This window comes from Faecalibacterium sp. PGM34 (assembly GCF_054456555.1).
In genome coordinates this window covers 910,927-968,597 of sequence record NZ_CM136898.1, presented here as the reverse complement: position 1 = coordinate 968,597, position 57,671 = coordinate 910,927, and the positions used below count along the sequence as shown (strand labels likewise).

Genomic DNA, 57,671 nt, shown 5'->3' with positions numbered 1-57,671 from the left:
ATGCGGCGCTGGGCTACACCGCCCAGACTCCGGCGCTGCCACCCTACCTGCACCTGCTGGGTGCGCGCAAGGAGGCTCTGCCCCTGCCCGGGGAGACGGCGCTGCCGCTGTCCCACTCGCTGGCGCGGCTGTCGCGGGAAAACGAACTTTGCGCCCAAATGGCTGCTGCCCAGAGCAGAGCCAGTGACCTCGGTGCGCTGTGCCGGGCAAAACCGGAGCCGATGGGCGGGATATATCGTCAAAAAATTATCTTTTTGACGAATTGACAAAAAATAACGTGAAAAATTTTATATTGTGCCCTCTTGTATCCGGCGCAGTTCGGGTGTATGATTAAAGCAATGCAATGTTGGATACAACGAGCCTGTAAAAAACGACTGTCCCCGCAGGGGAAACACAAGGAGGAACCCATGGCACTTCATGTTCTGGACGAAGCCAACCGCTGCCTCGGCTGCAAAAAGCCGATGTGTCAGGAGGGCTGCCCCATCCACACCAATATCCCGGAGGTCATCCGTCTGCTCAAGGCAAACCAGATGGATGATGCAGGCCGGATGCTGTTTGAAAACAACCCTCTGACCACTGTATGCAGTCTGGTGTGCAACCACGAAAAGCAGTGCGAGGGTCACTGCATCCGCAACCGGATGCCCAGCCACGACCCCGTGCACTTTTCCATCATCGAAGACTATATCTCCACCACCTACGCCAACAAGATGACCGCAGGCCCCGCCCCGAAAAACGGCATGAAGGCCGCTGTGGTGGGCTCCGGCCCGGCAGGCCTGACCATCGCGGTGCTGCTGGCACGCTGGGGCTATGATGTGACCATCTTTGACGCCCGGGATAAGATCGGCGGCGTGATGCGCTACGGCATCCCCAACTACCGCCTGCCGGACAGTGTGCTGGACGATTTCCAGTACCGCCATCTGGAGCTGAAGGGCATCAAGGTGCGCCCCAACACCACCATCGGCAAGACCATCACCATCGACGATTTGTTCCGCGACGGCTACAAGAGCGTGTTCATCGGTGCCGGTCTGTGGAAGGCCAACGCCATGCACATCAAGGGCGAGAGCCTTGGCAACGTGGCCTTTGGCATCGACTATCTGGCAAACTCCAAGGCCTTCCGTCTGGGCGATGATGTGGCCGTCATCGGCGTGGGCAACTCTGCCATGGACTGCGCCCGCACCGCCATCCGCAACGGTGCCCGCCACGTTACCTGCTACGCCCGCCGGGACGAAAGCTGCATCAGCGCCTCCGAGTACGAGGTCAGCTATGCCAAGCTGGAGGGCGTGGGCTTCCGCTTCTGCAAGGCACCGGTGGAGATCCGGGAGGATGGTCTGATCTGCCGCGACACCGTCAAGGGCGAGGACGGCAAGTTTACGCAGGTGGAGGGCAGCGAGACTTTGTACCCCCACACCGGCGTCATCGTGTCGGTCAGTCAGGGCTCTGAGAGCAACCTCGTCAAGACCACGACCGGCATCGAGACCAACCAGAAGGGTCTGCTGAGCGTCAGCGAGGATGGCCGCACCACCCGCGAAGGCGTATTTGCCGGCGGCGACGCCGTCATGGGCGCACGCACCGTGGTGGAGGCTGTGGCTGTTGCCAAGAAGGTAGCCGTGGCCATGGACGAATATATGAAGAGCCTGCCCGCCGACACCGCTGCCGACCCCTATGCCGACATCCCGGTGTTCCAGACCCCTACCTCTGACGTGCTGGCAAAGCAGCAATTATAATAAATAGTAAGGCGGGAAGCTTCGCCGACCTTCCCGCCTTACTATTATTTTTATAACTTATAACATTACCCGCAGGGTGAACTGCCCGTCCTTGGCGGCAAAGCTGGTCAGGCCGCCGTACCGCTCCGAGATGGCGCAGATGCTGCGCACTCCAAGCCCATGGCCGGTGCGGTCAGTGACCGGGATGCCCTCCCGGAACTGCACGTCCGGCAGACAGCTGTTGGTGATCTGCAAAAACAGCTTTTTCCCCTTTTCGTGCCCGGTGGTCTCAATAAAAGCCCCCTGCCCTGCTTCGCGGCAGCGCACGGCGGCGTGCAGGGCGTTTTCCAGCGCGTTGGAAAGCAGCACGCACAGGTCGCTCTCCGAGACCGGCAGCGCCTGCGAGATGCCCGCCTGCACGGTGAACTGCACCCCGGCCTTGGCGGCGCGGTCAGCAAAGACAGAAAAGATCAGGTTCGCCGCCTCGTTTTCGCAGTAGGCGGTCACCTTGCCGGCTTCGATCTCGCTGCACACGCTGCGGATGTAGCCCAGCGCCTGTTCGGTGCGGCCGTTCTCGATGCAGCCCGCCAGAAACTGCATATGGTGGCGCAGGTCGTGGCGGTAGGTACTGGCACGCTGCTGGGAAAGGCGCAGCGCCTCGATCTCGCGCATGGCCTGCGTGACCTGCAGATTCAGGCTGGTCTGTAACTGCTCCATCTGGATGCGCTGCCGCTCCACCCGGGAAGCGCGCAAAATGGAGCACAGAAAGGCCGCGCAGCACACAAAGAACATGAATTCCACCGCCGCCGGGTTCGCCTCGGACAAAAGGCTGGTGTAGACATGGGTGATGTAATCAAAAAGATAGCTCACCAGCGGCACAACGCCGAACTGGCACTGCACCGAGGCCGGGTAGTGGGAAAGCCGCCGCATGGAGGGCGCAAGGAACCGGATGAACAACAGCAGCAGCGGCAGGGTGAACAGCAGCTCTGCCACCGGCTGCACCAGCGGATGCTGCGGGAAGAACAGCGCCACCGCCAGCGCCGTCCAGCGCCGCACCTGACAGCACAAATAAGCTGTGAGCACCGCCACCAGCGGCCATACCTTCTGTCCGCTGAGCAGCACCAGCACGACATACAGCGGCAGGTGGGTGATAAGTGGGTAAAGGTACTGGGCAGCCGTGGGACTGGCACCAAAGTAGAAGATGCCCTGCAACGCCAGCAGCCCGGCGGTGCAGCCCGCCAGCGCCCAGCGCTTTTTGTCCGTCCAGCGGATGGGGCAGAACGCCGCACTGAGCAGGATGCCGAAGATGCCCACCGCTGCGCCGTCCAGCAGCTCCAGCAGTGCCCCCGGGGCGGTCACAGGACGACCTTCTTTCCCGCAAAGGAGTACTCCAGATACTGGTCCCGCACGGCGGTAAAGCGCCCGTGGGGCAGCGGCACCTCGGCAAGGCTTTCCATGGTGATGCTTTTGGCGGTGATGTTCTGGATGTATTCCATGTTTACCAGATAGGAGCGGTGCGGGCGCAGAAAGCCCGGGTAATCTGCCAGCTGCCGCGCCAGCTCATCCATGCTGCCGCTGCTCTCGATGACAGTGCCGTCCAGCAGATGGAACACCAGCGTGCGCCCCTGCACCTCGCAGTATTCCAGACTGTCCAGCGTAATGCGGGTCACGCCGCTTTTGCAGCGCAGGATCAGGCTGTGCTGGGTGCGCTTGCGGCACTCGGCCAGCACGGCATCGGTAAGGCGGAAAAAGCTGTCCTTCCAGATGGGCTTGAGCTGGTAGTAGTAGGCGCCTACCACATAGGACTGTACGGCAAATTCCGACGAAGAAGTGACAAAAATGATCTGCACCGCCGTGTCGTACCGGCGGATCTCCCGGGCGGCGTTGATGCCGTTGATGCCGGGCATGAGTACATCTAAAAGCAGCACGTCAAAGCGCACCCCGGCCTCGATATCTGCCAGAAGCTCCGTGGGCTTTGTATAAGGGAACAGTTCCAGCTGCGCCCCCCCGCAGGGTGCGGTACTGCTCCAGAAAATCCTGCATCTGATGCAGCAGCGCGGCATTGTCATCACAGAAAGCGATCCTGGTCATAGCAAAGAAATCCTTTCCGAACAAAAAAGTCTACCCCTTAACGATACCACATCCGCGCCGTTTCGTCACGTCTTTTTCGCAAATTTGCAAGCTTTTTACATCCCCGGCAGCTGCATTGCACCCCTATTCGGCAGAGTGTTCAACGGCAGGGCGGCCCCCTTGTGCAGAACGTCTAAAAATCGCGCTGAAGCTTGTATTTTGCCTGCGGAGCGTGTACAATAAGCACAGAATATGTTTGCGCAGAGCAGGAGAGCGACAGACAGAGCAGATAGCTTTGTTTGTTGCGCTCTTTTTTGTTTTGCGCTTAAGCTTCAGAGCAAGGAGAGAAGATCATGAGCCAGACCAAATACATCCTCTCATTGGATCAGGGCACTACCAGCAGCCGGGCGATCCTGTTTGACAACGAGCAGAACATCGTCTGCGTCCAACAGCGGGAATTTGAGCAGATCTACCCCCATCAGGGCTGGGTAGAGCACAACCCTATGGAGATCTGGTCCAGCCAGTACGGCGTGATGAACGAGGTCATCGCCCAGAGCGGCGTAGACCCCAAGGACATTGCGGGCATCGGCATCACCAACCAGCGCGAGACCACCATCCTGTGGGACAAGAACACTGGACGCCCGGTATATAATGCCATCGTCTGGCAGTGCCGCCGCACCGCGCCCCTTGTGGACGAGCTGCTCAAAACCCCCGGCATGGCAGACTATATCCGGGAAAACACCGGCCTTGTGCCGGACGCCTATTTCTCTGCCACTAAGATCAAGTGGATCCTGGACAACGTCCCCGGTGCGCGGGAAAAGGCCGAGGCCGGGGAGCTTTTGTTCGGCACGGTGGACACCTGGCTGGTTTGGAAGCTGACCGGCGGTAAGGTGCACGTCACCGACCGCACCAACGCCAGCCGCACCATGCTGTACAACATCCGCACACTGGACTGGGACGACACCCTGCTCAAGGCACTGGACATCCCCCGCTGCATCCTGCCCAGCGTGAAGGACTCCAGCGAGGTGTACGGCTATACCAGCATTCAGGGCGTGGATGTGCCGGTGGCCGGTATTGCAGGCGACCAGCAGGCTGCGCTGTTCGGGCAGGGCTGCTTTAAGCCCGGCGATGTAAAAAACACCTACGGCACCGGCTGCTTTTTGTTGATGAACACCGGCAACAAGATCTACCAGAGCAAGAACGGTCTGGTCACCACCATTGCCATCAGCCTTGACGGCGAGGTGGAGTATGCGCTGGAAGGCTCTGTCTTTGTGGGCGGCGCGGTCATCCAGTGGATCCGGGACGGGATGCACCTCATTCAAGACAGCTGCGATTCCGAGTATTACGCCCAGAAGGTGCCGGACAACGGCGGGGTGTACATCGTGCCCGCCTTTACCGGTCTGGGCGCACCTTATTGGGATATGTATGCCCGGGGTGCCATTCTGGGCATTACCCGCGGCACCACCCAGAACCACATCATCCGCGCGGCCGAGGAATCCATCGCCTACCAGAGCGCCGACCTGATGTGGGCCATGGAAAAGGACACCGACATCACCATCAGCACCCTGAAGGTGGACGGCGGTGCCAGCCGCGACCACTTCCTGATGCAGTTCCAGTCCGACATCCTGAACAAGGAGGTGCTGCGCCCCGCCATCCGGGAGACCACCGCCCTTGGCGCGGCGTATCTGGCCGGCCTTGCCACCGGCGTGTGGAAGAGCCGGGAGGAGATCAGCCACCTGTGGAGCTGCAACCAGCTGTTTGAGCCCAAAATGGACGCCGTCCAGCGGGAAAAGCTGGTCAAGGGCTGGCACAAGGCCGTGGGCCGCAGTCAGGACTGGGCCGAGCACGAGGCGTAAGGCAAGAAAGCTTTTGACCGCATAACAGTATAATACCCCCGGCAGGCTGCCACCGTGATGGTGATAGCCTGCCGGGGGTTTGTTATGCCAGTATTTTGTCCAGCTGGAATTGCAGGATGCTGTCCAGCCGCTCCAGCCGTTCCGGGTCGATGGAGAGCACGGGGTGGCCGGTAAAATGGAACGTCCGCAGCTTTTCCAGATCGGCACGGATGCTGTCGGTCAGAAGTCCGCGCGCGGTTGCAATAAAATCAGTGCCAAGCCGCGGAGAACAGTGCCGGATGCACCATTCCGTATTTTTCAGCTGGTCGTTGTCCAAATCAAACAGCAAGCTGCGGTTGTTATCAAAAACGGGTGCCATTTTTTGGACTTGCAGCGTGTCGTTCTCGAACAGGACACCAAAGTTTCCGCTGTGCCGGTCGGTATTCAGGATAAGTGCATCCAGAATGCACATCCGCCGGAAGGCATCGCCGCTTCCAATGCCTTCAAAATAGTGCAGAAATCCGGCGATCGTCCGGTCTTTTGTCAGAACAGCGGCCTTGGCAAGGCCGTAGCGTTCGCTGGTGAAAAGGGCGCACTTGGAGATCAGCTCCCCGTGGTGGAAACCGAGGTCATAGACTGCCGCTCCCGGGCAAAGCGGGACTGCCAGCTGAGAAGCCAGATACTCCGACACCGGTTCCATGCCGAATACGCTGCCGGTCTTATACAGCTGAATGGTGTCCTTCTCCCGCACCCAGCATTTGGCGTACTGCCCGTCTGTACTGAACTCCGGGGAGGTGGACGAGAAGCTCGTGCTGGACACAGAACCGTCAAAAGCAGCCTGCGAGATCATCTCGTTGAAAGGGTTCTGATAAAGAGAAACGTCCCGCCATTGCAGGTCGGCATCTGCTGTCCTGACCCAGAAGGTATCGTTCAGTGACAGCGCATGGGTCACATTCAAATAGCCCTCCAGCGTATCGCAGCCGTATTCCTTCAGCAGCGCTGCAATGTGCGCCCGGTGCTTGGGCGCTTTGCGGCGCTCCAGAAAATCCGTCAGGTTCGTATAGCCGAAAGGCCGCTGCGCGGTGTACCAAAGATCTTCCTGTGCAGCGGTTTCCATGTACTCGTTCTGCTCGCAATGAAATGCAAGCCAGACGGTGTCCTTGTTCAGCAGGAGATAGTGCATCACGAAGCTCCTTTCGGTCAAAAGATGTTGCTGTATCCTTATTATAGCATGGATATCCTTCTTGCCAAGGTGGTTTTTGGCGCGGAAAGCTTTTTGCAGCTGGCGGGTGTACTGCCCTGCTCTGACAGGGCGCAACAAAAAAGCCCCTGACCTAAGTCAGAGGCTCTTGTTTTGGTGGACGGTACAGGACTCGAACCTGTGACCTCCTGCACGTCAAGCAGATGCTCTACCAGCTGAGCTAACCGTCCATGTCATATCGACTTGGATATTTTACCACAGCTTTTTGCAAAAAGCAAGACCTTTTATGCTTTTTATGCGTTCTTTTTTTACTTTTCCGGCGAAAGCGCCCGGCGGATGATATCGTACAGCACCGGCTTCATGGCGTCGATGTTGTCCGGCTTGCCCTCCAGAATGCTGGAATAGCATACCGACATACACATACTGCCAAGGGCGGTGATGCGCTGGTAGACCTCCCGTTCGGTGCGTCCGGCCATCTCCGGGCTGGAAAGCACGATGGCCAGCAGCTTGCGCATCAGGGGCTCGGCTTCCCTGCTGGCTTCGATCTGGTCCAGCCCAGGCCAGACGAAGTTGCGCTCCAAGAACCGCAGCACCAGCACGTCCTGCCGCAAAGCCTCGATGATATGGTCGATGACGAACACCACCTGTGCGGTAAAGTCGGGCAGCTCGGGGTGCTGCTCGACCGCAAGGCAGGCATCGCTCAGCAGCTGGTAGCTCACCCGCCCCAGCAGCGCCTGCATCACCGCGCCCTTATCCTGAAAATACAGATAAAACGTGCCTTTGCCCACCTTTGCCCGGCTGGTGATATCCTCCACGCTGGTCTTGGCGGTGCCCCGCTCCAGAAACAGCTCGTAGGCTGCATCCAGCAGGGCGCGGCGCTTTTCCTGCTTCTTCCCTTCCACGGTGCTCATGCTATGGGTAGATTCCTCTTTTCTCTGAATTTAGACGCAGGTATGTGCTGCGTCCGGTCTGCGTACCTTAGTTTAGCAGTCCTTGGCCGTTTGTGCAAGCCCGGTTTGCTATACAATTTTTTGCCGATGATAAAAAAACTGACTTTCAGTCACTTTTCCTGCTTGACACACTGTCCGGGGTGGATATAATAGTGTTTGCCCGGAAGATGACCGACAGTCAGTTTTGCGGACATTCCCAATCAACTTTCTATTCTGGAGGGTTCTCATGAAAAAGATCGCACAAGGCATCGTGCGTCTGCGCAAGCTGATCTTAACAGTGGCCGTGCTGCTGTTGATCCCTTCCGCGATCGGCGCCATTGCCACCCGCATCAATTATGACATCCTCACCTACCTGCCGCAGGATCTGGACTCCATGATCGGCGAGGTAACCCTTGAGGACGATTTCCATCTGGCCTCCACCGGTATGATCACGGTAGAGGGCCTGCCAACCAATGAACTCATCGCTATGAAAAAGGAGATAGAAGCCGTGCCCGGCGTCACCCAGACCTTCTGGCTCAGCGATGTGATCGACCCCAACATCCCCACCGCCATGCTGCCTGCCGATATGCAGCAGTTCATGTTCGGCAAGAACGATTCCACCATGCTGATCGTCCGCTTCGACGCACCCAGCGCCAGCGACGAGACTATGGATGCGGTCGCGCAGATCGAAAAGCTGCTGCGCAAGGACTGCTTCTTTGGCGGCTTGAGCGTCATTCTGCAGGACACCAAGGCGCTGGTCAATCAGGAAATGCCCATGTACATCCTGATCGCCGTGGGTGCCAGCCTGCTGGTGCTGTTCCTCTCGCTGGAAAGCACCCTCACCCCGCTGCTGTTCATGCTGGGTCTGCTGTTCCCCATCGCGTACAACTTCGGCACCAACATCTTTCTGGGGCAGATCAGCTACATCACCGAGGCTCTGGCCACCGTGCTGCAGCTGGGCGTTACAATGGACTTTTCCATCTTCCTGCTGCACCGCTATGAGGAAGAAAAGGAGCTGCGCTCCTCCAATGAGGAGGCCATGACCAGCGCCATCTGCAAGACTATGACCTCCATCTCCGCTTCCAGCCTGACCACCATTGCAGGCTTCCTTGCTTTGTGCGCCATGCGCCTGACGCTGGGCCGCGATATCGGCCTTGTCATGGCAAAGGGCGTGGCACTGGGCGTCATCTGCACCGTGGTCATCCTGCCTTCCCTGATCCTTACCTTTGATAAGTGGGTGGAAAAATACAAGCACCGCACCGTCATCCCCAAGCTGACCAAGCTGAGCTACTTTGTTTCCAAGCATTCCGTGCCCATCGTGGTCGTGTTTATCCTCATCCTCATCCCCTTTGCCATTGCGCAGAACAAGACCAGCGTGTACTACACCCTGTTCGATTCCCTGCCCCAGGACCTGACCGGCATCGTGGGCACCAACAAGCTGGGCGAGGACTTCGGCATGACCACCAGCCACTTTATTCTGGTGCATGACGATCTGACCGCTACGCAGGTGTCCGACCTGTGCGACGAGCTGAAGGAGGTGGACGGCATCACGCAGGTGATAAGTCTGGACTCCATTACCGGCCCCGGCTTTGACACCGAGCTGCTGCCCGACAGCGTGATGGAGATCCTGCAGTCCGGCGGCTACAAGCTGATTTTGGCCAACAGCTCCTACAAGACCGGCACGGATGCCATCAACAGCCAGCTGGACGAGATGATCGGTCTGGTCAAAAACGTAGATCCCGAGGGCGTCATCACCGGTGAAGGTGCTATGACCAAAGACCTGATCGAGGTTGCAGACGTGGACTTCAAGAACGTCAACGTCTGGTCTATCATGGCAGTTCTGGTCATCATCGCCATCTCCTTCAAGAGCATCTCCATTCCGGTGCTGCTGGTCGCCAGCATCGAAGCCGCTATTGCCATCAATATGGGCATCCCGTACTTTACCGGTACGCAGCTGCCCTTCATCGCCAGCATCGTCATCGGCACCATCCAGCTGGGCGCTACCGTGGACTACTCCATCCTGATGACCACCCGTTATCACGAGGAGCGCGCCTTTGGCCGCACCCCCAAGGAAGCTGCCCAGCAGTCGCTGGAGCATTGCAGCCAGTCCATCCTGACCAGTGGTCTGACCTTCTTCGCCGCGACGGTCGGCGTGGCTGCCATCAGCAAGATGGAGCTGCTGCGGAGCATCTGCCTGCTGATCTCCCGCGGCGCTCTGATCAGTATGCTGGTCATTCTGGTGGTGCTGCCCGCCGCCCTGATGCTGTGTGACTGGATCATCCGCCACACCACCCTGAAATGGATGGTACCTGAATCTGCCAACGCCAAGAAGTCTGAAAAGGAGTAATGCGTTATGAAAAAATCGCTTCGTTTCGCCAGTGCGGCGCTGGCAGTTGCCCTCGCCGCCAGCTGTGCAGCCCCGGCTTTTGCCGCAGGCGGCAGCAGCTTTACCAAGTCTGAGACCGTATACTCTGTGATGAACGCCGATGGCTCCATCCAGAGCACCACCGTCAGCGAGCACGTTTACAGTGCCTCCGGTCTGTCCAAGGTGACCGACCAGAGCACCCTGACCAACATCCAGAACACCGAGAGCAGTGCCGAGTTTACACAGGACGGCGAAAAGCTGGTGTGGAACACCGATGATACCGATGTGTATTATAAGGGTGACACGAACCGCGCCCTGCCCATTCAGGCTACCGTCACCTACGCACTGGACGGTCAGGAAGCCGCACTGGAAGATCTGATCGGCAAGAGCGGCCATCTGACCATGACCATCGCCCTGAAGAACAATGAGACCGGCACCGTGAACGTGAACGGCACCGACCGCACCATCGTCACCCCGCTGGTCACCGCTGTGGGCGTGATCTTCGGGCAGGATGCCACCAACGTGGTGGCTGCCCACGGTCTGGTGGAAAGCGCCGCCAAGAGCAATGTGGCTGCCTTTGTCACCCTGCCGGGCGTGAAGGACTCCCTGTCCGGTCTGCTGCCGGACGAGCTGGATACCATCGAGGACTATCTGCAGGACACCATCACGGTGGAAGCGGATGTCACTGAACTGACCTGCCCGCAGGTGATGATGGCCTGCGCCACCAGCGCTGCGGCTCTGGGCACTGACAATGTGTTTGACCTGAGCAGCCTCAACGACCTGACCGACGGCATCAACCAGCTGAACGACGCCATGAGCCAGCTGCTGGACGGCGCTTCTCAGCTGGAGGACGGTACCAGTCAGCTGGCCAGCGGTGTGCTGGCACTGCTGGACGGCGCTAACACCCTGAACAATGGTGCAGCCGCGCTGGACGAGGGTCTGGGGCAGCTGACCACCGGTCTGGACACCCTGAGCTCCAACAACAGCGCCCTGAACAGCGGTGCACAGCAGGTGGCTGACGGCGTGCTGGCTTCTGCCAACAAGACCCTGAAAGAGGGCGGCCTGATCGACACCGACATGACCTGGGATAACTACGCTGCGGTCATCGACAACATCCTGACCATCAACGACAAGACGCTGGCTGCCGGACGCCGCAAGATGGTGCGCACCATCTGGGAGCAGGCTCCCAGCTTCAAGGACAGCCAGCTGGATCTGGCGCTGTACCTTTCCGCTGCCAAGACGAACCACGATCTGGAGGCCGCTCTGCGCCTGATGCAGAACTACGACCCCTCCATGCTGTGCGGTCTGGTGCAGCTGCTGACCAGTCAGGAAGCCAAGGACACCGCCAAGACAGAGCTGAAGTATCAGGTGGAGAACAGTCAGGATATCGCGGATGTGCGTGCCCTGAAGGACAGCCTTTCCAAGATCCAGCTCTTTGTTTCCAGCGTGGGTCAGTACACCGCCGGTGTGCAGACCGCCGCAGACGGTGCACACTCTGCCAAGGACGGCAGCGCACAGCTTGCCGCCGGTACCAAGACTCTGTACGATGGCGTGAACACCCTGAACGAGGGCGCAAGCCAGCTGAATGACGGCACCCACCAGCTGAACGACGGTTTGAACCAGTTCAACGAGGAGGGCATCTCCAAGCTGACCGGCGCACTGGATCAGGATCAGCTGCACGGTCTCAAGACTGTGCTGGACGAGATGACCGACCGGCTGGAAAACTACACCAGCTTTGCCGGTGCCCCCGAGGACGCCGAGAGCAGTGTGAAGTTCATCTACAAGACCGCCGAGACCGTGGCCTCTGCCGACAACGTTGTGGCCGAGACCGAGACGGTGAAGGAGGGCAACATCTTCACCCGCCTGTGGCAGCGCATCGTGGACCTGTTCAAGTTCTGATAATGCCAACATCCTTCCAGAATCGTAGATAGAAATACAGAAGCGCCCCGCAGCCATTCGGCTGCGGGGCGCTCCCTGTTTTTATAATTATTTAAATCAGTTTACTGCTTACTGATCCTTTTCCACCATCATCTTGCTGGCTTTATAGATATCGCCGCAGCCGAGGGTGATGACCAGATCGCCGGGCTGGGCGTTCTGCTTGACCCAGTCGGCGGCTTCCTGCAGGCTGTTCACCAGCACAGAGCCGGGGATCTGCGCGGCCAGCTTTGCGCTGGTAATGGTGGGGTCATTGGGCTCGCGGCTGCCCATGATGGGGGTCAGCACCGTGATATCCGGGATCTTGAGCACATCCACAAAGTCGTTGAACAGCATCTTGGTGCGGCTGTATGTAAACGGCTGGTGGACGGCGATCAGGCGCTTGTAGCCCATTTCTTTGGCGGTGTTCAGGGTGGCGCGCAGCTCGGTGGGATGGTGGGCGTAGTCGTCGATGACCAGCGCACCGTTGCACTCGCCATACACCTCAAAGCGGCGGCCTGCACCCTTGAAGTTCAGGGCAGCTTCGGCGCACTGCTCTGCGCTCAGGCCCACAAAGCGACACACGGCGCACATGGCCAGTGCATTATAAATATTGTGGCGGCCGGGCACGGACAGGCGGATGCGGGTGGTTTCGGTCGTATTCCACTCTTTCAGGTCGAACTCGAAGAAGCCGGGCTTATACTCGTTGACGTTGACAGCGCGGTAGTCGCCGTGGTTGTCGATGGCAAAGGTGCGCACCCGGCGGTCCAGCGTGTACATCACGTCCATGGTGTTCTTGTCATCGGCGTTGGCAAAGATCATGAACTGGGTCATCAGGGCAAAGCGCTTGAAGGCGAACTTCAGCTCGCCCATGCTGCCGTAGTAGTCCAGATGGTCGTTGTCGATGTTCAGCACCACGGACAGGTAGGGAGTCAGCTTCAGGAAGGTCTCGGCGAACTCGCAGGCCTCGATGACGATATCATCGCCCTTGCCGGCCTTGCCGTAGCCGTTGATGAGGGGCAGCTTGCCGCCGATGACGGCAGAGGGGTCGCGCCCTGCCAGCTCCAGCGCGGTGGTGATCATGGAGGTGGTAGTGGTCTTGCCGTGGGTGCCGGACACGCAGATGCTCTGCTTGTACAGGCGGCTCACATAGCCCAGCAGCACGCTGCGCTCCACGGTGGGGATGCCATAGGAGGCAGCTGCGTTCAGCTCCACGTTGTCCTTGGAGATGGCGGCAGAGTACACCACCATGTCCGCGCCGACAACGTTATCCGCATTGTGGCCAAGGCTGACCTTCACGCCCATCTCCCGCTCGTAGCGGATGATGCTGCCGTCCAGCACATCGCTGCCGGACAGCTCGTAGCCCTTGGCGGCCAAAATCTGGATCAGCGGATACATTCCGCTGCCGCCGCAACCGATAAAGTGGATCTTTTTCACATTGTCCAGCAGATGCTGGCTATAATCCGAGTACATGAACATAGTAAGGCTCTCCTCCAAATATTAACGGCTGCAGCGCAGACCGATTCCTTCCAAACATGGGGACACATTCTTATTATATAATTTTTGCAGCATAAAATAAACAGGTAAGGCCGAATTTTCGGAAAGAACCATAAAGTTTTAGTGAATTTTGTGATATGTGTACAACAAAATCCCGGTAGTATTACTTTTTTGCCCGCCGCCGCAGGATCTCGTCCAGAATGGCATCGGCCACGTCTGCCTTGCTCATCAAAGGCAGCTCCCGTGTGCCGTCCGGGGTGATGAAGGTGACCACGTTGGTGTCCACCCCAAAGCCTGCACCGGCCACCTTGAGGTTGTTTGCCACCACCATGTCCAGATTTTTCTTGGCAAGCTTTGCGGAAGAGTTTTCCACAAGATCCCGAGTCTCCATGGAAAACCCGCACAAAAACTGGTGGGTCTTGCGGGGGCCGACGGTGCCAAGGATATCCTCGGTGCGCTCCACCGGGATGGAAAGGTCGCCTTCCTTCTTTTTGATCTTGTCGTCTGCCACAGTGGCGGGGCGGTAGTCCGCCACAGCAGCCGCCATGATGAGCACATCGGTGGTGTCAAAGCGGTCAGTCACCGCCTCGTACATCTGCCGGGCAGTGGTCACCGGTACATCGGTGGTAAACCTAACCGGCGGCAGCGCGGTCTGCCCGTGGATCAGAGTCACTTCGGCGCCCCGCATGGCGGCGGCGCGGGCAAGGGCGTAGCCCATCTTGCCGGTGGAGTGGTTGGTCAGGTAGCGCACCGGGTCCAGCGCCTCCTGCGTGGGGCCGGCGGTCACTGCGATGCGCAGCCCTGCCAGATCCTTCGGGCGGGCAATGGCGTGCAGGATGTGCTCGATCAGCACCTCCTCCTTGGGCAGGCGTCCGCTGCCCACATCCTTGCAGGCCAGCACGCCGCTTTCGGAGGGGATGACGGTAAAGCCGTACCGCTCCAACGTGGCAAGGTTATCCTGCGTGATGGGGTTTTCCAGCATGCCGGTGTTCATGGCGGGAGACACAAGCTTTGGACACTTTGCAGCCAGCACTACGGTGGTAAGCATATCGTCCGCAATGCCGTGCGCCATTTTGGCGATGACGTTGGCGGTGGCAGGGGCTACAAGGATCACATCTGCCTTTTTTGCCAGCGAGATGTGGGTGACCTCAAACTTGAAATCCCGGTCAAAGGTGTCCACCATGCACTTGTGGCCGGTCAGGGTCTCAAAGGTGAGAGGGGTGATGAACTGGGTGGCGTTTTTGGTCATGATGACCTCCACATCCGCCCCCAGCTTGCGCAGTGCACTGGCCACGTTGGCCATCTTATAGGCGGCAATGCCGCCGCTCACGCCCAGCAGGACGCACTTGCCGTTCAGATCCATGGTTCGTTTACCTCCCGGAAAAACAGTTCTTTTCCACATATCTTACCTTAGTATAATGCAAAACTTCCACCAGCACAACAAAATCTTTGCCGGGAACTTGTATCCGGCGCAAAAATGCGGTAAAATACGCTTGACAAAGAGCAAACCGGTTCTTTTCTTTTACTTTGAAAAGGAAAACAGAATTATGATCTTAGCCATTGATATAGGCAACACCACCGTCGCCCTTGGGGGCATCCGGGACGGACGTGTATGCTTTGTGGCGCGCATGGACACGGTGCGCACCCGCACGGCTGCGGAATATCGTGCCGAGATGGATAAAATTTTTGCGCACCGCCGCCACCCGGAGCGTCCCATGCGCTTTGAAGGGGCGGTGCTTACCAGCGTAGTGCCCCAGATCACCGGGGCACTGGCCGAGTGCGCCCGCCACTACACCGGCAAAAAACCGGTCATCGTTTCGCCGGACATCCGCACCGGGCTGACCATGGGGGTGGACGAGCCCCGCGCCGTGGGCAAGGACAGGCTGGTGGATGCCGCCTACGCGGCGGCAAACTTTCCGCTGCCGGTCGTCACGGTAGACCTTGGCACCGCCACCACCTTTAATGTGGTGGACAAAGACCGGGTATTCCGGGGCGGCGTGATCTGCCCCGGCCTTTCCACCGGGCTGCGCGCACTGGGCGAGCGCTGCGCCCAGCTGCCGCAGGTGCATCTGGGCTCCGCGAAAAAAGCCATCGGCACCAATACCGAAAGCTGTATGCTGTCCGGCTCGGTGCTGGGCACCGCCGTGCTCATTGACGGCATGGTGCAGCGCATTGAGGAAGAGCTGGGCAGCCCGGCTACGCTGGTGGTCACCGGCGGTCTGGCAAAGTACGTCACCCCGCTGTGCCGCCACCCCCTGACCTATGACCCCGAGCTGCTGATGAAGGGGCTGGCACTGCTGTACCAGCTGAACGCCCCGCAGGAGCACGGCCGCAGTCATGGCGGCGGCAGGCACTACGGTCAGCAGGGACGCCCCCGGGCAAAGCACCCGCACCCCAACCGCCGCACCCGCCGCGAGCCGGAGGCGCTGGTAGGCTGAGGGAACAAGAGGATAAGGGAGAGCATTATGAAACTGGGCATTCTTGGCACGGGTAAGATCGTGCAGGAATTTTTGCCATGGCTTGTGGAGCACACGCCGTTTACTGTGCAGGCGGTGTGCAGCACCCCGCGCTCGGCGGCAAAGGCCGCAGAGCTGTGTGCGCAATATCAGATCCCGCAGCACACCACCAATTATTTTGAGCTGCTGCAATGGGTGGACGCGGTCTACATCGCTGTGCCCAACTTGCAGCACGCCCGCTACGCCCGGGTGGCGCTGGAAGCGGGTAAGCACGTCATTGTGGAAAAGCCCATGGCGGTGACCGCCGCCGAGACCGAGGAACTGGCTGCGCTGGCACAGCGCAAGCGGCTGTTCCTCTTTGAGGCGATCACCACCCAGTACCAGCCCAACTACGCCAAACTCCGGGAGCTGCTGCCCCGGGTGGGCACGGTGCGCATGGTACAGTGCAGCTTCAGCCAGTATTCCAGCCGGTACGACGCCTTTTGCGCCGGGCAGACCCCGCCGGTGTTCGACCCGCTGTGTGCGGGCGGTGCACTGATGGACTTGGGCGTGTACAACGTCAGCTACATCGTGGGCCTGTTCGGCGAGCCGAATAAGGCGGTGTATGCCGCCAACATGGAGCGCAACATCGACACCAGCGGTGTGCTGATGATGGATTACAGCGGCTTCAAGGCGGTAAGCCTTGCCGCCAAGGACTGCGCAGCCCCTGCCCGCTGCATCATTCAGGGCACAAAGGGCTACATCCTGCAAAAATCCACCCCGAACTACTGCGGCGGCGTGACCTTCCATCCCAATGAGGGCAAGGAGGAGCACTATAACCTGAACGGGGATCGTCCCCGGCAGGCGGCAGAGTTCGAGGCCTTTTACCGCGCCATGACCACCGGAGATCAGGAACTGTGTGCCCGGATGCTGGATACCAGCATCGCGGTGAGCCGGGTACTCACGGTGGCGCGCCGCAGCGCCGGGGTGCGCTTCCCCGGTGACAGATTCTAACGCATTTTTTTCTGGAACACGCCCTGACAACTACGCGCTTCCAAAGATTTGAATATTCACCTAAAACCCGCACAGAGCGGGCAGGTTTGCGCCGTATCCGACAAAAAGGGCGGAACGGCAGCAGGAGGAAAACTGAATTATGAAGAAAACCAATACCAAGACCTTGACTCGTGTGGCCCTGCTGGTGGCCATTGAACTGGTGATGAAGCTTGTCGGTCTGGGCAGTGTGCCCGTGGGCCCGCTGTACATGAGCTTCCTCACCCTGCCTATCGCCGTGGGCGCCATCACCATGGGCCCCGCCGTGGGTGCCCTGCTGGGCGGCGTGTTCGGCGCTGTGAGCTTCTACGATGCCATCACCGGCGCATCTGCCATGACCGGCGCACTGTTTCAGGTCAGCCCGCTGAACACCTTTATCCTGTGTGTGGGTATGCGTGTGCTCATGGGTCTGTGCTGCGGCCTGATCTTCAAGGTTCTGCAGAAGCTGGACAAGTCCCGCACCTGGAGCTACATCCTCAGCGCCATGACCGCGCCCGCCCTGAACACCCTGTTCTTCATGGGCTACATCGTGCTGGCTTTCTACGGCTGCGACTATGTGCAGAATCTGGTGTCCGTCAAGGGCGCTGCCAACCCCTTCATGTTCGTGGTGCTGCTGGTTGGCGTGCAGGGCGTAGCCGAATTTCTGGTGTCCGGCATTCTGGGCGGCATCGTCGCCCGCGCTGTGGCAAAGTTTCTGAAGTAAGCCCGGCTGCGCACCATGTCAGGGCGGCGCATCCGTGTTTAGAATAGAAAAATGAATGCTCCCCCGGCAGCTGCCGGGGGAGTTTTTTGTTGGGAGACTTAGAAAGAACCCCTTCAGCCGCTGCGCGCCAGCTCCCCCCCAAGGGGGATCCCTGTGAAAATGCAATGCCGGAGCGTCCGCAGACGCTCCGGCATTGTCCTATTTAAAGGCGGCTCTTACTTTTTCTCCCGCAGCTGTTCCAGATAGCCATCGGCCTTGATGGCCTCCGGGGTGAAGGAGTTATTCTTCCACCAGTTCACAAGGGCAGCGGTCACGGTCAGGCCGGTGGTCACCAGCTGTTCCACGGTGGCGCTCTCGATGGGCAGCACAGGCTTGCCGCAGGCGCTCAGCACCTGATTGGTCAGTGCCAGCGCCAGCGCAGCCGTGCGCGCCAGCGTGGCGGCAGAAATTTTGCAATGGGTATCGTTCATAGGTTCAGTTCCTCTCTTTCTCTAAATCTGCGATGCGGTGGTTTGCCACCTTCATCTGTTCTTCTAGAATGGGTACGCGGCGGGCAAAGTTGTTATGCTCCCGCACCTCCCGGGTCAGTTCCTCCAGCTTGGTGTCGGTTACCGCCTGGCTTTTTCCGTTGGCGATCAGCACGCCGATCAGGGTCACCGCGCCTGCGATAATGGCCGAGATGATGCTTGTCATCGCGCTCACCCCCTCCACCGGGCTTTGTCTGCCCGGGTATCCACATGCACCCAGCCGGTGGCTCTGCCCGCCTTGACGGGGTAGCGTCCCACGCCTCCCCAGTCCGGCATCAGGCTTTCGGCGTAGGCGGCCACGTCCTCCACGCTTACGCCCTGCACCCGGATGTCTGCCGCCCGGCCCAGCAGGTGCTGGCTGCTCTTGGCACCGCCCACGGCCGCATTGTGCGCCGCCGTCCGGTACCCGCTGGTAATGGTCACCGGCTTCCCAAAGTGCTCCCGGATGCACTGCAGCACCACGGTCAGCGCCTCGTCCACCATAACGGTGTCGCTGCCATCTTTGCAGCGCAGCTCCCGCACCTTAAAGTCCGGTGCAAGGCGGCGGTTGCCGTCTTTGGTAAGGCTGTATTGTTTGATTGCCATAGTTCACATCCTTTCCTTAACCGTTGTATTCCTTGATATAAGCGCTATGGAAGATCGTGCCTGCGGGGCAGAAATTCAGGGTCGCACGGTTGCCCAGCAGGATCGCGTCACAGGCGCTCTTGAAGGTCTTGAAGCCGGGGTACTTGTTCTCTGCACCGCCATGGGCAGGCAGTGTCCAGGTGCACCAGTTTTCGCCGTTTGTATTTGCCTGCATCGCAAACTCACCGCCGCCGGAGGTGTTCAGCCGCAGCCGCAGATGCTGGTGCAGGGACTGGTCACCCCACCACATATAGGTGTTTCCCAGTGAAGTGCCACCGGCGTCTGTCGCCCAGCGCCATGCGCATTCTGCTTCTGCCGTTTTTCCTTCCGCAATGCCATAGATCGAAGGCCACGCATAGCTGTACTGCTCACTGCCGAAGGCGAGCACATTCGCAGTGCCCTTTGCCAGCGAAATAAAGCCCTTATTGCTCAGGCCATCTCCGTACAGGCTTGCAGGGAGCGTGAAGTCCATGTAGATCTCGATGCCGTCCGGCATCCCGCTTACCACGGGGATCTTCACGGCACTGTTTGCAGCCAGCGTCAGGCCGTCCCCGGTCAGATAGCCGCTTTCGGTGCCATCCCGGTGTCTGCGATACATGGTGGCAAAGTGGTTCACCGCCGCCACGATGGGGGATTCAAAGCCCACGTTCTTGCAGGGGTTCAGGCCGGTGGTGGTGGCAGCCTGATACCAGTGCGCGCTGCTGCCCACCATGTACACACCGTCCAGTGCCGTATCGGTCAGTGCGATCTGGCTCTCGGTGCCGGAGGCAAGGCTCTGGCCGTAGATGATGATCTGCGCATAGTCTCAGCCAGCCACGTCCGCATAGTTCACGCAGCCCCTGCGGCTGGGCGTGTAGACAGGTGCTGCGGTCGCCGTACCCAGAGTGCCGGGGTCGCCCTTGTCGCCTTTCGGGCCAGCCGGGCCTGCCGGTGAGCAGCTTCTTGAAATAGGCCAGCTCCTTGTCGGCCTGCTCCCGATCGACTGCCTTGAAATAGCCATACACGCCGCATGGGATGCCCATCCGCTTGCATTCTGCGTAGTTGCGGGCAAACTGCGGGTCGGTGTAGGGCTTGCTTGGCAGACCCTCGGCGCTGTTGCCCATGGCGCGAATCATCACGCCGTCCACCTTGCCGCTTGCCTTGACCTTCTCCCAGTCAATCGTGCCCTGATACCGGGATACGTCCATGATTTAAGCCATAGCGTCCTCCTTACTGTACGATTTCCTCAAAGCCGCTCTTGATAAGAATTGCCTTGACCTTCTCCTTCAACAGGCGGGGGCAGCGCTCATACAGAGCCTTTGCCTCTTCCATAGTCTCAGCAGACATAATTTCCTGTGCCCACAACATCACCATCATAAATACAGTCCTTTCCAGTTTCTGTTTAACACGCTCAAGCATATACGATCTCGCTCATTTCAAGCAAGCATTGCTTGAGCATCGCATTTTCTTCTTTCAGCGTCTTGTTATCTTCCTGCAGTGCCGCCACTGTCTCCGGCAGCTTGTCCTTTGCTTCCTGCTTTTTGCGTGCTTCTTCCTGCGCGGCCAGCTCTTCGGCGGTGTAGCGGATGTACCTCTGGATAGGCACCTGCTCCACCCATTCCTCCTGCGCGGTCACACCGGGACGGTCAACGATCTTCTGCACGTCCCTGCCACCGTTCGGATACTCGGTCACGGTCTCCCAGTGCCACTGCTCCTCCACGCCTTCCACGGCGGGGTGCTCCACTGGCTCGGTGCCGCCCACCAGATACCCAAGCGTCAGGTCGGGGTTTTCCACGACCGCGCCGTTCTCGTCAATGATTTTCATAAGTCAAAGCCTCCTTTCTCAGGCCACGCGCCGCCAGATGTGCACATAGTAGGCGGCGGGCTGCACGGTGCTGCTTGCGCCGTAGATGGCATTGGAATTGGATGCATCCAGACTGAACTTATACACCTGAGCATCGCTGTTGTCTGCACCCGTCGATGTGCTCAGGTTTTTGGCAGTGAATGCGCCGGATACATTATGAGAACGACTGCGTACATTTGCAACAAAAGAACCTGTGATGTTCGGCAGACCGGCCTCCACGGTAGTGCCCGCTGCGTGGGTTCTGGACGCACCCATCAGCACCCGCTCGGACGCGATCTCCTCCCAGCTGCCGCCGAACAGCGCGGCAGGGCTGGTGGGGTCGGCGCTCTGGTAGATGCTGCCAACGGGGTAGGCCGCCAAAGCACTGTCCGCAGAAAGCCTTCCGTCCGAATCGACCGTCAGACCGCTGCCCACCTTCACGCCGCCCAGCACGTCTGCGGTGGCACACGGCAGGGTGTAGCCTGTGCTGAATTTCCGGTCTACTTCCGCCTTGGAATAAAACCGGTCATCTGCGCCCAGCTGCAGCAGCGCTGCCGTCTTTTCCTGCGCTGACCAGTTTGCTGCCCCGGCGGCGCTGGTCAGCGCCTTTTTGACACCGTAGGGCAACAGCGCCGGGGTCAGGGGTGCGTAGGCCTCGGTCATGCGGTCCAGCTGCGCCGCCGTGGCGGGCACGGTGGTCAGGGTAGCGTCTGCCCGTACCGCAACACCATACTGCCCGTTCGCCCGCACCGCACCGGGCGTTGCCGCCGTGGGCACGGTCTCGCTGCGCACATAGGAGCGCAGGTCCGGCAGCGGGGTGGTATCGGTCTGCACCGCGCCGGTGGCGGTATCCACACTGAGGATGCGCACCACCTCGCCGGGCAAAGACTGCGCCGGAAGCGGCACCGCTGCCACATCCTGTGCATCCAGCTGCACCACGCCGCCTTTGCTGTTCACGCTCAGCACGGCACCGTCCTTGGGCGCGTAGCTCTCTGCACGCAGTGCAGCCGCCTCTGCACGCTTTGCGCAGGCATCGGCATCGGTGCGGTCGGCCAGAATTTTGTCCGCAGCCTTTTGCGCCAGCGCTGCCTGTGCGGCGGTGTCTGCCGCACCGTTCTCGGCGCGGCGGGCGCTCTCCGCTGCGGTGCGGGCGCTTTCCAGCACGCGGGCTACGAACTGCTCGTACACCGAGGGCGGCAGCTCCTCACTGCCGCCATCCGTGGGCAGGGTGGCGTACACATCGTAGCTGCCGGGGCGGGTGTAGGCGGTGTAGCCGCCGCTGCCCATGGCGGCCAGCATCCACTGTCCCCGCACGCTGCCGGTCAGGCGGCGGTCCACCGTCACGCTGCCGTCGGTGTCCAGCGGAATGGCGGCCAGCTGCACCCCGTCGCTGCGGCGCAGATACAGCGCCATGGTGCACCCCGCCCACGCTGCAGGCAGGATGAACTGCAGCCTGTCCACCCCCTCGGCGTTCTGTGCGCCAAGGTGCAGCCGGTGCGGCCGGGGCACAAATTCGGTACCGCCGCACTGCTGCTTTAGGATCTCGATCTCCATGCAAAACCTCCTTTTCTGTTTGCTGTCCCGATTGTACCGCCGGGGGCACAAAACTATCCAGAGTGTACAGAAAATGTGAAATTTTCTGTTCTTCGGCATTTTGCTAAACGGGGTTTTTGCATCGAAAATACAGCCCCTTCCACCCTACTGAAACAGGGTAATTCCCCTGCGGGTTTTCCATGCAAAACCCGCGATGTGGGGCATCTTGTTTTGGGCGCAGCGGCCGTTGCTGCGGCCTTATTTGCAGGGAAAAAAGAGGATACAAATGTTAAAAATTCATGAACGAATTGCCCCCAGAAAAAAGGAAAAAATCAGAAGGAAACTACCTAAAAGCCAAAATATCAAAAGAAACACTGTGAAAATTGCACAAAAAATAATGTTACAAATCTAACAAAGCGCAAGACGCAAATTTGACAGATGCTTTACAGTCTGGTAAAATAACGTTTGCGCAACGAACGTTGCAGCGTTTAAATTCTATCTGGATGAAGTAAAAAGCCGTCCTGCGTACGGCACGGCATGGGCAGATGCGGCCCGTGCCGGGGCAGTTTTGTGGTCTGCCCGAAGCGGATTCCACCCTGTAATACGGTGCTCCGCTTTTTACCCAAAGAGAGCATCGTATTTGACTGTGCGGCGCTTATATCCCCAGCCGCCGCAGTCCGGGCGGCCGGGGTACCGATGCACTACCCGCGGCCGCACCAAATACGACAAAGAGAGGAGTTGTCTCGTATCGCTTCCGTTAAATTGAAGAAAGCAGTTACTGCCGCAAAGCAGGCAGTATCTCCCCGTGTGCTGGCATTTTGTGTCATGGTGGTATGCCTTGTGGCTACCCTTGGCGTCACCGCTGCAAATCTGCGGCTGACCTACGTCACCGACTCCAATGGTGCACGGCAGGTCCTTTTGACCGATGCCGATGCTTCCCCCGCACAGGTCATGCACCTTTCCGGCATCCGCTCTGAAGAGGGCGATGAGGTCTACTACACCGCGTTCAGCGGCAATCTTGCATCCCTGAATATCGAGCGCGCATTCTCCGTCAGCATCACCGCCGACGGGCAGGAGTACCCGGTAAAGCTGGTGTTCGGCACCGTAGCCGATGCACTGGAGCGCGCCGGTATCACCCTTGAAGGGGACGACTACACCGAGCCGGCGCTGGATCATGTTGTGACCGCCGGCAGCAAGATCGTGGTCCACCGCGTGGACTATGAAGAGCGTGTGGAGACCCAGGCCATTCCCTACGACACCCAGTATGTCTACACCAGCCTGTACTTCCGCAACACCGGCCGCACCACCACCCTGCAGCACGGCGCAGCCGGTCAGCAGACCGTGACCACCCGTGACCGCTATGTGGACGGCGAGCTGGAGAACAGCACCGTTGTGGATACCATCACCACGGTGGAGCCCACCGACCACGTCATCAAGACCTACGGCGCAGGTGCGCCGGTGTCCCCCCTGACCGGTGCGGACGGCACCACCAACGCCCCCACCTCTTATAGCAAGGTGCTCACCGGCAAGGCCACCGGCTACTATTCCCGTACCGGCAAGGGTTCTTCCGGTCTGGGTCTGGGCTACGGCACCGTGGCTGTGGACCCGGACGTGATCCCCTACGGCACCAAGCTCTACATCACCTCCACCGACGGCAAGTTCGTCTACGGCTATGCCGTGGCCACCGACACCGGCATCGCCGTCCAGAAGGGGCAGATCCTTGTAGACCTGTTCTACGAGACCTACGCCGAAAGCGTCATCAACGGCGCGATTCAGGTCAACGTCTACGTTGTGGACTGAGCTGTAAACAAAACACAATAACCACGCAAAGAGACCGCTGTACAAACTGTGCAGCGGTCTCTTTTGATGTGAGCGGAAGAACTGTTTTTATTTCGGAGCACCGGAGCGTCTGCGGACGTTCCGGTGCTCCATTTTCACAGGAAGGGACTTTAACCGAAACCCTTCCCTCTTTTTCGCAACGCTTTCGCTAAAACCGTTTGGCAAATGAGCAGTTTACACGATGTCAAGCCGCAAATTTTAGATAGTATGCCTACAACATACAGAGAAAGAAAGAAATTTTGTAGTAATTGTATTTGATTTTTGGACAAAAAGTCTTGCAAAAATGGTAAAAACCTTTTAATATAAAAGAGTACAAAGCTGCGCAAGCCGCTTTCGGCTTCCGCACGGGGAGGAGTAGTCTATGAAACCGACCGAAGAAAAGATTCAGAGCAATACATCGGATCTGCCGGTGTACCTGTTCAAGCAGGGCAATAACTGCGAGGCTTACCGCTACTTCGGCGCACATCTGGAAACGCGGGTCGGGGAGTCCGGCGTCGTGTTCCGTGTATGGGCACCGCACGCCGCAGCCATCAGTGTTGTGGGTGACTTCAACAGCTGGAAGCCCGGCAGCCATCCCATGCGCAAGGTGGATGGCGATTCCGTGTGGGAATTGTTCATTCCCGGCATGAAGGAATACGATGTTTATAAATATTGCGTGACCACCCGCGCAGGCGACCTTGTCTACAAGGCCGATCCTTACGCCTTCCACGCCGAGACCCGGCCGTCCAACGGCAGCAAGGTCTACGATCTGTCCGGCTTTGCATGGCACGACGCCGCATGGCAGGCCGCACAGAAAAAGGCGGACGTGATCAACGGCCCGATGAATATCTACGAGATGCACGCCGGCAGCTGGAAGCTGAAGGAGGGCGGCAAGCCCTACAACTACTCCGAGCTGGCGGACGAGCTGATCCCGTACATCAAGGATATGGGCTATACCCATGTAGAGCTGCTGCCGGTAATGGAACATCCGTTTGACGGCAGCTGGGGCTATCAGGTCACCGGCTATTTTGCACCCACCAGCCGCTACGGCACCCCCAAGGACTTTATGGCCTTTGTGGACAAGATGCACGCCGCAGGCATCGGTGTCATCATGGACTGGGTGCCCGCCCACTTCCCCAAAGACCAGTTCGGCCTGTATAATTTTGACGGCGAGGCCTGCTACGAGGATCCCAACCCCAGGCGCGGCGAGCACAAGGAGTGGGGCACCATGGTGTTCGACTTTGGCCGCAACGAGGTGCAAAGCTTCCTCATTTCCAGCGCACTGTACTGGCTGGAGCAGTACCACATCGATGGTTTGCGGGTGGACGCCGTAGCCTCCATGCTGTATCTGGACTACAACCGCAAGCAGGGCGAATGGGAGCCCAATAAGGACGGCGGCAAGGAGAACCTTGAAGCCATCGCCTTCCTGCGCAAGCTGAACAGCACCGTGCTGGGCCGTCACCCCCACAAGTACATGATCGCTGAGGAGTCCACCGCGTGGCCCATGGTCACAAAGCCCGCTTCGGACGGGGGCTTAGGCTTCAACTTCAAGTGGAACATGGGCTGGATGAACGATATGCTCAGCTACATGAAGACCGACCCGCTGTTCCGCTCCGGCAACCACAACAAGGTGACCTTCAGCTTCTTCTACGCTTTCAGCGAGAACTTTGTGCTGCCCATCAGCCACGATGAGGTCGTGCACGGCAAGGGCAGCCTGCTGAACAAGATGCCCGGCGAGTATGACGACAAGTTTGCCAATCTGCGCACCTTCTTCGGCTATATGATGGCGCACCCGGGCAAGAAGCTGCTGTTCATGGGACAGGAGTTCGGCCAGTTTGCCGAGTGGAACGAGGCAAAGCAGCTGGACTGGATGCTGCTGGACTACGATAAACACGCCGAGCTGCAGAACTACGTCCGCACCCTGAACGCCTTCTATAAAGAGCACCCTGCCCTCTGGCAGATCGATTACAGCTGGGAAGGCTTCCAGTGGATCGTGCCAGATGACTCGCAGCAGAGCGTCATCGCCTTCCTGCGCAAGGACGCCGCCGGTAAGCAGATCCTTGTCATCTGCAACTTCAACCCCGTCCTGCGCGAGGGCTACACCCTCGGCGCACCGGTATCCGGCACCTATAAGGAGATCCTGAACAGCGACGATGCCGCTTTCGGCGGCTCCGGCACCGTGCACAACAAGCCGGTGCGTACCCACAAAAAGCCGCAGCACGGCTTTGAGCAGAGCATCACCGTTACCCTGCCGCCCATGAGCACCCTGTACTTTGAGGTGCCCACAAAGCGCACCCGCAAGGCAGCAGAGGACAGCGTGGACAAACCGGCAAAAAAGACTACCAAAAAAGCCGCCGTCAAGGACGCCGTGGAAAAGGCGGTAAAAAAGACGACCCGCAAGGCCAAGGCCGAGCCGGACGCCGACAAGCCGGTAAAAAAGACCCGCACCACCAAGGCCAAGGCCGCCGAAACGGCGGATGAAAAACCGGATAAAGCAAAAAAGACCGCTGCCAAGCCCAAGGCCGCAGCGGAAAAGCCGGTAAAGAAAACCGCCGCCAAGGCAAAGACCGCGGCAAAAGCAAAGCCTGAGACCGAAGCAGAAACCAAACCCGCAAAGCGCACCCACAAAGCAAAAGCACCCAAGGAATAAGGATGCCCACACGGATGCACGCACGAACATTCTGATCTGTTGACTATCATTTCCAAAAAGGAAATGCTAAAGGGGAGAATAAAGCTATGGCAAAAGAAATCGTGGCAATGATCCTTGCCGGTGGACGTGGCTCGCGCTTATACGCGCTGACACAAAAGACGGCAAAACCTGCGGTGTCCTTCGGCGGCAAGTACCGCATCGTGGACTTCCCGCTGTCCAACTGCGTCAACTCCGATATCGACACGGTCGGTATCGCAACGCAGTACCAGCCCCAGAAGCTGAACGAGTATATCGGTAACGGTCAGCCCTGGGATCTGGACCGTCTGCACGGCGGTGTGCACACCCTGCCCCCTTACGAGCAGGCAAACGGCACCGACTGGTACAAGGGCACCGCAAACGCCATCTATCAGAACATCGGCTTCATCGACAGCTATGATCCCGAGTACGTCATCATCCTGTCCGGCGACCAGATCTGCAAACAGGACTACGCCGACTTCCTGCGCTTCCACAAGGAAAAGGGCGCAGAGTTCTCTGTGGCCGTTATGGAAGTGGACTGGAAGGAAGCTTCCCGCTTCGGCCTGATGGTGGCGGACGAGACCGACCGCATCACCGAGTTCCAGGAGAAGCCCCCGGTGCCCAAGTCCAATCTGGCATCCATGGGCATCTACATCTTCAACTGGGATGTGCTCAAGAAGTATCTGATCGAGGACGAGGCCGACCCCAACTCCAAGAACGATTTCGGCATGAACATCATCCCCGCCCTGCTGCGTGACGGCCGCAAGATGTACGCCTACCGCTTTGCCGGATACTGGCGCGACGTCGGCACCATCGACAGCCTGTGGGAAGCCAACATGGAAGTGCTGGACCCCGAGAACTCCGGCATCGATATCTTTGATAAGACCTGGAAGATTTACAGCCGCAACCCCGTGCTGCCCGCCCAGAAGATCGGCGAGCGCGCCGTTGTGCAGGACTCCCTCGTCACCGAGGGCTGCAAGATCTACGGCAACGTCAAGCACTCTGTGCTGAGTGCAGGCGTCGTTGTGGAAGAGGGCGCTACCGTTGAGGACGCCGTGCTGATGGACGGTGTCGTGGTCAAGGCAGGTGCCGTGGTCAAGCGCTGCATCCTTGCTGAGGACGTTGTTGTGGGCGCAGGTGCAAAGGTCGGCGGCGAGGGCGCAATTGCCCACGTTGGCACCGGTCTGACCATCGGCGCAGGCGCTACCGTCAAGGAGGGCGCAAAAGTGTTTGAATCCGTCAAGGAGGGTGTGGAAGTATGCTGAGACAGAACACCAATGCGTTGGGTATCATTTTCCCCAACAGCTATGACAATACCGTTCCCGAGCTGGTGACCGAGCGCGCTATGGCCTCGATCCCCTTTGCGGGCCGTTACCGCATGGTAGACTTTGTGCTGTCCAGCATGGCCAACTGCGGCATTTCCAACGTTTCCATCGTGGTGCGTAAAAACTACCACTCCCTGATGGATCATCTGGGCACCGGCCGCGAGTGGGATATGGCCCGCCGTCACGGCGGCCTGAACATCGTGCCTCCCTTTGCAGAAAAGGGCGTGCGCATCTACTCCGGCCGTGTGGAGGCTCTGGGCTCCATTCTGGACTTCCTCGAGCACCAGAAGGAGAAGTATGTGGTCATGAGCGATGCCAACATCGCCGTCAACTACGACTTCAACGCCCTGCTGGCTGCCCATCAGGCCAGCGGTGCCGATGTGACCGTGGCCTATCAAAAGACCGAGATCCCCGAGGGCCGCAAGAACGACAACTACACCCTGACCATTGATTCCGATGGCCGCGTGACCGAGCTGCTGTTCAACGACTACCGCTCCGGCGTGCAGAATCTGGATCTGAACATCTATGTGCTGGAGCGCGAGACCCTGATCAAGCTGGTCAAGGACGCTACCGCCCGCGGCCTGATCTACTTCGAGCGCGACATTCTGGCGCACAACGTCAACATTCTGAACATCCATGCGCTGGAGTACACCGGCTATGTGGCTCATATCTGCGACATGAAGAGCTACTTTGACGAGAACCTGAAGCTGATCGATGACCGCAATCTGGAAGCGCTGTTCCCCAAGGGCAGCCCCATCTACACCAAGATCCGTGATGATAACCCCACCCGTTACGTCACCGGCTCCAAGGTTTCGGATTCCATTCTGGCCGACGGCTGCGTCATCGAGGGCACCGTGGAGAACTGCGTGCTCTTCCGCGGCGTCAAGGTCAAGAAGGGTGCTGTGGTCAAGAACTGCGTCCTGATGCAGGATACCGTGGTCGAGCCCAACGTGGAGCTGGACTGCGTTGTCACCGATAAAAACGTGAAGATCACCGCCGGCAAAAAGCTGTCCGGCACCGAGAGCTTCCCGGTCTACGTTCAGAAGAACCATACCGTCTGATCGATGCAATATCCATAGGGGCGGCTTCCTCCCCGGTAGCCCCTTTTGAGAGGGGCGGGGGCACCTGTGTGCTCCCGCCTGCTCTTTTGTATGCAAGGTTCGCGCCGCTTTTCACGGCGGCGGGGAGCGCGAACATCTGCCTGTATCATGGAAGGAGCGAATCCTATGAAGATCCTGTATGCTGCTTCGGAAGCCAATCCCTTTGCCAAGTCCGGCGGTCTGGCCGATGTGGCAGGTGCCCTGCCCAAAGCGCTGGTCAGGGACGGCGTGGACGCCCGCGTCATTATGCCCCTGTACGGCGATTTGAAGTTCCGCGATAAGCTGGAATACGTTACCAACTACTCCGTGCCTGTGGGCTGGCGCAGCCAGTACTGCGGCCTGTTCAAGGCCGATGTGGACGGCGTGACCTACTACTTCCTGGACAACGAGTATTACTTCAAGCGCCGCGGCCTGTACGGCTTCTACGATGACGGCGAGCGCTTCGCCTTCTTCTCCCGCGCCGTGCTGGAGACTTTGTTCTACATCGACTTCACCCCCGATATCATCAACTGCAACGACTGGCAGACCGCTCTGGTGCCGGTGTACCTGAACCTGTACTATCGTCATCTGGACAAGTTCAACCGCATCAAGACCGTGTTCACCATCCACAACATTGCCTATCAGGGCAAGTACGGCATCGATATTCTGGAAGATACCTGCGGCATCGGCCACCGGGACCAGCATATCGTGGAGTACGACGGCTGCGCCAACTTCATGAAGGGTGCCTTCGAGACCGCCGACAAGATCACCACCGTCAGCCCCACCTACGCACAGGAGATTTTGGACCCGTGGTTCAGCTACGGTCTGGACGCCCTGCTGCGTGAGAAGCAGTATAAGCTGTGCGGCATCCTGAACGGCATCGACATGGACGCCAACAACCCCGCCACCGACAAGAATATCCCCTTCAATTACAGCAGCAAGACCTTCGAGACCGGCAAGGCCAAGTGCAAGGAGGCTTTGCAGAACAGGTTCGGTCTGCATAAAGACGGCAGCCCCGTCTTTGGCATGGTCAGCCGCATGGTGGGCATGAAGGGCTTTGATCTGGTGCAGAGCATCGCTGACGGTCTGGTGGACCGCGGCATCCAGCTGGTCATTCTGGGCAGCGGCGAGAGCCAGTACGAGAACTTCTTCTCTGACCTGTGCGGCCGTCACCCGGGCCGCGTAGGCACCTACATCGGCTTTGAGCCCAAGCTCTCGCAGGAGATCTACGCCGGTGCAGACGCCTTCATCATGCCCTCCAAGAGCGAGCCCTGCGGTCTGGCACAGATGGTGGCCTGCCGCTACGGCACACCTCCCATCGTCCGCGAGACTGGCGGCCTGCGCGACTCCATCCACGACAGCACCATGGGTAACGGCAACGGCTTTACTTTTGCCGGTTACAACGCCCACGAGCTGTATGTGGCCTGCTGCAACGCACAGAATGCCTACAACAACAAGGAAAACTGGAAGAACCTCGTGCGTCACTGCATGGAGTGCGATTTCAGCTGGGACGTTTCCGCCAAGAGCTACGAGGGTCTGTACAACGAGACTGCAAACCTCTGGTAAAAGCATTTCCGCCTCGTTTATCCGCCGCCCGGACTGCGAGCCGGGCGGCTTTTTTTTGCACGTTGGCGCGGCAAGCTTTCCCTAAAAAACCGCAATGCGTTAAAAAATTCCTTGCACTTCGGGGACATTCTGTGTTACACTGACATCGTTTTAACACTTTTTTCATAAAAGCACAAAAAGTGCTTTGCCATAAAAAGGAGAATCTTATGAACCGGAAACGTATCGTCAGCGGCGTTCTGGCAGCAGCCATGCTATATGCACTGCCGATGCAGCTTCTGGCCTCGGCTGAAGGTGCAGAGACTGCCACAGCCAACGCATGGGAGGAGCTGTCCATCGCAGCCTCTCCCGATGACTGCAATACCTTTTTTTATAGCAGAAACGACTACACCTTTGAAAAACTCACCCACCCGGAAAAGGACGTCAAAACAGCAGACGGCATCGTGGATTATCTGGGCGGCAGCACCGTTGCCGTGGTGACCGACCCGGAGGACGCCGCCTACAACGCAGGCGACCGGGGCCAGAACTACGCATGGTCTGCTGTGGGCTACGGTGACTGGCTATATGTGGGCACCTGCTACGCCGCCATGGGCAACACCCTCTCCCTGATGAAGAGCAGTCTGGGCGACGAGTATGATGACAAGGTGCTTGCCGCTACCTTTGACGCCCTTTACAACGGCTCCTTCTTCCTGACAGAGGCAGACGGCGGCAAGCCCAAGGGCGTTCTGGCAAAGATCAACACCAAGACCGGCGAGACCAAGCTGCTGATGTCCGGCTCCTCCAACGGTTACACACCCCTGTTCCGCAACGCATTGGAGTATCACGGCAAGTTGTACTTCTGCGGCAGCGTGGGCGGCGGCGGCATCGGCTTTTTGCCCAGTATCTGGCAGGTAGACCCCGATACCGATGCGTGCAAGCCGGTGTATATCGGCCTGAACAACGTGCAGGACTATGCCGTAGCCTACCAGCAGGGCATCAGCGTTGGCATCCGGGGTATGTGTGTCTACAAGGACCAGCTGGTCATCAGCAACGTGACCACGGACGCCGCCACCGGCAAGAGCAGCGCCACCCTGCTGATCTCCTCTGACCCGGAAAAGGGCTTTACCCAGATCGCGGACTCCGAAAGCCTGTTCAACTACCCTGCCTACCACTACGCCGACAGCATCTACGGCGGCAGCATCTGGGATATGGCCGAGTTCAACGGCAGCCTGTATGTTTCCATCTGCACCGGCACCGAGGACAATATGCCCGATGACAACACCATGCAGTCCTTTGCACTGGTGCGGGGCGACCAGAACCCTGACGGCAGCTTTACATGGACTGCACTGGCCGGCGACACGGAAAAGGACGGTGCCCGCTACACCTTCGGCATCGATCCGGAGCGCACCCGTTCCGGCGCTGCCAACCTGACAGTATACAACGACCACCTCTATATCGGCGAGTACAACGACGAGGAGATCGCGCTGGAGCGCATCCTTTTTGCCAAGACCGGCAAAAAAGCCACCGGTCAGTTCGGCGGCGGTCTGGACTGCAACTTCCTCAACGCCAATCTGGAGCAGTCTGTAAACCTTTACCGCATGGACAAGGACGAGAACATCGAGCTGGTGGTAGGCAACACCACCAAAATGTTCCCCTCCGGCAGCCTTTCGGGCCTGAAGTCCGGCTTTGGCCGCAACGAGAACCAGTACATCTGGCGGATGCAGGTGTACGATGGCAAGCTATATGTGGCAACCTTTGATACCAGCAGTCTGCTGGAGTGCTTAGGGCAGTTCGTCAACGGCAATCTGCTCCAGCGCACCCCCGAGGAGTGGAAAACGCAGTGGAACTACCTGAAGGCCCTGATGGATGCGCTGAAAACAGTAGACCCCGATGGCAGCGGCAATGCCGATACTCTGGCGCAGACCATCAAGTTCTCCTACGCTTTCGTGTTCCGCAACATTACGGTGCGCAACATCGCCAGCGCTATCCGGCTTTTGAACTATATGCGCAAGGCAAAGCGCGGCTTCGACCTTTATGTAACAGAGGACGGCGTAAACTTCCAGACCATCACCATCGATGGCTTCGGCGATCCCTACAACCACGGTCTGCGGACGTTTGCCACCACCGATCAGGGGCTGTGTCTGGGCACCGCCAATCCCTTCTATGGCACACAGGTGTGGATCCAGCGCAAGGAGTAAAAGCCTTGCACCCGCCGCACACCTCCTGCACAAAATATCTGAAGCTCTGATATACTGCTTTTCACCCCCTGATGCCGGGCACCCGGTGTCGGGGGTGTTTTTTATTGCAATGCCGTTCGCCTGCCCTTTGCGCGGCAACGCTTTTTTCACTTTCTACACTCTGCACAAACTTTTCTGCAAAGTTTGTGCAATGATGTGCCCATAGGCGCACAATGTGTGTTATAGGCGCGCATTTATGGAATCAGTATTAACAAACTATGAAATTTTACTATATTTCGGTGGAGAATTGATTGCAATATCCGACGCTTTGAAGTATACTGAGGGCATAGACTTTTTGGCTGCCTGTCCGTCTCTGGCAAAAATTCCAAATGCTGGAATGCGGGCAGCACCCGCAGAAAGGAGCGGCGCAGAACTTGAAGGGCTGGTACAAGGCTTTGGAAGATCTGGTCTGGCTGACCCAGCTGGGGCTGAATATGCTGCTGCCGCTGGTGCTCTGCCTTGCCGGATGCTGGTGGGCCGTGGAGCACTGGGGCTGGCCGGAATGGCTGTTTTTGCCCGCTGTGGGTCTGGGGCTTGCCGCCGGGGCGCAGAACTTCTGGGTGTTCTGCAAGGAACGGCTGGAGCGCTCCAAACACGAAAAAAATCATCGGGTGGGCTTTAACTCCCACCAGTAATGGAGGTCCGTTTTTATGAAATTGCAGCCGGAATCCAAAAAGGAACTGCTGCGCATCGCCTGCGGCGTATCTCTGTGCACCGCCGTGATGTGGGTGGTGTTTGCAGCGCTGCATCTGGTGGGCTGGGTGGTCTTTGACTACCGGGTGCTGCTGGGCGGCATCATCGGCGCGCTGGTGGCTATCGGCAACTTTGCCGGGATCTGCTTCGTGGTGCAGAAGGTCATTGACGAGCCGGACGAAAAAAAGCGTAAAGCGCAGCTGCAGATATCCTATAATACAAGGATGCTGCTGCAGGCGCTGTGGATCATCATAGCCATTGCGGCTCCCTGTTTCCAGGCGTTTGCAGGCGTTCTGCCGCTGCTGTTCCCCAGAGTTACGATCTATTATCTCCAGATAACCGGGAAGTACAAGCCGCTCACGCCCCCGCAGGAGCCGGTGGACATCGCTGTGGAAGATGACCCCGCCCCTGCCGAGGAGTCTGCGGTGCAGCCCCGTGACGAAGGGGGTGAACAAGAATAAATGGAACTGAACGGCGCAAAGATCCTGTATACCATCCACACCAACATCCCCCTGCTGGGTGATTTTAAAATTACCCAGACCTTGGTAAGCACTTGGATCGTCATGGCGCTGCTCTCGGGTTTTGCCATCTGGCTGGGGCACGACCTCAAGCTGGAAAATGTGTCCAAACGACAGGCCGCAGCCGAGTTCATCGTAACGCGGCTGGAGCAGTTCGTGCACGACAACATGGGCTTCCACTTCGATCAGTATATCCCCCTGATCGGTGCTATTTTTGCACTGAGCGTTGGGTGCAACCTGATCAGCGTCGTTGGCCTGTGGAGCCCCACGGCCGACCTGAACACCGAGGCAGCGTGGGCCATTGTGGTGTTTGTTCTGATCATGTACTACAAGATCAAAACGAACGGCATTCTGACCTACCTCAAGGGTCTGCTCGATCCGATCTTTATCATGGCACCCATCAATGTGCTGTCGGAGATCTCTACCCCTGTCAGCATGGCGTTCCGTCACTTCGGCAACATCCTGTCCGGTACGGTCATCTCCACACTGCTGTACTGGGCACTGGCAAGCCTGAGCCACGTCATCTTTGGCTGGCTGCCGGGCTTCCTGAGTCAGATCCAGCTGTTCCAGATCGGCATCCCGGCCTTTACCGGTTTGTATTTCGACTGGTTCGGCGGCTGCATTCAGGCGTTCATCTTCTGTACCCTGACCGCAATCTTCATCAAACGTGCTGCCGGTGAGGATTAACGCCTTCCGGCATCCCCCAAAACACAAACACATTTTAGGAGGACAAATCTTATGACTGATTTCCAGTATCTGGCTCGTGGTATCGCTCTGGCAGGCTGCGGCATCGGCGCAGGCTGCGCACTGATCGCAGGTATCGGCCCCGGTATCGGCGAAGGCAACGCTGCTGCCGCTGCCTGTGAGGCCGTTGGCCGTCAGCCGGAGTGCAAGAGCGATGTTACCAGCACCCTGATCCTCGGTGTTGCCCTTTCCGAGACCACCGGTATCTACGGCTTTGTTACCGGCCTGCTGCTGATCTTCCTGGCACCCGGTATGTTCATGAAGTACCTGGCATAAGCCTCCCGATCCGAAAAAATAACGAAAGGAGACGCTTATGGAACTGTATCAGGCGTTGATCACGCTGGATGGCTGGACCTTTCTGGCCCAGATCTGCAACCTGATGATCCAGCTGGTCATCTTCAAAAAGTTCCTGCTGAAGCCGATCAAACAGGTGATCGCCGACCGCAAGGCCAAGGCCGACAGCGAGATCGCGGATGCGCAGAAGCTGCGCACCGAGGCCGAGGCCATGAAGGCGGAGTACGAGCAGAACCTGCAGAACGCCCGCACCGAGGCCAACCAGATCGTAGCTGCGGCGCAAAAGACCGCCACCGCCCGCTCGGAAGAGATCGTGGGCGAGGCCCGCGCACAGGCCGCTGCGCTGAAGCAGAAGGCCGAGGCTGACATTGCGCAGGAGCGCAAGAAGGCCGTGAACGAGGTCAAGGACGAGATCGGCGGCATCGCCATGGAGATCGCATCCAAGGTGGTGGAGCGCGAGATCAGTGAGAAGGACCACAAGGACCTGATCGACGAATTTATCAAAAACGTGGGTGAAGCATCATGACCGAAACTGCAAAGATGTACGGCGGCAGTCTGTACGATCTGGCGGCAGAGGAAGGGCTGGAGACCCGCATTCTGGGCGAGCTTGACGAGGCGCAACAGCTTCTGAAGCAAAACCCGGACTACCTGCGGCTGCTCAGCACCCCCAGCATCCCCAAAAAGGAGCGCTGCGGCCTGCTGGACGAAGCCCTGCGCGGGCAGGTCCACCTCTATGTGCTGAACTTTTTAAAGATCCTGTGCGAGAAGGGCACCCTGCGGGAGCTGTCCGGCTGCGCACGGGCCTACCGCATCCGCTACAATCAGGCGCACGGCATTCTGGAAGCTACGGCTATCTCGGCCATTCCGCTGACAGAGCAGCAGCTTTCTGCCCTGCACACCAAGCTGGAAAGCCTGACTGGCAAGACCATCGACCTTAAGACCAAGGTGGATGCCAAGGTGCTGGGCGGTATCCGGCTGGATATCGAGGGCACCGAGCTGGACGGCACCGTCCAGAATCGCCTTGCCTCCCTGCGCCGGGATATTGCGGCGGTCACTTTGTAACTTTTTCCCTGCCCTTTGCAAACGGGGCAGAGCACAGAACGAATTTCCACCCGAAATGACTATTATGAATTGAGTGGTGAACAAACAAAGATGCAACTGAAACCTGAAGAGATCTCCAAGATCATCCGTGCGCAGATCAAGCATTACGAAAATGCCATCGAGCAGAGCGAGACCGGCACGGTCATTATGGTGGGCGACGGCATCGCCCGGGCCAGCGGTCTGGAAAAGTGCATGGCAGGCGAGCTGCTCCAGTTTGACAACGGCGAATACGGTATGGCCCAGAACCTTGAGGAAAATACCGTTTCCATCGTGCTGCTGGGCTCGGATGCCGGCATCAAAGAAGGCGGCATCGTCAAGCGCACCGGCAAGGTAGTCTCCGTGCCGGTAGGCGATGCCATGATCGGCCGCGTGGTCAACGCACTGGGTCAGCCCATCGACGGCGCAGGCCCCATCGAGACCACCGAGTACCGCGCCATCGAGAGCCGCGCTCCCGGCATCATCGAGCGCCAGCCCGTCAAGGAGCCGCTGCAGACCGGTATCAAGGCCATCGACTCCATGATCCCCATCGGACGCGGTCAGCGCGAGCTGATCATCGGTGACCGCCAGACCGGCAAGACCACCATCGCCTCCGATACCATCATCAACCAGAAGGGCAAGGACGTCATCTGCATTTACGTTGCCATCGGCCAGAAGCGCTCTACCGTGGCAAACCTTGTGCAGAGCCTGACCGAAGCCGGTGCCATGGGCTACACCATCGTGGTGTCCGCTACCGCCTCCGAGCTGTCTCCCCTGCAGTATATCGCCCCTTACTCCGGCTGTGCCATGGGCGAATACTTCATGCAGCAGGGCAAGCACGTCCTCATCATCTACGATGACCTTTCCAAGCACGCTGTGGCTTACCGTGCCCTGTCCCTGCTGATCCGCCGTCCTCCGGGACGCGAGGCTTACCCCGGCGATGTTTTCTATCTGCACTCCCGTCTGCTGGAGCGCGCTGCCAAGCTTTCCAACGAGCTGGGCGGCGGCAGTCTGACGGCTCTGCCCATCATCGAGACGCAGGCGGGCGACGTTTCCGCCTACATTCCCACCAACGTCATCTCCATCACTGACGGTCAGATCTTCCTTGAGACCGAGCTGTTCCACTCCGGCGTCATGCCGGCAGTCAACCCCGGTATCTCGGTGTCCCGTGTCGGCGGCAACGCCCAGATCAAGGCCATGAAGAAGGTGGCCGGCACCCTGAAGCTGATCTACTCCCAGTACCGCGAACTGCAGTCCTTTGCGCAGTTCGGCTCTGATCTGGACGCCGACACCAAGGCGCGTCTGGCACAGGGCGAGCGCATCGTGGAGGTGCTCAAGCAGAACCGCTCCGCGCCCGTACCTGTGGAAAAGCAGGTCGCCATCCTGTACGCCACCATCCACGACTACCTTGTCAACGTCAAGGTGCCGGATGTGGCAGAGTACGAGAAGAGCCTGTACGAGTATCTGGACAACGATGCCGCCGGGGCTGCCGTGATGGACACCATCCGCACCACCGGTAATCTGGATAAGGACACCGAGGAGCAGCTCAAAGCCGTGCTGACCCGGTATACCGAAAGCTTTGTCAAGGCGCATTAAAGGGAAGGAGGCGTAACGCATGGCTGGTTCCATGAAGGACATCAAGCTGCGCATCAAAAGCGTAGAGAGCACCATGCAGATCACCAAGGCCATGGAGCTGGTGGCTTCCTCCAAAATGCGCCGTGCCAAGGAGCGGGTCGAGCACAGCCGACCCTATTTTGAAACGCTGTACAAGACCCTGACCGAGATCGCGGCAGCGGGCCCGCGCCCGCAACCCCTACCTGCGCCGCAGCGAGATCAAGCGCACGCTGCTGGTGGTCATTGCCGGTGACCGCGGCCTTGCCGGCGGTTACAACTCCAATGTGCTCAAGCTGGCTGCACAGGAAAGCGGCAATGTGGAGGTGCTGCCCATCGGCAAGCGCTCGGCAGAATATTTTGCCCACCACGAAGCCGAACTGTTCACGCAGGAGGTGCTGCTGGCCGCCGATATTTCGGTGGGACAGTGCTTCCAGCTGGCGCGCCATATCACCGAAGGGTACCGTAAGGGCGAGTTTGACGCCGTAAAGCTTTGCTACACCCGGTTCGATTCCATGATGACCCAGACGGCTGTTTCCATCGAGGTGCTGCCGCTGGCCATGGAGCCCACCGAGCAGCAGAAGGCCGAAGCGCGCCGCAGTCAGATCTTGTACAAGCCCAGCAGCGAGGAAGTATTCAGCGCGATCATCCCGGAGTATGTGGCCGGTGTCGTCTACGGTGCCGTGTGCGAGAGCGTAGCCAGCGAGCTGGCTGCCCGCCGCACCGCCATGGACGCTGCCACCAAGAACGCCGGTGAGATGATCGACCATCTCAACCTGTATTATAACCGTGCCCGTCAGGCTGCTATCACGCAGGAGATCACCGAGATCGTGGCCGGCGCGGAGAACTAAGACTATCAAGAAGGAGTTGTAGCCTATGTCCGAAAAACATATCGGCAAGGTGATCCAGGTCATTGGCCCGGTGCTGGACATCCAGTTCAAGGATGGCGAGCTGCCGGAGCTGCTCAACGCCATTGAGATCGACAACCACGGCCAGAAGCTGGTGGTGGAGGTCGCTCAGCTGACCGGCGACAATGTGGCACGCTGCATTGCCATGAGCAGCACCGATGGTCTGGTGCGCGGCACAGATGCCGTGGACACCGGCGAGTCCATTAAGGTGCCCGTAGGCGACCAGTGTCTGGGGCGCGTGTTCAACCTGCTGGGCGAGCCTGTGGATAATAAGCCCGCCCCCACCCCGGATGCCTACTGGCCCATCCACCGTCCCGCTCCCAGCTACGAGGAGCAGCAGTCCACCACCGAGATCCTGGAGACCGGCATCAAGGTGGTTGACCTGATCTGCCCCTACGCCAAGGGCGGTAAGATCGGCCTGTTCGGCGGCGCCGGTGTCGGCAAGACTGTTCTGATTCAGGAGCTGATCTATAACATCGCCACCGAGCACAACGGTTACTCGGTATTTACCGGCGTCGGCGAGCGCACCCGTGAGGGCAACGACCTGTACGGCGAAATGACCGAGAGCGGCGTTATCAACAAGACCGCGCTGGTCTACGGCCAGATGAACGAGCCCCCGGGAGCCCGTATGCGCGTGGCACTGTCCGGTCTGACCATGGCAGAGTATTTCCGCGATGTGAAGAATCAGGACGTGCTGCTGTTCATCGATAACATCTTCCGCTTCACGCAGGCCGGTTCCGAGGTGTCCGCATTGCTGGGTCGTATGCCCTCTGCCGTTGGTTACCAGCCCACGCTGGCTACCGAGATGGGCGCCCTGCAGGAGCGCATCACCTCCACCCGCAAGGGCTCCATCACCTCGGTGCAGGCCGTCTACGTGCCCGCCGATGACCTGACCGACCCCGCCCCTGCCACCACCTTTACCCATCTGGATGCCACCACGGTCCTGAGCCGTGACATTGCATCGCAGGGCATCTACCCCGCTGTGGACCCGCTGGACTCCACCAGCCGCATCCTCAGCCCGGAGGTCGTGGGGCAGGAGCACTACGAGATCGCCCGCGCCGTCCAGAAGGTGCTGCAGCGCTACAAAGAGCTGCAGGACATCATTGCTATCATGGGCATGGACGAGCTGAGCGAGGAGGACAAGCGTACCGTCAGCCGCGCCCGCAAGGTGCAGCGCTTCCTGAGCCAGAGCTTCCATGTGGCAGAGCAGTTCACCGGTATGCCCGGCCAGTATGTGCCGCTGAAGGAGACCCTGCGGGGCTTTAAGATGATCCTGAGCGGCGAGTGCGACGAGCTGCCCGAGAGCGCTTTCCTGTTCGCGGGCACCATCGACGACGTGTTCGCAAAAGCGAAGAAGGGGTAAGCCATGACGACCTTTCATCTGACGGTGGTCACGCCGGACGGCTGCGCCTTTGAAGGTCAGGCCGAGCGCATCGTCTGCCGCGCCATTGACGGCGATATCGCCATTCTGGCAAAGCACGGCGACTACTGCACGGCACTGGGCATGGGCGAGGCGCACATTGTGGATGCCGACGGTCAGCGCCGCCGCGCAGCCTGCATGGGCGGCCTGCTCAGCGTGCTGGACGGGGACGTGCGTCTGGTGGCTACCACTTGGGAATGGGCGGAGGACATCGATCAGGCGCGTGCGGAGGCTTCCAAGAAGCGCGCCGAGGAGATCCTTGCCCGCAAGGACCTGAACGACCGTGAGTACGAGCTGGCACAGGCGCGCCTCAAGCGCGCGCTGGTGCGTACCTCTATCCGTTAAGCCCTGTATGCAAAAAGGCACCCGCAGCCGGATGGCCGTGGGTGCCTTTTTAAATTTATCTTACCCCCGGTTCGCCCGCTCGATCAGGGTGCGGATATGGTGCGCCAGCATCTCCACGGCGGTGCTGTTCTCGCCGCCGTTGGGCACAATGATGTCTGCGTTGCGCTTGCTGGGTTCTACAAAGGCCTCGTGCATCGGCTTGACCGTGGTAAGGTACTGGTCGATCACGCTGTCCAAGCTGCGCCCGCGCTCCTTTACGTCCCGCAGAATGCGCCGCAGGATGCGCTCGTCCGCGTCCGTGTCCACAAAGATCTTGTAGTCGAACAGGGCGCACAGCTCCGGCTCTACAAAGGGCAGAATTCCCTCCACGATCAGCACCGGGGCGGGCTCGATGTGCTGCACCTCGTTGCTGCGGTTGTGGTTGGAGTAATCATACACCGGGCAGTCGATGGCGCGGCCTGCCTTCAGTTCCTGCAAATGGTAGATGAGCAGGGCGTTGTCGAAGGCGTCCGGGTGGTCGTAATTCAGCTTGCAGCGCTCTTCAAAGGGCAGATCGTCGTGGCGCTTGTAGTAGCTGTCGTGGGAGATCAGCCGCACCTCGTCTTCCCCAAAGCGCTCCTTCAGCCGCAGTGCAAGGGTGGTCTTGCCGCTGCCAGAGCCGCCCGCGATGCCAATGATCAGGTTGTTCATGATGCAAACTCCTTCTGCACAAAATCTGCCGATTTCTGTGGAAAAACCGGTCGGAATGGATTATAATAAATATGTATCCGCTCTGCTGCCGCCCGGCAGCAGTTCTTCCCTTTTATCATAGCACAAAATGTGTCATTTGGACAGGGCTTGCAGGCCACCCGCCGACACATTCACAAAAAAGGATGGTCAATATGCCAAAAGAAACATTGCAGCACACCATGAGAAGCAAGGTCCGGGTCTTTGAGGACGGCGGCATCCGCCTGCTCCGCAAAGGCCAGAAAGGGCTCATCCACGCCATTTTCAGCCGCTTCGGGCTGGTGCTGGTGCTGCTGGTGCTGCAATTCGGGGCGCTGTTCAGCCTGATGCGCTGGTTCAGCGGTCTGCTGCCCCATTACTTGGGCGGCACTTTGCTGGTCACGGCGGCCATGATGGTCTACCTGCTCAATCAGGACATGAACAACAGTGTGCGCATCCCGTGGCTGGTGGTCACGGCGCTTGCCCCGGTGCTGGGCGTGCTGCTGTTCTGCTACACCAAGGAGGACGTAGGCCACCGGATGCTCAAAAAGCGCCTGCTGGAGCTGGAAGGGCAAACCCGCAGCCAGTTGCCACAGCCCAAAAAGGCCGACAAGGCGCTGGACGCAGACTGCCCCGGCGCGGCCTCTCTGGCGCAGTATCTGCGCGGACGGGGCGGCGGCTTCCCGGTGTACGAAAACACGCAGGTGACCTATTTCCCCAGCGGAGAAGCCAAGTTTGCCGCACTGCTGCCCCAGCTGGAAAGCGCCACCCAGTACATTTTTCTGGAATACTTCATCATTGACGAAGGGTTGATGTGGGGGCGCATTCTGGAAATTTTGGCGCGCAAAGCCGCGCAGGGCGTGGATGTGCGGGTGATGTATGACGGCACCTGCGAGTTCTCCACCCTGCCCCGGGACTACCCCAGACGGCTGGAAGCGCTGGGCATCCGCTGCAAGGTGTTTGCGCCGGTCACGCCCTTTGTCTCCACCCACTATAACTACCGCGACCACCGCAAGATTCTGGTCGTGGATGGCCGCGTGGGCTTTACCGGCGGCGTGAATCTGGCCGATGAGTACATCAACCACGTTGAAAAATATGGCCGCTGGAAGGACGCCGCCGTCATGCTGGAGGGCGAGGGCGTGCGCACCATGACCGCTCTGTTTTTGCAGATGTGGAGCATCCAGCGCGAGCCGGAGTTCGCCCAGTTCCTCACCCGCCCCCTCCCGCAAACGCAGGCAAAGGGCTTTGTCATCCCCTACGGCGACTGCCCGCTGGACGGCGAGCGTGTGGGTGAGATGGTCTACATCGACCTGCTCAACCGCGCCCGGCACAGCATACATATCATCACACCATACCTCATTCTGGACGGTGAGTTGGAGACTGCCCTGCGCTTTGCCGCCGAGCGCGGCGTGGATGTGCACCTGGTCCTGCCCGGTAAGCCGGACAAGGTATTTGCCTATGCGCTGGCTAAGACCCATTACCTGCCGCTGCTGTCCTCCGGTGTGAAGATCAGCGAGTGGACCCCCGGCTTCACCCACGCCAAGGTGATGATCATGGACGGGCAGGAGGCGGTTGTGGGCACCATCAATCTGGACTACCGCAGCCTGTACCACCACTTTGAAAACGCGGTCTGGATGCGCGGCGTAGACTGCCTGCCCCGCATTGAAGCAGATTTTCAGGATACGCTGGCGCAGTGCCGCACGGTGGAGCCCACCCGCCAGAGCGTCTGGCAGGGCAAAAAGCTGCTGCATCTGGTGGGCATGGTGCTCAAGTTCATCGCCCCGCTGATCTAAACGAAAAACGCCCCGGAAACGCTGTCAAGCGTTTCCGGGGCGTTCTTTGCTTATGCTTTTGCGCCTGCCGGCACTTTTTCTTTTTTCAGGGTGGAGGGCATCGCCTTCAACGGGTCGCCCACCAGACACCGTGCACCGATGGACAACGCCTCCAGCAACGACAGGGAAAGCCCCTCAGTGTGGCTGGGCAGAACAAACAGCCCGCAGTTGCTGTAAAGCTCCTTCAGCGGGTCGCCCACCACATAGTCGGTCATGATGATATTAGGGTCTTTCTGTGCCTGCTGCTGTACTGCTCCGCAATATTCGCTGTCATCCAGCGAGCCAACCAGTACAAGCTTTTTCCCTGTCTTGGCCTTGCGGTAGCCCTCCACCAGATCCATCGTACCCTTTTCCGGCGAGATGCGCCCCACATATAGGATGTACTCTCCCTGCTCCAGCCCATATTTTTCCCGGATCAGATTACAGGGGCGCTTTTCATAAAAGCGAATGGCATTGGGGATCAGAATAGACGCGCGGTCATACTTCTGCAAAAAATAGTTCCACTCCGTCTCCGAAAGCACCACCAGATCATCCGCATATTTTGCAGCGATCCGCTCTCCCAGCTTCATGTAACGGCTTGCAAAGCCGCGCCACTTGTCCACCTTCCAGTTCAAACCGTGCACCATACACACTGTACGCTTGCCGAATATCTTAGCGATCAGCACCAGTGCAATAGTCTTGAGCTGAGTAGCATCCAGCCCTTTTTGTCAGTTTATCCATACAGACTCTCCTTTCCTTGTGCATCCAGTGTAACAGGAAAATCTGTAGAAAGTATAAGGTTCCGCCTTTTATGATACTATTTTCTGCCCCGAAACGCAATAAAAAAGCCCTGAGACTTTCATCTCAGAGCTTTTTGTTCAAGTCGGCGACTACCTATTTTCACAAGCCGTTTCCAGCTAACTATCTTCGGCACAAGTAAGCTTAACTTCTGTGTTCGGAATGGGAACAGGTGGAACCTTACCGTCATCGACACCGACCGACCTGACTGAATCAGTATAACACATCTCTGCTTTACTGTCCAATATTTTTTAGAAGGACGTGCCTTCAAAACTGAATAATCACTGCTGACATTTTTTCGTTGACTTAAAAGTCTCAAGCGAATTGTGGTCAAGCCCTCGACCTATTAGTACACGCTTGCTGAATGGATCACTCCACTTACACATCGTGCCTATCAACCTTGTAGTCTTCAAGGGGTCTTACTTGTTTGAAACAATGGGATATCTTATCTTTGGGTCGGCTTCACGCTTAGATGCTTTCAGCGTTTATCCGATCCGTACATAGTTGCCCAGCTATGCCCTTGGCAGAACAACTGGTGCGCCAGAGGTACGTCCGCTCCGGTCCTCTCGTACTAGGAACAGCTCCCATCAAATATCCTGCGCCCACGACAGATAGGGACCGAACTGTCTCACGACGTTCTGAACCCAGCTCGCGTACCGCTTTAATTGGCGAACAGCCAAACCCTTGGGACCGAATACAGCCCCAGGATGCGATGAGCCGACATCGAGGTGCCAAACCTCCCCGTCGATGTGGACTCTTGGGGGAGATCAGCCTGTTATCCCCAGGGTAACTTTTATCCGTTGAGCGATGGCATTTCCACTCACATACCACCGGATCACTAACTCCAACTTTCGTTACTGCTCGACCCGTCAGTCTCGCAGTTAGGCTCGCTTCTGCGTTTGCACTCTTTTGCTTGATTTCCGTTCAAGCTGAGCGAACCTTTGAACGCCTCCGTTACTCTTTAGGAGGCGACCGCCCCAGTCAAACTGCCCACCTAACAATGTCCCCCGCCTTGATTCAAAGGCGCAGGTTAGAATTCCAATATCGCAAGGATGGTATCCCAACGGCCACTCCACAAAAGCCAAAGCTCTTGCTTCCCAGTGTCCCATCTATCCTGTGCATGCAACATCGAAACCCAATATTAGGCTACAGTAAAGCTCCATGGGGTCTTTCCGTCTTGTCGCGGGTAACCGGCATCTTCACCGGTACTACAATTTCGCCGGGCGGGCTGTTGAGACAGTGCCCAAATCATTACGCCTTTCATGCGGGTCAGAACTTACCTGACAAGGAATTTCGCTACCTTAGGACCGTTATAGTTACGGCCGCCGTTCACTGGGGCTTCGATTCAATGCTTGCACATCTCCTCTTAACCTTCCAGCACCGGGCAGGCGTCAGCTCGTATACGTCATCTTTCGATTTAGCACAAACCTGTGTTTTTGGTAAACAGTTGCTTGGGCCGATTCTCTGCGGCTCCATCTCTGGAGCACCCCTTCTCCCGAAGTTACGGGGTCAATTTGCCGAGTTCCTTAACAACCCTTCTCCCGTTGGCCTTAGAATCTTCTTCCTACCTACCTGTGTCGGTTTGCGGTACGGGCACCGCAGAAATTCACACAGCTTTTCTCGCCATCTTCCATCCCGGACTTCGGTACTAATTTCCCTCGATCGCTACCGGAACCAACACCCGGCTCCGAGACTTCAAATGTGTCCCTGTGTTTAACTCTTTTGGTGGTGACGGAATCTCTACCGTCTGTGCATCGGCTACGCCGTCAGGCCTCACCTTAGCTCCCGACTGACCTGGAGCGGACGAACCTTCCTCCAGAAACCTGAGGCTTTCGGCCATGCAGATTCTCACTGCATTCGCGCTACTCATTCCGGCATTCTCACTTCTATACACTCCACAGCCGCTTGCGCTACTGTTTCACCGCGTATACAACGCTCCCCTACCCAATGTACAAAGTACATTGCCTAAGCTTCGGTGTCAGGTTTAGCCCCGTTAAATTCTCCGCGCAAAGACGCTCGACCAGTGAGCTATTACGCACTCTTTGAATGTGTGGCTGCTTCTGAGCCAACATCCTGGTTGTCTACGTATCTTCACATCGTTTTCCACTTAACCTGACTTTGGGACCTTAGCTGTAGATCTGGGCTGTTTCCCTTTTGACAATGACATTTATCTGACACTGTCTGACTCCCAAGCATCAATACTCTGGCATTCTGAGTTTGATAAGCTTCGCTAACCTCTCGGCCGCTAGGCTATTCAGTGCTTTACCTCCAGGTATCTAACTTGAGGCTAGTCCTAAAACTATTTCGGGGAGAACCAGCTATCTCCGGGTTCGATTGGAATTTCTCCGCTACCCACAGTTCATCCGCCGCCTTTTCAACGGAGGTCGGTTCGGTCCTCCATGGAATTTTACTTCCACTTCAACCTGACCATGGGTAGGTCACCCGGTTTCGGGCCCATTGTATGCAACTTAACGCCCTTTTCAAACTCGCTTTCGCTTCGGCTCCAGACCTTAAGTCCTTAACCTTGCTGCATACAATCGCTCGCCGGACCGTTCTACAAAAAGTACCCTATCACACTTTGACGTGCTCTAGGTGCTTGTAGGCACAGGGTTTCAGGTTCTCTTTCACTCCCCTCCCGGGGTGCTTTTCACCTTTCCTTCACAGTACTATACGCTATCGGTCACTGGGTAGTATTTAGGGTTGGAGGGTGGTCCCCCCGTATTCCGACCAGGTTTCACGTGTCTGGCCGTACTCTGGATCCTGCGCAGCTCTCTCCGTTTTCACCTACGTGGTTCTCACACTCTCTGACCGGCCTTCCCATGCCGTTCGGTTAACAGATTAAGTCCTAAAAGCAGTCCGTACCCCGGAAGTATTTCTACTCCCGGTTTGCCCTCTTCCGCGTTCGCTCGCCACTACTTACGGAATCTCGTTTGATGTCTCTTCCTCGCCCTACTTAGATGTTTCAGTTCAGGCGGTTCCCCCGATATACCTATTTTGAAGTTCAGTATAACGTACCTGAGTATGAACCCAGATGAGTTTCCTCATTCAGAAATCTCCGGATCAATGCTTATTTGCAGCTCCCCGAAGCTTATCGCAGCTTATCACGTCTTTCATCGGCTCCCAGTGCCAAGGCATTCGCCCTGCGCCCTTGTTCGCTTGACCTTTCAAACGTTCTTTTGGAACATTTGGTATCCTCTTGATTCTCTCTTGCCAACGAAGATTATTGTTACCCTTCCTTTTGAAATTGTAATATTTCTTAAAAAAGAACTTACTATAATCTTTGTTTCGCAGTTATTATTCAGTTTTCAAGGTACGTCTTTGAGTGTCCTTTTCAGGGCCCTCAAAATCGAACAATATCTACTTAAACTTTTAACTTGTCACCTGTTCCAATGACCGACCATCTTAGATGCTCTGTCATTGCCTGACTCCTTAGAAAGGAGGTGATCCAGCCGCAGGTTCTCCTACGGCTACCTTGTTACGACTTCACCCCAATCACCAGTTTTACCTTCGGCGGCGTCCTCCTTGCGGTTAGACTACCGACTTCGGGTCCCCCCGGCTCTCATGGTGTGACGGGCGGTGTGTACAAGGCCCGGGAACGTATTCACCGCAGCATGCTGATCTGCGATTACTAGCAATTCCGACTTCGTGCAGGCGAGTTGCAGCCTGCAGTCCGAACTGGGACGTTGTTTCTGAGTTTTGCTCCACCTCGCGGTCTTGCTTCTCTTTGTTTAACGCCATTGTAGTACGTGTGTAGCCCAAGTCATAAAGGGCATGATGATTTGACGTCATCCCCACCTTCCTCCGTTTTGTCAACGGCAGTCTGGCCAGAGTCCTCTTGCGTAGTAACTGACCATAAGGGTTGCGCTCGTTGCGGGACTTAACCCAACATCTCACGACACGAGCTGACGACAACCATGCACCACCTGTCTCTGCGTCCCGAAGGAAACACATATTTCTATGTGCGTCGCAGGATGTCAAGACTTGGTAAGGTTCTTCGCGTTGCGTCGAATTAAACCACATACTCCACTGCTTGTGCGGGCCCCCGTCAATTCCTTTGAGTTTCAACCTTGCGGTCGTACTCCCCAGGTGGATTACTTATTGTGTTAACTGCGGCACTGAAGGGGTCAATCCTCCAACACCTAGTAATCATCGTTTACAGTGTGGACTACCAGGGTATCTAATCCTGTTTGCTACCCACACTTTCGAGCCTCAGCGTCAGTTGGTGCCCAGTAGGCCGCCTTCGCCACTGGTGTTCCTCCCGATATCTACGCATTCCACCGCTACACCGGGAATTCCGCCTACCTCTGCACTACTCAAGAAAAACAGTTTTGAAAGCAGTTCATGGGTTGAGCCCATGGATTTCACTTCCAACTTGCCTTCCCGCCTGCGCTCCCTTTACACCCAGTAATTCCGGACAACGCTTGTGACCTACGTTTTACCGCGGCTGCTGGCACGTAGTTAGCCGTCACTTCCTTGTTGGGTACCGTCATTATCTTCCTCAACAACAGGAGTTTACAATCCGAAGACCTTCTTCCTCCACGCGGCGTCGCTGCATCAGGGTTTCCCCCATTGTGCAATATTCCCCACTGCTGCCTCCCGTAGGAGTCTGGGCCGTGTCTCAGTCCCAATGTGGCCGTTCAACCTCTCAGTCCGGCTACCGATCGTCGCCTTGGTGGGCCGTTACCTCACCAACTAGCTAATCGGACGCGAGGCCATCTCAAAGCGGATTGCTCCTTTTCCCTCTGCTCGATGCCGAGCTGTGGGCTTATGCGGTATTAGCAGTCGTTTCCAACTGTTGTCCCCCTCTTTGAGGCAGGTTCCTCACGCGTTACTCACCCGTTCGCCACTCGCTCGAGAAAGCAAGCTCTCTCTCGCTCGTTCGACTTGCATGTGTTAGGCGCGCCGCCAGCGTTCGTCCTGAGCCAGGATCAAACTCTTTATAAATGATATTTATCACTTAAAAGTGTTAAATCTTGTTTCGCTCAGCACGCAATCGCTTGCGTCCTGTGTGAATTACTTTTGCTTGGAATTGTTTACCGTGTTTTTCCAACACGAAAATAGGTTCCGTTACAAGTTCTTTCGATATTGTTCAATTTTCAAGGTCCTGTGCGCCTCAGCCTTGCGGCTGACGACTTTATTATTTTACCACAGAAGCGGTTTTTTGTCAAGCACTTTTTTGAGAAGCTTTTGAACTTTTCTGAACTTGGAGCACTTCGTACATCTCAGTGTCAACTGGTGTTTTTCAGCGTCTATTGGTTCTTTTCAAGGGCTTCCTGCTGGGACTTCAGAAGTCATTCTTTTGTCTCAGCGCTTGGCGCTCACATATAGTACCATACCGCAACTACTTTTGCAAGCCTTTTTTTCATTTTTTTCGCCTTTTTTTGCGCTTTGTGAACTATCGCCAGTTTTCCACCGGGAACCGCCGGGTGTTTTGACGTCTCCGGCAGCGACGGTGTCCCCGCCTTATATTATTACATTATATAGGCAGCGTAAAGCCCGAATGGGTATAGACAGCGTCTTATATTACCGGTCGGAAAGTGCACCGCGATGTCAAGACTTTCCGCGCAAAATTTTGTCCCGAAAAATATCTGCGATTTTTGGCGATTGCTACAAAACGCAAAATATAGTGGTATTTTGCTTGACTTGCCACTAGATAATGATAAAATAGAGCTACATTCAGTTTGTTGGATATCGTTGTGCGCAGACGGGTATCTCTTAGGGTAAGGGATACCCGTTCACAATGCGCCTATATAGAAGGAGGAGAACCGATGAAGATCATCAAACGAAACGGTGCAGAAGTTCCTTTTGATATTACCAAGATCATCACCGCCGTTACCAAAGCCAGTGATTCTGTGGGCGGTCAGGATCGCCTGACCCGGGAGCAGATCACCCAGATCGCCGCAGCCGTTACCGACCAGTGCCAGCAGCTTAACCGCGCAGTCAGCGTGGAAGAGGTGCAGGATCTGGTGGAGAACCAGCTGATGGACATTCAGGCCCATGATGTAGCACGGCACTATATCACCTACCGCTACGTCCAGAGCCTGAAGCGCCAGACCAACACCACCGATGAGCGCATCCTGAGCCTGATCGAGTGCCAGAACGAAGAGGTCAAGCAGGAGAACGCCAACAAGAACCCCACCGTCAACAGTGTGCAACGCGACTATATGGCCGGCGAGATCTCCAAGGATCTGACCGCCCGCCTGCTGCTGGACCCGGAGATCGTAAAGGCACATCAGGAGGGTCTGATCCACTTCCACGATTCCGACTACTTTGCCCAGCACATGCACAACTGCGATCTGGTGAATCTGGAGGATATGCTGCAGAACGGCACTGTCATCTCCGGCACCTATATCGAGAAGCCGCACAGCTTCTCCACTGCCTGCAACATTGCCACCCAGATCATTGCACAGGTGGCCTCCAACCAGTACGGCGGCCAGAGCATCAGCCTGACCCATCTGGCTCCCTTCGTGGACGTTTCCCGCAAGAAGATCGCCGCTGAGGTAGAGCTGGAGATGGAAGGTCTGGACGTCTCTGCCGAGCGCAAAAAGGAGATCGTGGAGCGTCGTCTGCGCAACGAGATCAACCGCGGCGTGCAGACCATCCAGTATCAGGTGGTCACCCTGATGACCACCAACGGTCAGGCACCCTTCATTACCGTGTTCATGTATCTGGGCGAGGCACGCAATCCGCAGGAGAAGGCCGACCTTGCCATCATCATCGAGGAGACCATCCGGCAGCGTTATCAGGGCGTGAAGAATGAGGCCGGCGTGTGGATCACCCCCGCCTTCCCCAAGCTGATCTATGTGCTGGAGGAGGACAACATCCGCCCCGGCACCCCCTATTACTACCTGACCGAGCTGGCCGCCAAGTGCACCGCCAAGCGCATGGTGCCGGACTATATCTCGGAAAAGAAAATGCTGGAACTCAAGGTGGACAAGAACGGCGAGGGTCACTGCTACACCTGCATGGGCTGCCGCAGCTTCCTGACCCCCTATGTAGACCCCGAGACCGGCAAGCCCAAGTACTATGGCCGCTTTAATCAGGGCGTGGTCACCATCAACCTGGTGGACGTTGCGCTGAGCTCCGGCGGCAACTTTGAAAAGTTCTGGAAGATCTTTGACGAGCGTTTGGATCTGTGCCACCGGGCTTTGCAGGCACGCCATAAGCGGCTGCTGGGCACCCCCAGCGACGCTGCCCCCATCCTGTGGCAGTATGGTGCGCTGGCACGCCTGAAGAAGGGTGAAAAGATCGACAAGCTGCTCTTCGGCGGCTACTCCACCATCAGTCTGGGTTATGCCGGCCTGTACGAGTGCGTGAAGTATATGACCGGCAAGAGCCACACCGACGCCGGTGCCAAGCCCTTTGCTTTAAGCGTGATGCAGCACATGAACGACAAGTGCAGCGAGTGGAAGAAGGCCGAGAACATGGACTACTCCCTCTACGGCACCCCGCTGGAATCCACCACCTACAAGTTCGCCAAGTGCCTGCAAAAGCGCTTTGGCATCGTGGAGGGCATCACGGACAAGAACTATATCACCAACAGCTACCACGTCCATGTCTCTGAGCCCATCGACGCCTTTACCAAGCTGAAGTTTGAGGCCGACTTCCAGCGCCTGTCCCCGGGCGGTGCCATCAGCTATGTGGAAGTGCCCAACATGCAGGACAATCTGGAAGCCGTCATGAGCGTGCTGCAGTTCATCTACGACAACATCATGTATGCCGAGTTGAACACCAAGTCCGACTACTGTCAGGTGTGCGGCTACGATGGCGAGATCAAGATCGTGGAGGACGACGGCAAGCTGGTGTGGGAGTGCCCCAAGTGCGGCAACCGCGACCAGAACAAGCTGAACGTTGCCCGCCGCACCTGCGGTTATATCGGCACCCAGTTCTGGAATCAGGGCCGCACGCAGGAGATCAAGGACCGCGTGCTGCATCTGTAAAAACAACAAAACCTTATTTTTGATTTGATGTTTGGAGCGGCCGAAAGGCCGCTCCAAACATCTTTTCAGCAAATGACAGGAACATGAGCATGAACTACGCAAACATCAAGTATTACGATATCGCCAACGGCCCCGGGGTGCGCACCAGCGTTTTTGTGTCCGGCTGCCGCCACCACTGCCCGGGCTGCTTCAACGCCGTGGCATGGGACTTTACCTACGGTCAGCCTTTTGATAAGACCGTGCGCAACGAGGTATTCGCCTCCTGCCAGCCGGACTATATCGCCGGGCTCTCCCTGCTGGGTGGCGAACCCTTTGAGCCGGAAAACCAGCGGGAACTGCTGCCCTTTGTGCGCAACTTCAAGGCGCTGTACCCCGCCAAGACGGTGTGGTGCTACTCCGGCTACACTTGGGAGCAGCTTACCGGCGCAGAACCCAGCCCCGCGCGGTGCGAGGTGACCGATGAGCTGCTGGCGCTGCTGGATGTGCTGGTGGACGGCAGATTCGTACAGGCAGAATACGACATCTCCCTGCGCTTCCGCGGCAGCCGCAACCAGCGCCTGCTGGATGTGCCCAAGTCCCTTGCCGCCGGGCAGCCCGTGTGGTGGGAGGACGAAAAGGTGTTCGCCACCCATAGCATGGAACGGTAAGGAGATTTGACCCTCTCAGTCATCGCTGCGCGATGCCAGTTCCCCCGAAAGGGGGAGCTTTTTTGCAGTGGTGGAAACTTTCTCATTGCACCTAATGCTTTAGCAGCAGAGCTAACAGCGTGCGCCCTCTCCGTCTTTGCTTCGCAAATCCACCTCTCCCAAAGGGAGAGGCAAGAGCACTACCGGAAACTTCCTCATCATGCCTAATACTTTAGCAACGAACGTAACGGCTTGGCTCTCCCTTTGGGAGAGGAAAGACTTCCCCCGCTCCGGGGGAAGATGTCACCGTAGGTGACAAAAGGGGGAATCTGGCGCGGGAGCGCCTGAGAGGGCACACGGATCCAACGGGTGCTGCCCCTCATCTGGCGCGGGAGCGCCTGAGAGGGTTTGCCCCGCAAAAACAACAGCATCTGCAAAATTCGCCAACTTTCTGAATTCAGAAGCGAACCTTGCAGATGCTGTTTCTTTTCTCACTCCCGGCTGTCCACGGCATCTTCAATGACACGCAGGAAGGCGTTGCCGTAGCGGGCGGCTTTCTTTTCGCCCACGCCGCTGATGTTCAGCAGCTCGTCGATGCTCATGGGCTTTTTCTCTGCCATCTCCCGCAGGGTGGCATCGTTGAACACCATAAAGGCGGGCAGGTTCTGCTTACCTGCAAGGCGCTTGCGCACGGCGTACAGAGCGTTGAGCAGCTTTTCGTCCGCCTCGCTCAGGCTGCCCGCTGCGGCGGGCTTTGCGCGGCGGGGCTTTTCCAGCCGGTCGGCGCTCTGGGCGGCGCGGCGGCGGGCATACTCCACCTGCAGCTGGGCTTCCTGCTCGGCGGCAAGGCAGCAGGAGCAGTTGCCGCACTTTTTTGGCGCAGCCTCCCCGAAGTATTGCAGCAGAAAGCCGCGCAGACAGTGCTGGGTGGTGGAGTAGAAGGTCATGTACTTGAGCCGCTCCTCTGCCTTGCGGGCGGCTTCGGCCTTGACATCCGCGGGCAGACCATTGTCGGCCTCCCGCTCCTTGTCGATGAAAAAGCGGATGGTGCGCACGTCCGTGCCGGAATACAGCAGGGTGCACCGGGCGGGCTGACCATCGCGCCCGGCGCGTCCGGCCTCCTGATAATAGCTTTCCAGATCCTTGGGCATATTATAATGGATGACGAACCGCACGTTGGGCTTGTCGATGCCCATGCCGAAAGCGTTGGTGGCCACCATCACCTGCACCCGGTCGTAGAGGAAGTCGTCCTGATTCTGCCGCCGGGTGTCCGCATCCAGTTTGGCGTGGTAGGCCGCCGCCCGGATGCTGCGGCTCTGCAGCAGCTGCACCGTCTCGTCCACCTGCCGGGTGGTGCTGCAATACACGATGCCCGCATGATCGCCCTCCTTGAGTACCAGCTCCAGCAGCTCCTTGGGCTTCTGGCTGGGCAGCGCCCGCCGGGTCTCGAAGTACAGGTTGGGGCGGTCGAAGCTGGTGGTCACCTCGTAGGGCGCTTGCAGCGCCAGATGGGTGCGGATATCCTCCCGCACATGGGCGGTGGCGGTGGCCGTGAACGCGCCGATGACCGGGCGGCTGGGCAGGCTGTCCACAAATTCCTTGATGCGCAGATAGCTGGGGCGGAAATCCTGTCCCCACTGGCTGATGCAGTGCGCCTCATCCACCGTGACCATGCTGATCTGCCGCTCCTGCGCGAACCGCTGGAAGCCCGGCATCTCCAGCCGCTCCGGTGCCACATAGATGATCTTGTACCAGCCCTCCCGGGCGCGGTGCAGCATCAGCGCCTTCTGGTTGTCGGTCAGGCTGTTGTTCAAAAAAGCCGCTGCCACGCCCGCCTGCACCAGCGCCCCCACCTGATCCTTCATCAGGCTGACCAGCGGGGATACCACGATGGTAATGCCCGGCAGCAGCAGCGCCGGTACCTGATAGCAGATGGATTTGCCCGCGCCGGTGGGCATGACCGCCAGCACATCCTGCCCGGCCAGCAGGCGGCTGACGATCTCCTCCTGCCCGGGGCGGAAGCTGTCGTAACCGAAAACTTTTTTCAGGATACTGTGCGGGTTTCCCATGGTTTCCTCCGTTATATAAGTAGGTGCGCTGACGCGCCAGTCGCTCAAAACCTTATCAGTATACCACAAAACCGATACTTTTGGCAGAAAAAAGCGTCACTTTGCGTAAAAATGTGCAATAATCGATCTTTCTGCCCGGGAAGGATAGCTTTTCAGGCGCGAAAATGCTATAATGAGAACACATATCTCCATGCCACCCCGCAGACAGCCCGGCATGGACTATGCAACGTAAAAAGGAGCATTTATAATATGCAGCAGAAACTTATTACCTTTGCCGTACCCTGCTACAATTCCGCAGCCTATATGCGTCACTGCATTGAAACGCTGCTGACCGCAGGCGAGCAGGCCGAGATCATTCTGGTAGACGACGGCTCTGTCAAGGATGATACCCCCGCCATCTGCGACGAGTACGCCGCAAAGTACCCCACTATCGTCAAGGCCATCCATCAGGAGAACGGCGGCCACGGCGAGGGCGTCAATCAGGGCATCCGCAACGCCACCGGCCTGTACTACAAGGTAGTGGACAGCGACGACTGGCTGGACACCGCCGCCCTGAAAAAAGTGCTGGAGCGCCTGACCACGCTGGTTGCCCGCGGCACAGCGCCGGATCTGATGATCTGCAACTATGTGTACGAGCATGTGGAGGACGGCACCAGCCATACCGTGCGTTACACCAACGTGTTCCCGCAGGAGCGCCTGTTTGACTGGGTGCACGTCCGGCACTTCCGCCCGGATCAGAACCTGCTGATGCACTCGGTCATGTACCGCACCGAGGTGCTGCGCCAGTGCGGCATGGTGCTGCCCAAGCACACCTTCTATGTGGACAACATCTTTGTGTACCAGCCCCTGCCCTACGTCAAGAGCATGTACTATATGGATCTGGATCTGTACCGCTACTTTATTGGCCGCGCAGACCAGAGCGTGAACGAGAGCGTGATGATCGGCCGCGTGAACCAGCAGCTGCGGGTCACAAAGCACATGATCGACTGTCAGGATCTGGACGCGCTGAAAGATCAGAAGCGTCTGCGCGCCTACATGGTGCACTACCTGTCGGTCATGATGGCGGTCAGCGACATCTTCCTGCTGCTGGACGGCAGCGCCGAGGCGTACGCAAAAAAGGCAGAGCTGTGGCAGTACCTCAAGGATCACGTTACCCCCGGCGTTTACCGCGCCGTGCGCGTGAACCTTGGCGGTCTGACCGACCTGCGCTTCCCCGGCGGCGATAAGGTGGTCCTTTCCGCCTACCGCCAGCTGCGCAAGATCTTCAAGTTCAACTAAGGGTAAGACTCTCTCAGTCATTGCTGCGCGATGCCAGCTCCCCCAAAAGGGGGAGCTTTTTTGCATCTTACAGTCAGGGCAGCACAAAAGCCTTCCCCCAGTCGGGGGAAGGTGGCGCGCAGCGCCGGATGAGGGTGCGGGCAAGCAGCAGCTAACGGTGCGCCCGCATCAGTCACCTGCGGTGACAGCTCCCCCCGTCCGGGGGAAGCCTTCAGCGACTCCCGTAAAGCCTGCGGTTATCCAACATTTTCATATCTTTTCGTTTCAAAATCTGTACGAAACGCGCAGGATGGTTGCTTTTCCTCCGTTGTTCCGGTATACTGGATACGTTTTCCCATTTTGACCCTGCGCTGGATTTCACACAGGAGCTCGATACTTTTTTGACAAGGAGGAACCGAGTGCTGCGGCCGCTGGCTGCGCACCCAATACAAACCACATTATGGAACAAATGTTGATCTGTCTGTCCCTTGCCCTGATCGCCGGTCTGCTCATGTCACGCGCCGCCAAGGCCGTGCGTCTGCCCGCCGTCACCGCTTACCTGCTCACCGGCCTGCTGCTGGGTCCCTTCTTTCTGGGTCGGCTGGGGCTGAGCCGTTTCGGCTTCGGCTTTGCCAGCCTTGCCGCCGTGGAGGGCTACGGTATTATCACGCAGGTGGCGCTGGGCTTCATTGCCTTCGTCATTGGCAACGAGTTCCGGCTCAGCGCCCTGAAGCACATGGGTCGCCGCGCCGTGACTGTGGGCATTGCACAGGCGGTGATTACCACCGCGCTGGTGGATATCGCCCTTGTTGCCCTGCACTTTGCCCGTCCGGACGTCATCTCGCTGGCCTCTGCCATCACGCTGGGCTCCATCGCCGCTGCTACCGCACCCGCCGCTACCCTGATGGTTGTCAAGCAGTACAAGGCCGACGGCCCTTTGACCAAGCTTCTGCTGATGGTGGTCGCCATTGACGATGCTGTGGGTCTGGTGCTGTTCTCGGCCTCCTACGGCGTGGCAAATGCGCTGGAGCAGGGACGCATCGACCCCATGAACGTAGTACTGGAGCCTCTGCTGGAGATCGCGCTCTCGCTGGCGCTGGGCGCTGCCGCCGGTTACCTGCTGAACCTGCTGGAGGTCTACTTCCACTCCCGCTCCAAGCGCATGAGCCTTTCAGTAGCCTTTGTGCTGCTGACCGTGGGTCTGTCCATGACCAAGTTCGAGATCAACGGCACCCGCTGCGGCTTCTCGCTGCTGCTGGTGTGCATGATGACCGGCACCGTGTTCTGCAACGTCTGCCCCACCTCGAATGAGCTGATGGACCGTCTGGACCGCTGGGTGTCCCCCATCAACATCCTGTTCTTCGTGCTGTCCGGCGCAGAACTGGATCTGACCATCCTCACCAACCCCATGGTGCTGCTCATCGGCGTGGTGTACATTGTGGCGCGCTCTGCCGGTAAGATCAGCGGCTCCTATCTGAGCTGCCGCGCCACCAGCTGCAGCCCCGCCATCCAGAAGTATCTGGGCATCACCCTGCTGCCGCAGGCCGGCGTGGCGCTGGGCATGGCTGCCACCGCCGCCGAGCTGTCGGACGGCCACATGGTGCGCAACGTGGTGCTGTTCTCGGTGCTGGTGTACGAGCTGGTAGGCCCCACCCTGACCAAGCTCTCGCTGACCGCCGCCGGAGAGATCCGTCCCGAGGGACGCACCAGCGCCCGCGTGGAGAACCAGCCCGAAGCCCCTGTGGAGCTGAGCTGAGACGATCTGAAATGCGCTCCGCGTTGCTCTGCGCATAGTCAGCGGAAGAATTATTTATAATTTGTAAATCGGGAAAATCTGCGGATTTTCCCGATTTACTTTTTCACGGGAGGGGGTTGGAACGAACTCCCTCAGTCAAAACCTATCGGTTTTGACTGCTCCCTCTGGGAGGGAGCCCTTGGCATAGCGGGAAAGTTTCCGGCTAAAGTGCAAAGCTTGCAGGCG

Annotated in this window: 45 protein-coding genes, 1 tRNA gene, 3 rRNA genes and 1 pseudogene (1 of these 50 running past the window's edge); 29 read left to right on the top strand and 21 right to left on the bottom strand. The window is 58.1% G+C overall.

Features of this window, described 5'->3' with window-relative positions; all coding sequences use genetic code 11:
* Both ACXPUX_RS04580 and ACXPUX_RS04575 read left to right on the top strand, forming a co-directional pair.
* Positions 1–266, top strand: partial view of a nucleotidyltransferase family protein gene (locus ACXPUX_RS04580; protein ID WP_458830364.1) — the final stretch only. It extends 937 nt beyond the left edge of the window; 266 of the gene's 1,203 nt are visible here — the last part of the coding sequence; its start codon lies off the left edge, out of view; its stop codon occupies positions 264–266.
* A gap of 141 nt (positions 267–407) precedes the next feature.
* On the top strand, positions 408–1,724 hold the full coding sequence (locus ACXPUX_RS04575) for an NAD(P)-dependent oxidoreductase (RefSeq protein WP_458830362.1): 1,317 nt from the start codon (positions 408–410) through the stop codon (positions 1,722–1,724).
* 57 nt (positions 1,725–1,781) lie between these two features.
* On the opposite strand, the gene ACXPUX_RS04570 is transcribed toward ACXPUX_RS04575, so the two are convergent.
* A complete protein-coding gene (locus ACXPUX_RS04570; protein ID WP_458830360.1) occupies positions 1,782–3,062 on the bottom strand; it encodes a sensor histidine kinase in 1,281 nt (426 codons plus the stop codon).
* Positions 3,059–3,772, bottom strand: a complete 714-nt coding sequence (locus ACXPUX_RS04565) for a LytR/AlgR family response regulator transcription factor (RefSeq protein WP_458831161.1) — start codon at positions 3,770–3,772, stop codon at positions 3,059–3,061. The genes ACXPUX_RS04570 and ACXPUX_RS04565 overlap by 4 nt, the downstream gene beginning before the upstream one ends.
* Positions 3,773–4,126: 354 nt before the next feature.
* Here ACXPUX_RS04565 and glpK point away from each other — a divergent pair, with 354 nt between their 5' ends.
* A complete protein-coding gene (gene glpK / locus ACXPUX_RS04560; RefSeq protein WP_458830358.1) occupies positions 4,127–5,629 on the top strand; it encodes a glycerol kinase GlpK in 1,503 nt (500 codons plus the stop codon).
* A gap of 82 nt (positions 5,630–5,711) precedes the next feature.
* On the opposite strand, the gene ACXPUX_RS04555 is transcribed toward glpK, so the two are convergent.
* The 3 genes from ACXPUX_RS04555 to ACXPUX_RS04545 all read right to left on the bottom strand — a co-directional run bounded on the left by ACXPUX_RS04555 (position 5,712) and on the right by ACXPUX_RS04545 (position 7,720).
* Positions 5,712–6,791: a HipA protein gene (locus tag ACXPUX_RS04555; protein WP_458830356.1), complete on the bottom strand. Its 1,080-nt coding sequence runs from the start codon at positions 6,789–6,791 to the stop codon at positions 5,712–5,714.
* Between the two features lie 172 nt (positions 6,792–6,963).
* Positions 6,964–7,039: transfer RNA gene (locus tag ACXPUX_RS04550), tRNA-Val, on the bottom strand.
* Between the two features lie 78 nt (positions 7,040–7,117).
* Entirely contained in the window at positions 7,118–7,720 is a 603-nt protein-coding gene (locus tag ACXPUX_RS04545; protein ID WP_015537362.1) for a TetR/AcrR family transcriptional regulator, read from the bottom strand.
* Positions 7,721–7,985: 265 nt separating this feature from the next.
* On the opposite strand from ACXPUX_RS04545, the gene ACXPUX_RS04540 reads away from it, so the two are divergent.
* Positions 7,986–10,085 carry an efflux RND transporter permease subunit gene (locus ACXPUX_RS04540; RefSeq protein ID WP_458830354.1) on the top strand — a complete coding sequence of 700 codons (2,100 nt, stop codon included), beginning with the start codon at positions 7,986–7,988 and terminating at the stop codon, positions 10,083–10,085.
* 6 nt (positions 10,086–10,091) lie between these two features.
* The gene (locus ACXPUX_RS04535) at positions 10,092–12,002 is read left to right on the top strand and encodes a hypothetical protein (RefSeq protein WP_458830352.1); all 1,911 of its coding nucleotides are present in this window, start codon (positions 10,092–10,094) and stop codon (positions 12,000–12,002) included.
* Between the two features lie 108 nt (positions 12,003–12,110).
* On the opposite strand, the gene murC is transcribed toward ACXPUX_RS04535, so the two are convergent.
* Positions 12,111–13,496 carry a UDP-N-acetylmuramate--L-alanine ligase gene (murC, locus tag ACXPUX_RS04530; RefSeq protein WP_458830351.1) on the bottom strand — a complete coding sequence of 462 codons (1,386 nt, stop codon included), beginning with the start codon at positions 13,494–13,496 and terminating at the stop codon, positions 12,111–12,113.
* A gap of 181 nt (positions 13,497–13,677) precedes the next feature.
* Positions 13,678–14,877: a bifunctional phosphopantothenoylcysteine decarboxylase/phosphopantothenate--cysteine ligase CoaBC gene (gene coaBC / locus ACXPUX_RS04525; protein WP_458830349.1), complete on the bottom strand. Its 1,200-nt coding sequence runs from the start codon at positions 14,875–14,877 to the stop codon at positions 13,678–13,680.
* Positions 14,878–15,061: 184 nt separating this feature from the next.
* Between coaBC and ACXPUX_RS04520 the strand changes: the two genes are divergently transcribed.
* From ACXPUX_RS04520 to ACXPUX_RS04510, 3 genes are all read left to right on the top strand, one after another.
* Complete coding sequence (locus tag ACXPUX_RS04520; RefSeq protein WP_458830347.1) at positions 15,062–15,952, top strand: type III pantothenate kinase; 891 nt, start codon at positions 15,062–15,064, stop codon at positions 15,950–15,952.
* A 27-nt stretch (positions 15,953–15,979) separates the two neighbouring features.
* Complete coding sequence (locus ACXPUX_RS04515; RefSeq protein ID WP_458830345.1) at positions 15,980–16,963, top strand: Gfo/Idh/MocA family protein; 984 nt, start codon at positions 15,980–15,982, stop codon at positions 16,961–16,963.
* Between the two features lie 139 nt (positions 16,964–17,102).
* On the top strand, positions 17,103–17,702 hold the full coding sequence (locus ACXPUX_RS04510; RefSeq protein ID WP_458830343.1) for an ECF transporter S component: 600 nt from the start codon (positions 17,103–17,105) through the stop codon (positions 17,700–17,702).
* A gap of 215 nt (positions 17,703–17,917) precedes the next feature.
* On the opposite strand, the gene ACXPUX_RS04505 is transcribed toward ACXPUX_RS04510, so the two are convergent.
* From ACXPUX_RS04505 to ACXPUX_RS04470, 8 genes are read right to left on the bottom strand one after another with little or no spacing between them, the layout of a single operon-like run.
* Entirely contained in the window at positions 17,918–18,172 is a 255-nt protein-coding gene (locus ACXPUX_RS04505; protein WP_458830341.1) for a phage holin, read from the bottom strand.
* Positions 18,173–18,176: 4 nt separating this feature from the next.
* A complete protein-coding gene (locus ACXPUX_RS04500; RefSeq protein ID WP_055186805.1) occupies positions 18,177–18,395 on the bottom strand; it encodes a hypothetical protein in 219 nt (72 codons plus the stop codon).
* Between the two features lie 5 nt (positions 18,396–18,400).
* Entirely contained in the window at positions 18,401–18,814 is a 414-nt protein-coding gene (locus ACXPUX_RS04495) for a YcbK family protein (protein WP_458830339.1), read from the bottom strand.
* A 16-nt stretch (positions 18,815–18,830) separates the two neighbouring features.
* Positions 18,831–19,565: a hypothetical protein gene (locus ACXPUX_RS04490; protein WP_458830337.1), complete on the bottom strand. Its 735-nt coding sequence runs from the start codon at positions 19,563–19,565 to the stop codon at positions 18,831–18,833.
* Entirely contained in the window at positions 19,489–20,040 is a 552-nt protein-coding gene (locus ACXPUX_RS04485) for a GH25 family lysozyme (RefSeq protein WP_458828005.1), read from the bottom strand. The genes ACXPUX_RS04490 and ACXPUX_RS04485 overlap by 77 nt, the downstream gene beginning before the upstream one ends.
* A gap of 22 nt (positions 20,041–20,062) precedes the next feature.
* Entirely contained in the window at positions 20,063–20,209 is a 147-nt protein-coding gene (locus ACXPUX_RS04480) for a hypothetical protein (protein ID WP_458828004.1), read from the bottom strand.
* Positions 20,210–20,243: 34 nt separating this feature from the next.
* The gene (locus ACXPUX_RS04475; RefSeq protein ID WP_458828003.1) at positions 20,244–20,657 is read right to left on the bottom strand and encodes a hypothetical protein; all 414 of its coding nucleotides are present in this window, start codon (positions 20,655–20,657) and stop codon (positions 20,244–20,246) included.
* Positions 20,658–20,675: 18 nt separating this feature from the next.
* A complete protein-coding gene (locus ACXPUX_RS04470; protein WP_458830335.1) occupies positions 20,676–22,229 on the bottom strand; it encodes a phage baseplate protein in 1,554 nt (517 codons plus the stop codon).
* Between the two features lie 786 nt (positions 22,230–23,015).
* Here ACXPUX_RS04470 and ACXPUX_RS04465 point away from each other — a divergent pair.
* The 16 genes and pseudogenes from ACXPUX_RS04465 (at position 23,016) to atpC (ending at position 40,484) form a co-directional block, all read left to right on the top strand.
* Positions 23,016–24,008 (top strand): ubiquitin-like domain-containing protein, encoded by a 993-nt coding sequence (locus tag ACXPUX_RS04465; RefSeq protein ID WP_458830333.1) that lies wholly within the window; start codon positions 23,016–23,018, stop codon positions 24,006–24,008.
* Between the two features lie 400 nt (positions 24,009–24,408).
* Complete coding sequence (glgB, locus tag ACXPUX_RS04460) at positions 24,409–26,676, top strand: 1,4-alpha-glucan branching protein GlgB (protein ID WP_458830331.1); 2,268 nt, start codon at positions 24,409–24,411, stop codon at positions 26,674–26,676.
* Positions 26,677–26,762: 86 nt separating this feature from the next.
* A complete protein-coding gene (locus ACXPUX_RS04455) occupies positions 26,763–27,956 on the top strand; it encodes a glucose-1-phosphate adenylyltransferase (RefSeq protein WP_316545457.1) in 1,194 nt (397 codons plus the stop codon).
* Entirely contained in the window at positions 27,950–29,077 is a 1,128-nt protein-coding gene (gene glgD / locus ACXPUX_RS04450; protein WP_458830329.1) for a glucose-1-phosphate adenylyltransferase subunit GlgD, read from the top strand. The genes ACXPUX_RS04455 and glgD overlap by 7 nt, the downstream gene beginning before the upstream one ends.
* A 165-nt stretch (positions 29,078–29,242) precedes the next feature.
* Positions 29,243–30,661 (top strand): glycogen synthase GlgA, encoded by a 1,419-nt coding sequence (gene glgA / locus ACXPUX_RS04445; protein ID WP_458830327.1) that lies wholly within the window; start codon positions 29,243–29,245, stop codon positions 30,659–30,661.
* Positions 30,662–30,867: 206 nt separating this feature from the next.
* The gene (locus ACXPUX_RS04440; protein ID WP_458830325.1) at positions 30,868–32,835 is read left to right on the top strand and encodes a hypothetical protein; all 1,968 of its coding nucleotides are present in this window, start codon (positions 30,868–30,870) and stop codon (positions 32,833–32,835) included.
* 413 nt (positions 32,836–33,248) lie between these two features.
* Positions 33,249–33,509: an AtpZ/AtpI family protein gene (locus tag ACXPUX_RS04435; protein ID WP_172679811.1), complete on the top strand. Its 261-nt coding sequence runs from the start codon at positions 33,249–33,251 to the stop codon at positions 33,507–33,509.
* A 15-nt stretch (positions 33,510–33,524) separates the two neighbouring features.
* Positions 33,525–34,028 (top strand): ATP synthase subunit I, encoded by a 504-nt coding sequence (locus ACXPUX_RS04430; protein ID WP_005921521.1) that lies wholly within the window; start codon positions 33,525–33,527, stop codon positions 34,026–34,028.
* Positions 34,029–34,772 (top strand): F0F1 ATP synthase subunit A, encoded by a 744-nt coding sequence (locus tag ACXPUX_RS04425; RefSeq protein ID WP_458830322.1) that lies wholly within the window; start codon positions 34,029–34,031, stop codon positions 34,770–34,772.
* Between the two features lie 51 nt (positions 34,773–34,823).
* Positions 34,824–35,105 carry an ATP synthase F0 subunit C gene (gene atpE, locus ACXPUX_RS04420; protein WP_005921517.1) on the top strand — a complete coding sequence of 94 codons (282 nt, stop codon included), beginning with the start codon at positions 34,824–34,826 and terminating at the stop codon, positions 35,103–35,105.
* A gap of 37 nt (positions 35,106–35,142) precedes the next feature.
* The gene (atpF, locus tag ACXPUX_RS04415; RefSeq protein WP_112090727.1) at positions 35,143–35,649 is read left to right on the top strand and encodes a F0F1 ATP synthase subunit B; all 507 of its coding nucleotides are present in this window, start codon (positions 35,143–35,145) and stop codon (positions 35,647–35,649) included.
* Positions 35,646–36,185, top strand: a complete 540-nt coding sequence (gene atpH / locus ACXPUX_RS04410; protein WP_458830319.1) for an ATP synthase F1 subunit delta — start codon at positions 35,646–35,648, stop codon at positions 36,183–36,185. The genes atpF and atpH overlap by 4 nt, the downstream gene beginning before the upstream one ends.
* Positions 36,186–36,275: 90 nt before the next feature.
* Positions 36,276–37,796, top strand: coding sequence for a F0F1 ATP synthase subunit alpha (atpA, locus tag ACXPUX_RS04405; protein WP_458830317.1), 1,521 nt, complete (start codon positions 36,276–36,278; stop codon positions 37,794–37,796).
* A gap of 19 nt (positions 37,797–37,815) precedes the next feature.
* Positions 37,816–38,662, top strand: a pseudogene (atpG, locus tag ACXPUX_RS04400) (ATP synthase F1 subunit gamma).
* A 25-nt stretch (positions 38,663–38,687) separates the two neighbouring features.
* A complete protein-coding gene (gene atpD / locus ACXPUX_RS04395) occupies positions 38,688–40,082 on the top strand; it encodes a F0F1 ATP synthase subunit beta (protein WP_005921508.1) in 1,395 nt (464 codons plus the stop codon).
* Positions 40,083–40,085: 3 nt separating this feature from the next.
* On the top strand, positions 40,086–40,484 hold the full coding sequence (gene atpC / locus ACXPUX_RS04390) for an ATP synthase F1 subunit epsilon (protein WP_458830315.1): 399 nt from the start codon (positions 40,086–40,088) through the stop codon (positions 40,482–40,484).
* 60 nt (positions 40,485–40,544) lie between these two features.
* Here atpC and udk read toward each other — a convergent pair whose 3' ends face one another.
* A complete protein-coding gene (gene udk, locus ACXPUX_RS04385) occupies positions 40,545–41,174 on the bottom strand; it encodes a uridine kinase (protein ID WP_458830313.1) in 630 nt (209 codons plus the stop codon).
* Positions 41,175–41,365: 191 nt separating this feature from the next.
* Here udk and ACXPUX_RS04380 point away from each other — a divergent pair, with 191 nt between their 5' ends.
* On the top strand, positions 41,366–42,982 hold the full coding sequence (locus tag ACXPUX_RS04380; RefSeq protein WP_458830311.1) for a phospholipase D-like domain-containing protein: 1,617 nt from the start codon (positions 41,366–41,368) through the stop codon (positions 42,980–42,982).
* Between the two features lie 50 nt (positions 42,983–43,032).
* On the opposite strand, the gene ACXPUX_RS04375 is transcribed toward ACXPUX_RS04380, so the two are convergent.
* From ACXPUX_RS04375 to ACXPUX_RS04360, 4 genes are all read right to left on the bottom strand, one after another.
* The gene (locus tag ACXPUX_RS04375; protein WP_458830309.1) at positions 43,033–43,647 is read right to left on the bottom strand and encodes a glycosyltransferase family 4 protein; all 615 of its coding nucleotides are present in this window, start codon (positions 43,645–43,647) and stop codon (positions 43,033–43,035) included.
* 234 nt (positions 43,648–43,881) lie between these two features.
* Positions 43,882–43,998: ribosomal RNA gene (gene rrf, locus ACXPUX_RS04370) — 5S ribosomal RNA — on the bottom strand.
* 126 nt (positions 43,999–44,124) lie between these two features.
* Positions 44,125–46,960 (bottom strand): 23S ribosomal RNA (locus tag ACXPUX_RS04365).
* A 271-nt stretch (positions 46,961–47,231) separates the two neighbouring features.
* Positions 47,232–48,742: ribosomal RNA gene (locus ACXPUX_RS04360) — 16S ribosomal RNA — on the bottom strand.
* The 16S, 23S and 5S rRNA genes sit together here, the layout of an rRNA operon.
* An 824-nt stretch (positions 48,743–49,566) precedes the next feature.
* Here ACXPUX_RS04360 and nrdD point away from each other — a divergent pair.
* Together nrdD and nrdG are read left to right on the top strand one after the other, a co-directional pair.
* Positions 49,567–51,738: an anaerobic ribonucleoside-triphosphate reductase gene (nrdD, locus tag ACXPUX_RS04355; RefSeq protein WP_458830307.1), complete on the top strand. Its 2,172-nt coding sequence runs from the start codon at positions 49,567–49,569 to the stop codon at positions 51,736–51,738.
* A gap of 89 nt (positions 51,739–51,827) precedes the next feature.
* Positions 51,828–52,385 (top strand): anaerobic ribonucleoside-triphosphate reductase activating protein, encoded by a 558-nt coding sequence (nrdG, locus tag ACXPUX_RS04350; RefSeq protein ID WP_458830305.1) that lies wholly within the window; start codon positions 51,828–51,830, stop codon positions 52,383–52,385.
* Positions 52,386–52,855: 470 nt separating this feature from the next.
* Here the strand turns inward: nrdG and ACXPUX_RS04345 are convergent, their stop codons facing one another.
* Complete coding sequence (locus ACXPUX_RS04345) at positions 52,856–54,433, bottom strand: RecQ family ATP-dependent DNA helicase (RefSeq protein WP_458830303.1); 1,578 nt, start codon at positions 54,431–54,433, stop codon at positions 52,856–52,858.
* Positions 54,434–54,682: 249 nt separating this feature from the next.
* Between ACXPUX_RS04345 and ACXPUX_RS04340 the strand changes: the two genes are divergently transcribed.
* The gene (locus tag ACXPUX_RS04340) at positions 54,683–55,711 is read left to right on the top strand and encodes a glycosyltransferase family 2 protein (RefSeq protein WP_458830301.1); all 1,029 of its coding nucleotides are present in this window, start codon (positions 54,683–54,685) and stop codon (positions 55,709–55,711) included.
* Between the two features lie 439 nt (positions 55,712–56,150).
* A complete protein-coding gene (locus ACXPUX_RS04335) occupies positions 56,151–57,446 on the top strand; it encodes a cation:proton antiporter (RefSeq protein WP_458830299.1) in 1,296 nt (431 codons plus the stop codon).
* Positions 57,447–57,671: the final 225 nt, after the last annotated feature.

What these genes read in the sequence shown, in the direction of transcription:
- atpE (WP_005921517.1), top strand. Translation starts at nt 34,824, where the DNA reads ATGACTGATTTCCAGTATCTGGCTCGTGGTATCGCTCTGGCAGGCTGC.
- ACXPUX_RS04335 (WP_458830299.1), top strand. Translation starts at nt 56,151, where the DNA reads ATGGAACAAATGTTGATCTGTCTGTCCCTTGCCCTGATCGCCGGTCTG.
- atpH (WP_458830319.1), top strand. Translation starts at nt 35,646, where the DNA reads ATGACCGAAACTGCAAAGATGTACGGCGGCAGTCTGTACGATCTGGCG.
- nrdD (WP_458830307.1), top strand. Translation starts at nt 49,567, where the DNA reads ATGAAGATCATCAAACGAAACGGTGCAGAAGTTCCTTTTGATATTACC.
- ACXPUX_RS04495 (WP_458830339.1), bottom strand. Translation starts at nt 18,814, where the DNA reads ATGGCAATCAAACAATACAGCCTTACCAAAGACGGCAACCGCCGCCTT.
- udk (WP_458830313.1), bottom strand. Translation starts at nt 41,174, where the DNA reads ATGAACAACCTGATCATTGGCATCGCGGGCGGCTCTGGCAGCGGCAAG.
- glgD (WP_458830329.1), top strand. Translation starts at nt 27,950, where the DNA reads ATGCTGAGACAGAACACCAATGCGTTGGGTATCATTTTCCCCAACAGC.
- ACXPUX_RS04375 (WP_458830309.1), bottom strand. Translation starts at nt 43,647, where the DNA reads ATGGTGCACGGTTTGAACTGGAAGGTGGACAAGTGGCGCGGCTTTGCA.
- ACXPUX_RS04470 (WP_458830335.1), bottom strand. Translation starts at nt 22,229, where the DNA reads ATGGAGATCGAGATCCTAAAGCAGCAGTGCGGCGGTACCGAATTTGTG.
- ACXPUX_RS04490 (WP_458830337.1), bottom strand. Translation starts at nt 19,565, where the DNA reads ATGGTGGGCAGCAGCGCGCACTGGTATCAGGCTGCCACCACCACCGGC.
- ACXPUX_RS04545 (WP_015537362.1), bottom strand. Translation starts at nt 7,720, where the DNA reads ATGAGCACCGTGGAAGGGAAGAAGCAGGAAAAGCGCCGCGCCCTGCTG.
- ACXPUX_RS04380 (WP_458830311.1), top strand. Translation starts at nt 41,366, where the DNA reads ATGCCAAAAGAAACATTGCAGCACACCATGAGAAGCAAGGTCCGGGTC.
- ACXPUX_RS04575 (WP_458830362.1), top strand. Translation starts at nt 408, where the DNA reads ATGGCACTTCATGTTCTGGACGAAGCCAACCGCTGCCTCGGCTGCAAA.
- ACXPUX_RS04555 (WP_458830356.1), bottom strand. Translation starts at nt 6,791, where the DNA reads ATGCACTATCTCCTGCTGAACAAGGACACCGTCTGGCTTGCATTTCAT.
- atpF (WP_112090727.1), top strand. Translation starts at nt 35,143, where the DNA reads ATGGAACTGTATCAGGCGTTGATCACGCTGGATGGCTGGACCTTTCTG.
- glpK (WP_458830358.1), top strand. Translation starts at nt 4,127, where the DNA reads ATGAGCCAGACCAAATACATCCTCTCATTGGATCAGGGCACTACCAGC.
- ACXPUX_RS04425 (WP_458830322.1), top strand. Translation starts at nt 34,029, where the DNA reads ATGGAACTGAACGGCGCAAAGATCCTGTATACCATCCACACCAACATC.
- glgB (WP_458830331.1), top strand. Translation starts at nt 24,409, where the DNA reads ATGAAACCGACCGAAGAAAAGATTCAGAGCAATACATCGGATCTGCCG.
- ACXPUX_RS04515 (WP_458830345.1), top strand. Translation starts at nt 15,980, where the DNA reads ATGAAACTGGGCATTCTTGGCACGGGTAAGATCGTGCAGGAATTTTTG.
- ACXPUX_RS04340 (WP_458830301.1), top strand. Translation starts at nt 54,683, where the DNA reads ATGCAGCAGAAACTTATTACCTTTGCCGTACCCTGCTACAATTCCGCA.
- ACXPUX_RS04440 (WP_458830325.1), top strand. Translation starts at nt 30,868, where the DNA reads ATGAACCGGAAACGTATCGTCAGCGGCGTTCTGGCAGCAGCCATGCTA.
- nrdG (WP_458830305.1), top strand. Translation starts at nt 51,828, where the DNA reads ATGAACTACGCAAACATCAAGTATTACGATATCGCCAACGGCCCCGGG.
- ACXPUX_RS04540 (WP_458830354.1), top strand. Translation starts at nt 7,986, where the DNA reads ATGAAAAAGATCGCACAAGGCATCGTGCGTCTGCGCAAGCTGATCTTA.
- ACXPUX_RS04480 (WP_458828004.1), bottom strand. Translation starts at nt 20,209, where the DNA reads ATGATGGTGATGTTGTGGGCACAGGAAATTATGTCTGCTGAGACTATG.
- ACXPUX_RS04475 (WP_458828003.1), bottom strand. Translation starts at nt 20,657, where the DNA reads ATGAAAATCATTGACGAGAACGGCGCGGTCGTGGAAAACCCCGACCTG.
- coaBC (WP_458830349.1), bottom strand. Translation starts at nt 14,877, where the DNA reads ATGGATCTGAACGGCAAGTGCGTCCTGCTGGGCGTGAGCGGCGGCATT.
- ACXPUX_RS04485 (WP_458828005.1), bottom strand. Translation starts at nt 20,040, where the DNA reads ATGGACGTATCCCGGTATCAGGGCACGATTGACTGGGAGAAGGTCAAG.
- ACXPUX_RS04535 (WP_458830352.1), top strand. Translation starts at nt 10,092, where the DNA reads ATGAAAAAATCGCTTCGTTTCGCCAGTGCGGCGCTGGCAGTTGCCCTC.
- glgA (WP_458830327.1), top strand. Translation starts at nt 29,243, where the DNA reads ATGAAGATCCTGTATGCTGCTTCGGAAGCCAATCCCTTTGCCAAGTCC.
- ACXPUX_RS04510 (WP_458830343.1), top strand. Translation starts at nt 17,103, where the DNA reads ATGAAGAAAACCAATACCAAGACCTTGACTCGTGTGGCCCTGCTGGTG.
- murC (WP_458830351.1), bottom strand. Translation starts at nt 13,496, where the DNA reads ATGTTCATGTACTCGGATTATAGCCAGCATCTGCTGGACAATGTGAAA.
- ACXPUX_RS04430 (WP_005921521.1), top strand. Translation starts at nt 33,525, where the DNA reads ATGAAATTGCAGCCGGAATCCAAAAAGGAACTGCTGCGCATCGCCTGC.
- atpD (WP_005921508.1), top strand. Translation starts at nt 38,688, where the DNA reads ATGTCCGAAAAACATATCGGCAAGGTGATCCAGGTCATTGGCCCGGTG.
- ACXPUX_RS04520 (WP_458830347.1), top strand. Translation starts at nt 15,062, where the DNA reads ATGATCTTAGCCATTGATATAGGCAACACCACCGTCGCCCTTGGGGGC.
- ACXPUX_RS04345 (WP_458830303.1), bottom strand. Translation starts at nt 54,433, where the DNA reads ATGGGAAACCCGCACAGTATCCTGAAAAAAGTTTTCGGTTACGACAGC.
- ACXPUX_RS04565 (WP_458831161.1), bottom strand. Translation starts at nt 3,772, where the DNA reads ATGACAATGCCGCGCTGCTGCATCAGATGCAGGATTTTCTGGAGCAGT.
- ACXPUX_RS04455 (WP_316545457.1), top strand. Translation starts at nt 26,763, where the DNA reads ATGGCAAAAGAAATCGTGGCAATGATCCTTGCCGGTGGACGTGGCTCG.
- ACXPUX_RS04505 (WP_458830341.1), bottom strand. Translation starts at nt 18,172, where the DNA reads ATGAACGATACCCATTGCAAAATTTCTGCCGCCACGCTGGCGCGCACG.
- ACXPUX_RS04500 (WP_055186805.1), bottom strand. Translation starts at nt 18,395, where the DNA reads ATGACAAGCATCATCTCGGCCATTATCGCAGGCGCGGTGACCCTGATC.
- atpC (WP_458830315.1), top strand. Translation starts at nt 40,086, where the DNA reads ATGACGACCTTTCATCTGACGGTGGTCACGCCGGACGGCTGCGCCTTT.
- atpA (WP_458830317.1), top strand. Translation starts at nt 36,276, where the DNA reads ATGCAACTGAAACCTGAAGAGATCTCCAAGATCATCCGTGCGCAGATC.